Annotated in this window: 62 protein-coding genes and 1 pseudogene (2 of these 63 running past the window's edge); 44 read left to right on the forward strand and 19 right to left on the reverse strand. The window is 66.0% G+C overall.

The features are described 5' to 3' along the window. Both EXQ71_04125 and EXQ71_04130 read right to left on the reverse strand, forming a co-directional pair. Positions 1 to 736, reverse strand: partial view of a glycerophosphodiester phosphodiesterase gene (locus EXQ71_04125; GenBank protein MSO86693.1) — the 5' portion only. 32 nt of this gene lie to the left of the window's left edge; only the first 736 of its 768 coding nucleotides appear in the window; it begins with the start codon at positions 734 to 736; its stop codon lies beyond the left edge, outside the window. Between the two features lie 7 nt (positions 737 to 743). Then, positions 744 to 987: pseudogene (locus tag EXQ71_04130) on the reverse strand (acyl-CoA synthetase). A gap of 127 nt (positions 988 to 1114) precedes the next feature. Here EXQ71_04130 and EXQ71_04135 point away from each other — a divergent pair. Beyond that, positions 1115 to 2701: a hypothetical protein gene (locus EXQ71_04135; protein ID MSO86694.1), complete on the forward strand. Its 1587-nt coding sequence runs from the start codon at positions 1115 to 1117 to the stop codon at positions 2699 to 2701. 76 nt (positions 2702 to 2777) lie between these two features. On the opposite strand, the gene EXQ71_04140 is transcribed toward EXQ71_04135, so the two are convergent. Next, on the reverse strand, positions 2778 to 4337 hold the full coding sequence (locus EXQ71_04140; GenBank protein ID MSO86695.1) for an acyl-CoA synthetase: 1560 nt from the start codon (positions 4335 to 4337) through the stop codon (positions 2778 to 2780). Between the two features lie 31 nt (positions 4338 to 4368). Between EXQ71_04140 and EXQ71_04145 the strand changes: the two genes are divergently transcribed. Together EXQ71_04145 and EXQ71_04150 are read left to right on the forward strand one after the other, a co-directional pair. After that, entirely contained in the window at positions 4369 to 5136 is a 768-nt protein-coding gene (locus EXQ71_04145; GenBank protein MSO86696.1) for a hypothetical protein, read from the forward strand. Between the two features lie 43 nt (positions 5137 to 5179). Next, a complete protein-coding gene (locus tag EXQ71_04150; GenBank protein MSO86697.1) occupies positions 5180 to 6382 on the forward strand; it encodes an acyl-CoA dehydrogenase in 1203 nt (400 codons plus the stop codon). A 19-nt stretch (positions 6383 to 6401) separates the two neighbouring features. Here the strand turns inward: EXQ71_04150 and EXQ71_04155 are convergent, their stop codons facing one another. After that, entirely contained in the window at positions 6402 to 6974 is a 573-nt protein-coding gene (locus EXQ71_04155; protein MSO86698.1) for a histidine phosphatase family protein, read from the reverse strand. Positions 6975 to 7001: 27 nt separating this feature from the next. Here EXQ71_04155 and EXQ71_04160 point away from each other — a divergent pair, with 27 nt between their 5' ends. Beyond that, positions 7002 to 7766 carry an alpha/beta hydrolase gene (locus EXQ71_04160; GenBank protein MSO86699.1) on the forward strand — a complete coding sequence of 255 codons (765 nt, stop codon included), beginning with the start codon at positions 7002 to 7004 and terminating at the stop codon, positions 7764 to 7766. On the opposite strand, the gene EXQ71_04165 is transcribed toward EXQ71_04160, so the two are convergent. Continuing rightward, complete coding sequence (locus EXQ71_04165; GenBank protein ID MSO86700.1) at positions 7763 to 8026, reverse strand: hypothetical protein; 264 nt, start codon at positions 8024 to 8026, stop codon at positions 7763 to 7765. The two genes, EXQ71_04160 and EXQ71_04165, sit on opposite strands and share 4 nt — an antisense overlap. Positions 8027 to 8052: 26 nt before the next feature. Here EXQ71_04165 and EXQ71_04170 point away from each other — a divergent pair, with 26 nt between their 5' ends. The 4 genes from EXQ71_04170 to EXQ71_04185 are packed head-to-tail and all read left to right on the forward strand — an operon-like array spanning position 8053 to position 11518. Continuing rightward, entirely contained in the window at positions 8053 to 8973 is a 921-nt protein-coding gene (locus EXQ71_04170; protein MSO86701.1) for a patatin-like phospholipase family protein, read from the forward strand. A gap of 10 nt (positions 8974 to 8983) precedes the next feature. Further along, positions 8984 to 9415, forward strand: a complete 432-nt coding sequence (locus EXQ71_04175) for a DUF3151 family protein (GenBank protein ID MSO86702.1) — start codon at positions 8984 to 8986, stop codon at positions 9413 to 9415. Continuing rightward, positions 9351 to 10343, forward strand: a complete 993-nt coding sequence (locus EXQ71_04180) for a hypothetical protein (GenBank protein ID MSO86703.1) — start codon at positions 9351 to 9353, stop codon at positions 10341 to 10343. Before EXQ71_04175 ends, EXQ71_04180 begins: the two co-directional genes overlap by 65 nt. Next, a complete protein-coding gene (locus EXQ71_04185) occupies positions 10340 to 11518 on the forward strand; it encodes a ribonuclease D (GenBank protein ID MSO86704.1) in 1179 nt (392 codons plus the stop codon). Before EXQ71_04180 ends, EXQ71_04185 begins: the two co-directional genes overlap by 4 nt. Positions 11519 to 11536: 18 nt before the next feature. Here EXQ71_04185 and EXQ71_04190 read toward each other — a convergent pair whose 3' ends face one another. Then, entirely contained in the window at positions 11537 to 13075 is a 1539-nt protein-coding gene (locus EXQ71_04190) for a DUF3459 domain-containing protein (protein MSO86705.1), read from the reverse strand. A 96-nt stretch (positions 13076 to 13171) separates the two neighbouring features. Between EXQ71_04190 and EXQ71_04195 the strand changes: the two genes are divergently transcribed. Further along, positions 13172 to 13378: a hypothetical protein gene (locus EXQ71_04195; GenBank protein ID MSO86706.1), complete on the forward strand. Its 207-nt coding sequence runs from the start codon at positions 13172 to 13174 to the stop codon at positions 13376 to 13378. 12 nt (positions 13379 to 13390) lie between these two features. Here EXQ71_04195 and EXQ71_04200 read toward each other — a convergent pair whose 3' ends face one another. Continuing rightward, positions 13391 to 14113: a DUF3109 family protein gene (locus EXQ71_04200; protein MSO86707.1), complete on the reverse strand. Its 723-nt coding sequence runs from the start codon at positions 14111 to 14113 to the stop codon at positions 13391 to 13393. Between the two features lie 50 nt (positions 14114 to 14163). On the opposite strand from EXQ71_04200, the gene EXQ71_04205 reads away from it, so the two are divergent. After that, positions 14164 to 14373, forward strand: coding sequence for a hypothetical protein (locus EXQ71_04205; protein MSO86708.1), 210 nt, complete (start codon positions 14164 to 14166; stop codon positions 14371 to 14373). A gap of 88 nt (positions 14374 to 14461) precedes the next feature. Here EXQ71_04205 and cofH read toward each other — a convergent pair whose 3' ends face one another. From cofH to tkt, 4 genes are read right to left on the reverse strand one after another with little or no spacing between them, the layout of a single operon-like run. Beyond that, positions 14462 to 16834, reverse strand: a complete 2373-nt coding sequence (gene cofH / locus EXQ71_04210; GenBank protein MSO86709.1) for a 7,8-didemethyl-8-hydroxy-5-deazariboflavin synthase subunit CofH — start codon at positions 16832 to 16834, stop codon at positions 14462 to 14464. Between the two features lie 26 nt (positions 16835 to 16860). Then, positions 16861 to 17658, reverse strand: a complete 798-nt coding sequence (pgl, locus tag EXQ71_04215; GenBank protein ID MSO86710.1) for a 6-phosphogluconolactonase — start codon at positions 17656 to 17658, stop codon at positions 16861 to 16863. Further along, the gene (gene tal / locus EXQ71_04220; GenBank protein MSO86711.1) at positions 17537 to 18640 is read right to left on the reverse strand and encodes a transaldolase; all 1104 of its coding nucleotides are present in this window, start codon (positions 18638 to 18640) and stop codon (positions 17537 to 17539) included. The genes pgl and tal overlap by 122 nt, the downstream gene beginning before the upstream one ends. Further along, a complete protein-coding gene (tkt, locus tag EXQ71_04225) occupies positions 18637 to 20673 on the reverse strand; it encodes a transketolase (GenBank protein ID MSO86712.1) in 2037 nt (678 codons plus the stop codon). Before tkt ends, tal begins: the two co-directional genes overlap by 4 nt. Here tkt and EXQ71_04230 point away from each other — a divergent pair. Then, entirely contained in the window at positions 20507 to 21265 is a 759-nt protein-coding gene (locus EXQ71_04230; GenBank protein MSO86713.1) for a TetR/AcrR family transcriptional regulator, read from the forward strand. The genes tkt and EXQ71_04230 overlap by 167 nt on opposite strands. Before the next feature lie 10 nt (positions 21266 to 21275). Here EXQ71_04230 and EXQ71_04235 read toward each other — a convergent pair whose 3' ends face one another. Further along, entirely contained in the window at positions 21276 to 22547 is a 1272-nt protein-coding gene (locus EXQ71_04235; GenBank protein MSO86714.1) for a hypothetical protein, read from the reverse strand. Between EXQ71_04235 and EXQ71_04240 the strand changes: the two genes are divergently transcribed. The 10 genes from EXQ71_04240 to EXQ71_04285 all read left to right on the forward strand — a co-directional run bounded on the left by EXQ71_04240 (position 22546) and on the right by EXQ71_04285 (position 29123). Next, complete coding sequence (locus EXQ71_04240; GenBank protein ID MSO86715.1) at positions 22546 to 23187, forward strand: carboxylate--amine ligase; 642 nt, start codon at positions 22546 to 22548, stop codon at positions 23185 to 23187. The genes EXQ71_04235 and EXQ71_04240 overlap by 2 nt on opposite strands. After that, a complete protein-coding gene (locus EXQ71_04245; protein MSO86716.1) occupies positions 23187 to 24662 on the forward strand; it encodes a hypothetical protein in 1476 nt (491 codons plus the stop codon). Before EXQ71_04240 ends, EXQ71_04245 begins: the two co-directional genes overlap by 1 nt. Positions 24663 to 24698: 36 nt before the next feature. Then, on the forward strand, positions 24699 to 25310 hold the full coding sequence (locus EXQ71_04250; protein MSO86717.1) for a hypothetical protein: 612 nt from the start codon (positions 24699 to 24701) through the stop codon (positions 25308 to 25310). 15 nt (positions 25311 to 25325) lie between these two features. After that, positions 25326 to 25655, forward strand: coding sequence for a hypothetical protein (locus tag EXQ71_04255; protein ID MSO86718.1), 330 nt, complete (start codon positions 25326 to 25328; stop codon positions 25653 to 25655). Further along, a complete protein-coding gene (locus tag EXQ71_04260) occupies positions 25652 to 25873 on the forward strand; it encodes a hypothetical protein (protein MSO86719.1) in 222 nt (73 codons plus the stop codon). The genes EXQ71_04255 and EXQ71_04260 overlap by 4 nt, the downstream gene beginning before the upstream one ends. After that, a complete protein-coding gene (locus EXQ71_04265; protein ID MSO86720.1) occupies positions 25873 to 26064 on the forward strand; it encodes a hypothetical protein in 192 nt (63 codons plus the stop codon). Before EXQ71_04260 ends, EXQ71_04265 begins: the two co-directional genes overlap by 1 nt. Beyond that, positions 26061 to 26261: a MoaD/ThiS family protein gene (locus EXQ71_04270; protein MSO86721.1), complete on the forward strand. Its 201-nt coding sequence runs from the start codon at positions 26061 to 26063 to the stop codon at positions 26259 to 26261. Before EXQ71_04265 ends, EXQ71_04270 begins: the two co-directional genes overlap by 4 nt. A gap of 122 nt (positions 26262 to 26383) precedes the next feature. Then, positions 26384 to 27187 (forward strand): adenine nucleotide alpha hydrolase family protein, encoded by an 804-nt coding sequence (locus tag EXQ71_04275; protein MSO86722.1) that lies wholly within the window; start codon positions 26384 to 26386, stop codon positions 27185 to 27187. Next, positions 27184 to 27963 (forward strand): tRNA (adenine-N1)-methyltransferase, encoded by a 780-nt coding sequence (locus EXQ71_04280; GenBank protein MSO86723.1) that lies wholly within the window; start codon positions 27184 to 27186, stop codon positions 27961 to 27963. The genes EXQ71_04275 and EXQ71_04280 overlap by 4 nt, the downstream gene beginning before the upstream one ends. Beyond that, positions 27960 to 29123, forward strand: a complete 1164-nt coding sequence (locus EXQ71_04285; GenBank protein ID MSO86724.1) for a MarP family serine protease — start codon at positions 27960 to 27962, stop codon at positions 29121 to 29123. Before EXQ71_04280 ends, EXQ71_04285 begins: the two co-directional genes overlap by 4 nt. A gap of 13 nt (positions 29124 to 29136) precedes the next feature. Here EXQ71_04285 and EXQ71_04290 read toward each other — a convergent pair whose 3' ends face one another. Beyond that, on the reverse strand, positions 29137 to 30339 hold the full coding sequence (locus EXQ71_04290; protein ID MSO86725.1) for a hypothetical protein: 1203 nt from the start codon (positions 30337 to 30339) through the stop codon (positions 29137 to 29139). A 71-nt stretch (positions 30340 to 30410) separates the two neighbouring features. Continuing rightward, on the reverse strand, positions 30411 to 30647 hold the full coding sequence (locus EXQ71_04295) for a ferredoxin (GenBank protein ID MSO86726.1): 237 nt from the start codon (positions 30645 to 30647) through the stop codon (positions 30411 to 30413). A 180-nt stretch (positions 30648 to 30827) separates the two neighbouring features. On the opposite strand from EXQ71_04295, the gene arc reads away from it, so the two are divergent. The 10 genes from arc to lepB all read left to right on the forward strand — a co-directional run bounded on the left by arc (position 30828) and on the right by lepB (position 40801). Beyond that, entirely contained in the window at positions 30828 to 32585 is a 1758-nt protein-coding gene (gene arc / locus EXQ71_04300; GenBank protein ID MSO86727.1) for a proteasome ATPase, read from the forward strand. A gap of 52 nt (positions 32586 to 32637) precedes the next feature. Continuing rightward, entirely contained in the window at positions 32638 to 34149 is a 1512-nt protein-coding gene (locus tag EXQ71_04305) for a proteasome accessory factor PafA2 (GenBank protein ID MSO86728.1), read from the forward strand. A gap of 15 nt (positions 34150 to 34164) precedes the next feature. Continuing rightward, the gene (locus tag EXQ71_04310) at positions 34165 to 34359 is read left to right on the forward strand and encodes a ubiquitin-like protein Pup (GenBank protein ID MSO86729.1); all 195 of its coding nucleotides are present in this window, start codon (positions 34165 to 34167) and stop codon (positions 34357 to 34359) included. Between the two features lie 73 nt (positions 34360 to 34432). Next, the gene (prcB, locus tag EXQ71_04315) at positions 34433 to 35215 is read left to right on the forward strand and encodes a proteasome subunit beta (GenBank protein MSO86730.1); all 783 of its coding nucleotides are present in this window, start codon (positions 34433 to 34435) and stop codon (positions 35213 to 35215) included. After that, on the forward strand, positions 35212 to 35913 hold the full coding sequence (gene prcA, locus EXQ71_04320; protein MSO86731.1) for a proteasome subunit alpha: 702 nt from the start codon (positions 35212 to 35214) through the stop codon (positions 35911 to 35913). Before prcB ends, prcA begins: the two co-directional genes overlap by 4 nt. 4 nt (positions 35914 to 35917) lie before the next feature. After that, entirely contained in the window at positions 35918 to 37276 is a 1359-nt protein-coding gene (gene pafA, locus EXQ71_04325) for a Pup--protein ligase (GenBank protein MSO86732.1), read from the forward strand. 4 nt (positions 37277 to 37280) lie between these two features. Next, the gene (locus tag EXQ71_04330; GenBank protein ID MSO86733.1) at positions 37281 to 38279 is read left to right on the forward strand and encodes a DUF3866 family protein; all 999 of its coding nucleotides are present in this window, start codon (positions 37281 to 37283) and stop codon (positions 38277 to 38279) included. Between the two features lie 18 nt (positions 38280 to 38297). Beyond that, positions 38298 to 39218 (forward strand): WYL domain-containing protein, encoded by a 921-nt coding sequence (locus EXQ71_04335; protein MSO86734.1) that lies wholly within the window; start codon positions 38298 to 38300, stop codon positions 39216 to 39218. After that, the gene (locus EXQ71_04340; GenBank protein MSO86735.1) at positions 39215 to 40165 is read left to right on the forward strand and encodes a WYL domain-containing protein; all 951 of its coding nucleotides are present in this window, start codon (positions 39215 to 39217) and stop codon (positions 40163 to 40165) included. The genes EXQ71_04335 and EXQ71_04340 overlap by 4 nt, the downstream gene beginning before the upstream one ends. A gap of 87 nt (positions 40166 to 40252) precedes the next feature. Beyond that, positions 40253 to 40801: a signal peptidase I gene (lepB, locus tag EXQ71_04345; GenBank protein MSO86736.1), complete on the forward strand. Its 549-nt coding sequence runs from the start codon at positions 40253 to 40255 to the stop codon at positions 40799 to 40801. 4 nt (positions 40802 to 40805) lie between these two features. On the opposite strand, the gene EXQ71_04350 is transcribed toward lepB, so the two are convergent. Then, positions 40806 to 41522, reverse strand: coding sequence for a glycerophosphodiester phosphodiesterase (locus EXQ71_04350; GenBank protein ID MSO86737.1), 717 nt, complete (start codon positions 41520 to 41522; stop codon positions 40806 to 40808). 102 nt (positions 41523 to 41624) lie between these two features. Between EXQ71_04350 and EXQ71_04355 the strand changes: the two genes are divergently transcribed. The 13 genes from EXQ71_04355 to EXQ71_04415 all read left to right on the forward strand — a co-directional run bounded on the left by EXQ71_04355 (position 41625) and on the right by EXQ71_04415 (position 52396). Continuing rightward, complete coding sequence (locus EXQ71_04355; protein MSO86738.1) at positions 41625 to 41945, forward strand: hypothetical protein; 321 nt, start codon at positions 41625 to 41627, stop codon at positions 41943 to 41945. A gap of 5 nt (positions 41946 to 41950) precedes the next feature. Further along, positions 41951 to 42154, forward strand: a complete 204-nt coding sequence (locus EXQ71_04360; protein MSO86739.1) for a hypothetical protein — start codon at positions 41951 to 41953, stop codon at positions 42152 to 42154. Positions 42155 to 42185: 31 nt separating this feature from the next. Then, a complete protein-coding gene (gene tatB, locus EXQ71_04365; protein ID MSO86740.1) occupies positions 42186 to 42521 on the forward strand; it encodes a twin-arginine translocase subunit TatB in 336 nt (111 codons plus the stop codon). 32 nt (positions 42522 to 42553) lie between these two features. After that, positions 42554 to 43285: a twin-arginine translocase subunit TatC gene (gene tatC, locus EXQ71_04370; protein ID MSO86741.1), complete on the forward strand. Its 732-nt coding sequence runs from the start codon at positions 42554 to 42556 to the stop codon at positions 43283 to 43285. A 10-nt stretch (positions 43286 to 43295) separates the two neighbouring features. Continuing rightward, the gene (locus tag EXQ71_04375) at positions 43296 to 45881 is read left to right on the forward strand and encodes a DEAD/DEAH box helicase (GenBank protein MSO86742.1); all 2586 of its coding nucleotides are present in this window, start codon (positions 43296 to 43298) and stop codon (positions 45879 to 45881) included. After that, positions 45868 to 46479 carry a hypothetical protein gene (locus tag EXQ71_04380; GenBank protein MSO86743.1) on the forward strand — a complete coding sequence of 204 codons (612 nt, stop codon included), beginning with the start codon at positions 45868 to 45870 and terminating at the stop codon, positions 46477 to 46479. Before EXQ71_04375 ends, EXQ71_04380 begins: the two co-directional genes overlap by 14 nt. A gap of 50 nt (positions 46480 to 46529) precedes the next feature. Continuing rightward, the gene (locus EXQ71_04385; protein ID MSO86744.1) at positions 46530 to 47513 is read left to right on the forward strand and encodes an NAD(P)-dependent alcohol dehydrogenase; all 984 of its coding nucleotides are present in this window, start codon (positions 46530 to 46532) and stop codon (positions 47511 to 47513) included. A gap of 9 nt (positions 47514 to 47522) precedes the next feature. Further along, entirely contained in the window at positions 47523 to 48752 is a 1230-nt protein-coding gene (locus tag EXQ71_04390) for a M20 family peptidase (protein ID MSO86745.1), read from the forward strand. Between the two features lie 32 nt (positions 48753 to 48784). Beyond that, on the forward strand, positions 48785 to 50395 hold the full coding sequence (locus tag EXQ71_04395; protein ID MSO86746.1) for a thymidylate synthase: 1611 nt from the start codon (positions 48785 to 48787) through the stop codon (positions 50393 to 50395). A gap of 270 nt (positions 50396 to 50665) precedes the next feature. Continuing rightward, entirely contained in the window at positions 50666 to 50941 is a 276-nt protein-coding gene (locus tag EXQ71_04400) for a DUF4193 family protein (GenBank protein ID MSO86747.1), read from the forward strand. A 59-nt stretch (positions 50942 to 51000) separates the two neighbouring features. Next, positions 51001 to 51507: a hypothetical protein gene (locus EXQ71_04405; GenBank protein MSO86748.1), complete on the forward strand. Its 507-nt coding sequence runs from the start codon at positions 51001 to 51003 to the stop codon at positions 51505 to 51507. Continuing rightward, positions 51504 to 51989, forward strand: a complete 486-nt coding sequence (locus EXQ71_04410) for a GNAT family N-acetyltransferase (GenBank protein ID MSO86749.1) — start codon at positions 51504 to 51506, stop codon at positions 51987 to 51989. Before EXQ71_04405 ends, EXQ71_04410 begins: the two co-directional genes overlap by 4 nt. Further along, positions 51938 to 52396, forward strand: a complete 459-nt coding sequence (locus EXQ71_04415) for an NUDIX domain-containing protein (protein ID MSO86750.1) — start codon at positions 51938 to 51940, stop codon at positions 52394 to 52396. Before EXQ71_04410 ends, EXQ71_04415 begins: the two co-directional genes overlap by 52 nt. A gap of 3 nt (positions 52397 to 52399) precedes the next feature. Here EXQ71_04415 and EXQ71_04420 read toward each other — a convergent pair whose 3' ends face one another. The 4 genes from EXQ71_04420 to EXQ71_04435 form a co-directional block, all read right to left on the reverse strand. After that, positions 52400 to 53164, reverse strand: coding sequence for a crotonase/enoyl-CoA hydratase family protein (locus EXQ71_04420; protein ID MSO86751.1), 765 nt, complete (start codon positions 53162 to 53164; stop codon positions 52400 to 52402). 81 nt (positions 53165 to 53245) lie between these two features. Further along, positions 53246 to 53647, reverse strand: coding sequence for a hypothetical protein (locus EXQ71_04425; protein MSO86752.1), 402 nt, complete (start codon positions 53645 to 53647; stop codon positions 53246 to 53248). Between the two features lie 1353 nt (positions 53648 to 55000). Continuing rightward, positions 55001 to 55471, reverse strand: a complete 471-nt coding sequence (locus tag EXQ71_04430; protein MSO86753.1) for an Rrf2 family transcriptional regulator — start codon at positions 55469 to 55471, stop codon at positions 55001 to 55003. Positions 55472 to 55481: 10 nt separating this feature from the next. Next, a protein-coding gene (locus EXQ71_04435; GenBank protein ID MSO86754.1) for a class A beta-lactamase-related serine hydrolase crosses the window boundary here: on the reverse strand, positions 55482 to 56154 show its 3' portion. 512 nt of this gene lie beyond the right edge of the window; only the last 673 of its 1185 coding nucleotides appear in the window; its start codon lies beyond the right edge, outside the window; the stop codon is at positions 55482 to 55484.

The following is a 56154-nucleotide window of genomic DNA, read 5'->3' on the forward strand; positions in this document are numbered from 1 at the left end:
TCTTGAGGATTTGCGGGCGGTCGGTCATGATCCCGTCCACTCCGAGATCGAGTAGGCGGGTCATTTCGTCCGGATCATCGATCGTCCACACGTGCACCTGGATCCCGCGGCGGTGGGCGGCGGCCACGAACCGCTTGGTGACCAGGGGGATCGGACCTTGGTGGGTGGGTACCTGCGCACAGGGTGCCAGATGGCTCCCACCTCCAGGGAGGCCTTGCGAAACCGCCACCAACCTCGCCACCTCGCGCGGGCCCATGCTGGTGCACAGGCGATCGCCCACCAGTGCTTTGATCTTGGCGATGCGGCGGCCACTGAAGGCGCCGACACACACGCGATCCACGGAGTTGGTTCGGATAATGGCGGCGGCGAGCGGGGCAGCCACATCGTCTTGCTTCGGATCGAGGTTGATGCGCACTTCCGGCCAGGTGGTGAGGACATCCTCCAGGAGCGGAATGGGTTCACGGCCGTCCACCTTGGCCTTACGCACCTCACTCCAGGGCAAGTCGGCGATGAGCCCGGTGCGATCGGTGACGCGGTCGAGGCGGTCGTCGTGGAAGGCAACGAGGATGCCGTCGGCGGTGACATGGACGTCGGTTTCCAGATAGTGGTAGCCGAGTGACACGGCATGGTTGAACGCCGGCATCGTGTTTTCGGGAGCCTCGGAGGCACCGCCGCGATGGGCAATGGCCAGCGGTCGTGCGCCGTCGAGGAAGGGGTAGTGAGATCGGGATGCCATCGGATGCCTAGACGGAACGCCCGGAGGCAGCCCAGTACTCGTCCTTCAGTAGTCGCTTGTACAACTTGCCGGTCGGATGTTGGGGCAGTTCGGGTCGGAAGTCAACTGAACGCCGACACTTGACGTCACCCAGATATTCTTGGCGATACCCCATTAGCTCCTGCTCGAGTTCGGGGCCGGCGGCGTCCATCGAATACCGCCACATCCACCCCCTTGGGATGCACGGTGAGCACGTTCTCGGCCTCCTGGGGGGTACACGTTCACATCGCTGGCGCTGAACGCGAAGGTAACCACAAGAGAGCCCGGCCACCCGGAAAGACTCTGGTGTCGCTCACGATACCTTGATCGCCTCGAAGGGTGAGCGGTTATCGTGCGGCGATGCCGGAGAGCACCGCGACGATCCGGAGCGAAACCCTCTGGCGACAGCTGGCATCGCATGCCGTCGAGATCGTCTTCACGATCGTGATCGGCGCCGCTGGGGTGCTCCTGTTTCGCAACACGAGCAACGCCTACTTCCGAGGCGACGACTGGGGGCTGATCTTCCAGGCGGGGTCGGTTCGTGGGATCGTTCGGCCGTACAACGACCACCTGAGCTTGGCGATCCTTGCGCTGTACCGGTCGCTGAGCGAGGTCGTCGGGTTCTCCTACGGCCCGTTTCGTGTTGCCGGGGTGCTGTGCCTACTAGGGGTCCCAGTGACGTACTTCGCCACCACCCGCCGTTTGCTGGGCCCACCGCTCGCCGCGGTCGCGGCGCTCTCCATGCTGGGACTCGCCCACCCCGAGCTGGCCCCCTCGTCGCTCAACCACTACTTGGTGCTCATCGGTGCGATCGGTTGTTCTGCAGCCTGGCACCGTGGTCGGCGGGCCGACTGGGTGTTGGCGGCGTGCCTCGCTCTGTCGTTGAGCGCGGCTGGCGGTGGCCTGGCCGTTGCTGGCGCGTGTGTGGTGTACAGCGCGTGTGCCCGGGTCCATCGCCGGCGATGGATCGTGGTCCTGGTCCCCTGTCTCGCGTGGGGCACCTGGTGGTTCCTGCTCGCGCGCGGGACGCGATCGCAGTTTCGCCCCACCACTCGGCCGGCGTTCGACGACGTCCTGAAGCACGCACTCGAAGTCATGGCCTCCCCATTCGAGCACCTCAGCATGGGCATCCCGGGCGTCGCGGTCACGCTCGCCCTGCTGTTCTGTGCGGTGGGTGTGTGGCGGCTTCGACAGGGCATGGAATCGGCGGCCAACTTCCTCGCGTGGACCACGGCGCTCGTCATCTGGGCGATCGGTGTCGCGTACGGACGAGGGTCGCCCGCCATGGTCATCTACTTTCGCTATCAGCTCCTCGCCCTCGGGTTCGTTCTGCTGGCATTGTTGCCCCGGAAACCCATCGAATGGCCCCCTCGCGTGCCTCTGGCCACCGACCGCCGATGGATGGCCGCCGCTGCCTGCCTGATCCTCTTGGCATCGGCGGCGCGTGGCGTCACGTTGCGCGACGAGGTAGAGCAACGATCGTTTCAGGTGGCCTTCTTCAACCGCAACGCCCGGGCGCACACCCGAGTGCTGGCCCTGGGGCCGGAGGTCGTCCCCGACGATACGCGCCTGAGTGCCGCGTTCAGCGAACTAACGGCCAGAGACATTCGCGGTCTTCTGCGACGATACGGGCACGGCCCCCGCGATGATCCCCAGTCCGTCGACCGGGCGCTGATCGACGAAGGCGTGGCCACCGCGCAGGTACGGAGCCGCCGTCGGACCGACTGCACCCTCGACCGAGGGCCGATCGACTGGCTCTCGACCGACGGTGGCCCGTTGCGCCTGTGGTCTGCCGAGGACCGATGGACCGTGGAGGTGCGACGGTTCGGGAACGACTGGATCGCTCTGGCCACCGCCAGCGCGGGCCAAAAGGTGACCCTGACCTTGCCCGACCTCGGTGCGAAGGTGCCTTGGCAGGTTCGGGCCGATGGCGCCTGCAAGATCTAAGAGCCCGAAGTCGCGCGGGGTCAGGCACCAACATCAACTTCGGGCGCGCCGTTTCTCCACCATTTGCTCGTTCTGACTAGATCGACCGTCCTGCGTCTGCCCAGTACTCGTCCTTCAGTAGTCGCTTGTACAACTTGCCGGTCGGATGCCGGGGTAGTTCGGGTCGGAAGTCAACTGAACGCGGACACTTGACGTCAGCCAGATGCTCTTGGCAATACGCGATCAACTCGCGCTCCAGCTCCGGACCGGCCGCTTCCATGGAGATGGGTTCGACGACGGCCTTCACCTCTTCACCAAAGTCGTCGTTTGGCACGCCGAACACCGCAACGTCATTGACCTTCGGGTGCATGGCAAGCACGTTCTCCGCCTCCTGGGGGTACACGTTCACACCGCCCGCGATGATCATGTACGCCCGGCGGTCGGTTAGGTACAAGAAGTTGTCGTCGTCGAGGTAGCCCACATCACCCAGGGTGCTCCAGCCCCGGCCCTTTGGGTCGCGCGATTCGGCTGTCTTTTTGGCGTCGTTGTGGTACTGAAAACTGGCGGCCGCCTCACCGCCAAAATACACGGTCCCGGGCGTACCCGTGGGGGCGTCCTCACCGTCTTCGCCCACGATGTGAATGCTCCCGAGCACGGCTGTCCCCACGGTGCCGGGATGGGCGAGCCAATCCGTGCTGTTGCAATACACAAAACCGTTGCCCTCGGTGCCGGCGTAGTACTCGTGCACGATCGGTCCGAACCATTCGATGATGCGCAACTTGACCTCGGTGGGACAGGGAGCGGCGGCGTGCACCACCACCTGTAGGGAGGTGAGGTCGTAGGCGTTGCGCACCTCTGGTGGCAGTTTCAGCATGCGAACAAACATGGTGGGAACTACTTGGGTGAAGGTGACGCGGTGCTGTTGCACCAGGGCGAGGTATTCCTCCGGATCGAAACGCTCCATCACCACCACGGTTCCACCGAGGCGGTGGGTGGCGCGGCAGAAGCGCAGCGGGGCGGAGTGATAGAGCGGGGCGGGCGAGAGATACACGGTCGACTCGTTGGATCCAAACAATCCTTCGGCCAACCCGGCGACGCTGTCGTTGCCCTCGCCCAGCGGGGCGCCGGGCAGCGGCACCTTTACCCCTTTGGGCCGACCGGTGGTGCCGGAGCTGTAGAGCATGTCCTGTCCCTCGACCCGGTCTTCTTCCAGCGGGTCGGCGGAATGGGTGGCGATGCTGGCTTCGTAGGATTCGTAGCCTGCCGCGGTGCCATCGAGCATCAAGCGGAGTTTCACCGAGGGCATCAACGCCTGCAGTTCGTTGGCTTGTTCGGCTTTGTGTCGGGAGGTGATGAACCCCTGCGCTCCGCAGTCCTCGATGATGTAGGCCATCTCCTCGGTGGTGAGGCGGGAACTCATGGCGGTGTAGTAGAGGCCGGCGTAGTGGCAGCCCCACATCACACTGAGGAAGTGGGGGTGATTCTCCAAGCAGAGCGCGATGTGGTCGCCCGGTTGCAGGCCGGCAGAGCGCAGGACCCTGGAGAGGCGGTTGGCCTCCGCATCAACCTGGGCGTAGGTAATGATCTCGCCGCTGCCGGCCATGATGACGGCTGGCTTTTCGGGGTGGGTGGCGGCGAAGGTTCCAGGGAAGCGCATCTCTGGAACCTATCGCCGGTAGCCTGACGAGGTGGCCGAAGATCAGACCGCCGAGTTTGCGGCCCTCATGGCCCGAACGGACGAAGCGGTTCCGCTTGACGAAGCCCTGTTCCTGATCGCCGCCCATGCCACTCCAGGGCTGGATCGTCTCGCAGAACGGGCGCGCTTGGACCGTCTGGCCGCTGGCGTCACCGTCGGCTCGCTGGCGGGGTTACGGGCCCGGCTCTTCGATGAGGTTGGGTTTCGTGGTGATCGGGATACCTACTACGACCCACAGAACTCGATGCTGCCCGCAGTGGTGGAGCGTCGGAGGGGGATTCCGATCACCTTGGCGGCGGTGGTCATGGAAGTAGGGCGGCGCTGTGGCGTGACCCTGGAGGGGGTGGCGATGCCCGGGCATTTCCTGCTGCGGCGGCCTCACGAGGTTGACCGGTACATCGACGCATTCAACGGCGGCCGGGAACTGGACACGGCTGGCTGTCGCGACCTTTTTCACCAGTTGCAACCGGGGGTGCCCTTCTCGGCTGATGTTCTTGGTACCGCGACGCCCGAGATGATGGTGGAACGCGTGTTGAGGAATCTGGCGGAGGCCTACCGTCGGTCGGGGGATCGGCACGGCCTTTGCTGGTCGCTGAGCTTGGCGCTGTGCCTTCCCTCCGCCACGGATCGACAACGGCGCGAGTTGGGGGTGCTGCTGGGGGCGTCGGGGCGCTTCGACGAAGGGGCCGTGGTGTTGGATGCGTCCACGGACGAACGCGACCACCGGGCCGCCGCCCGCTTACGGGCTCGCCTCAATTGACCAGCGTAGGAATCTTGACCGTCGGGTCAAGTAAGGTCGGGTTATGACCACGCTTGATGTTTCTGCGCCTGAAACCGACGAAGCCACCGTGCTCGCCCTGTGTGAAGCGTTGCTGGCGGAGTTCCCTCCCCAAGACACCGATGTTGTGACCTTCCTCGGTCGGCAGTTCGATCTTGGTCTGGGTTGGGTGCACTTCCCGGTAGGTCAGGGGGGTTTGGGCCTGTCGCCGGGCCTGCAACGCACGATCAATGAGACCCTGCTGGCCGCTGGGGCTCCGATCGCCGCCTACCGAAACATCATTGGGCACGGAATGGGGGCGCCCACCATCGTGACCCACGGCTCGGCGGCGCAGAAGGACCGCTATCTCCGTCCACTCTTCACCGGAGAGGAGATCTGGTGTCAGCTTTTCTCGGAGCCGGGCGCCGGGTCGGACGTCGCGAGCCTCGCCACCAAGGCCGTGCGGGACGGTGACGAGTGGATCATCAACGGGCAGAAAGTGTGGACGACCCTGGCGCACCTGGCCCGGTGGGGGATGTTAGTGGCCCGCACCGACCCCGATGCGCCCAAACACAAGGGCATGACCTATTTCGTGGTGGACATGCACGGTCCTGGTGTGGAGGTTCGTCCTCTCTTTCAACTCACCGGTGAGGCCGAGTTCAATGAGGTCTACTTCACCGACGCGCGGATTCCTGATGCCGAGCGCTTGAGTGATGTGGGGGAAGGGTGGGGCGTCACGCTCACCACCTTGATGAACGAACGGGTGGCTATTGGTGGCGGCATCCCGGCGAAAGGGGCGGGGTTCATCGGCGAGGCCGTGCGCCTCTTCGAGGTTCATGGTGCCGATCCGGTGAAGCGCGATCCGCTCATGCGCTTGTGGGCCCGCGCCGAGGTGCTGCGCCTCACCAACATCCGGGCCAGCCAGAAACGTGCCATGGGTGATCCCGGCCCCGAGGGGGCGATCGGCAAGGCGCTGTCGGCCGAACTGAATAAGGACATCACGGCGTTCATGATGGGCATCATGGGGGCGGAGGCGATGCTCAAGCCGGAGGGCTATCCGATGGAGCGGGCCACGCACGCCATGCGCTGGGGAAGCCCGCAGCAGGCGTTCCTGCGTACCCGCGCCAACTCCATTGAGGGCGGTACTACCGAGATCACCAAGAACATCATGGGTGAGCGAGTACTCGGCCTCCCCGGCGACGTGCGCACCGACAAGGTGCTGCCGTGGTCGCAGGTGCCGCGCAACTAACGGGAAGATCGCGGCGCCGCTAGAGGGAACGGCGGTGGGGTGTTTCGTTGAGTGAGCCGATGCTCCGCTCGCCGGTGCTCGCCGCCAGCACGCGGCTGACGCTCGTGTAGTCCGGGAGGAAGAAGAGGGGCTCGTCAATGTGGAGTACGTGTCCGGCGTAGGCGTTGATCACGCCGCCGTGGCATATCACCGCCACCCGTTGGCCTCCGTGAGCTCCGACGATGCGTTCCATTGCCCCCACCACTTCATCCCGGAAGTGCTCGGGACGCTCGGGAAGTTCGTACCAGCGGGGGTCGTTGGCCGCCTTGAGTTCCTCGATCGGTATGTAACTGCCGGCGTCTCGGTCGAACTCGGCGAGGTGATCGTGAACGGTGATGGGGAGCGAGAGGCCCGCCGCGAGAGGGGCGGCGGTTTCCCTCGCTCGGCGCATCGGACTGCACCAGATGGCGTCGATCCGCTCCGAGGCCAGCCAGGCGGCGAGATCGCTGGCCTGGCGCAGGCCGACGTCCGATAACGCGGGGTCGGCGGGGCCGGTGGTGTCGCCTTCGTCAACCCGAAGCGGGAGTCCGTGGCGGATGAGGAGCAACTCCATAGCGTGAGGGTTCTAGCGTGTGGCGCCATGGGGCACCTCTTCGTCACTGAGCATGGGGCATCGCCGGGCGCGTGGCGCGTGGTGTGCGTGCACGGATCCTTGGACCGCTCCGCCGCCTTCGCCCGTACGGGCCGTCTCTTGGCTGATTTCCACGTGGTGCGCTACGACCGCCGCGGCTACGGCCGGTCAATAGCAGTAGGACCCAGCGATCGCTTCGACGATCAGGTCGATGATCTGGCGGAGATCGTGGGGGAGACGCCATCGGTGCTGGTTGGACACAGCCTGGGTGGGGTGGTGGCGCTGGCCTTCGCGCAACGCCACCCATCCTTGGCTCTGGCGGTGGTTGCTTATGAGGCACCGATGCCGTGGGATGCATCCTGGCCGTCGGTGACCGCCGGCAGCGCGGCCATGAGTGCCGAGGTGGATCCGGCTGATGCGGCCGAGCGATTCATGCGGCGCATGATCGGTGACGAACGCTGGGAGGCCCTTCCCCTGGGTACCCGCGAGCAACGACGCGCTGAGGGTCCGGCGCTGGTGGCGGAGTTGCGGGCGGTACGGGCCCCGAGCCCAGCTCCCTATGTGGCAGAAGAACTGGTCATTCCGGTGGTGGCGGCCCACGGCACCGAGTCGGCCCCCCACCACCAGGCAGGCACCCGCCACCTCGCCGAGCGCGCCCCGAAGGGCGAACTACACAAGGTGGAGGGTGCCGGTCATGGCGTGGCCCTCACGCACCCAGGGGCGCTGGCAGACCTGACCCGGCGCGCCGTCGCGCTCGTCGAACCACCGGGCTAGCTCCCCTCGTCGGCGGAGCAGGCGGGCACGGTGATCTCCTGGTTGACCACGACGCACGCACAGGTGCGGGCACAAGTCCGCAACGGGGCTTGGTTGAAGTAGAGGAACGCAGCCACCGCTGCCAGCACCGCCAGCACCATGAGCCGAATGGCCGTTTTAGCGATCAAGCGGAAGAGCACCGTGGCCACCATCAGTGTTGTGGCCACCCCCGCGGCAGGGAGATGGTCGTTCAACAACGAAGGAATCGCCGCCAGAGACATTGGGGCGAGGGTACCGTGACGAAGGTATGGGCAAGTTACGTGACCTTCTCCGTCGGCGGAGCGGACCGGTGGCCATGGTGCTGTCGGGGGGTGGCAACCAGGGCGCCGTGCAGGTGGGGATGTTGCGCTCCCTGCTGGAGCACGAGATTCACCCTGAGTTGGTGCTCGGTTGCTCCATCGGGGCGATCAACGGAGCGGTGTACGCGCAGGATCCAACGCTCCAGGGGGTTGAACGCCTCGAGGAGATTTGGCGAGGACTCGATACCGCCGGGTTCGTGCCCTCGGGCTGGCTTCCCCACGCCATTGCCCTAGCCCGACGAGGTGAATCCATCGACACCAACGATGGGCTGCGAGGGATGCTGGAGGGGATCCTGCAGCACGACACCTTCGAGGAGTTGACCATTCGCTTCCAGTGTGTCGCCACCGACGTGGCCGGGGTGCGGGAAGTGTGGTTTTCCAATGGCCCCCTCGTAAATCCCCTGTTGGCATCGGCGGCCATGCCCGCCGTGTTGCCAGCGGTGGTGATCGATGGTGTTCGCTACCTCGATGGCGCCATTGTGAACGATGTTCCGATCAGTCGGGCGGTGGAACTGGGCGCTCGCACGATCTATGTCTTGCATTGCGGCACCATCGACCGGCCGCGCCCCGAACCGAAACGACCGTTCGATGTGGCGGTGCAGGCCTATTGGCTGGCCCGCCACCATCGCTTCAAACGCGACCTCGAGAACCTGCCGTCGGAGGTGGAGGCGATTGTGCTTCCTACGGGATCTACCCAAACGCTGCGCTTCAACGACTTCACCCACAGTGAGGACATGATGGCCCGTTCCCATGCTGCGACCGACGCCTTTCTCGATGGATTCGTTGATGACAACGGCCCGCTGCCGAGCGACGCTCGGCCCCGGGGCGCGGCGAGCACGGAACACGGTCTCATGCCGACCGATCGGTAGAGTGCAGCCCATGGCTGACGTAACCCTCACCCCATCTGGTCCCCCCGAGACGGTGTTGGACGCCGAGCCCGATGAGCGCCTTCGGGCCTTGTCCGATGCGCTGGCGCTTGATGAGCCCCATCGTCGCGCCGCTATCGCGTCGGCGGTGGCGCAATGGCCACGCTTTCTGGACGGGTGGGCTCGGCTCGGCGACGCCGGACGGGATGTGATCGAGGCGTACTCGGCCTATCGAGTGGGGTATCACCGGGGTTTGGATCGGCTGCGAGCCAACGGGTGGCGCGGCAGTGGGTACGTCCGCTGGGAGCATGAGTCCAATCGTGGATTTCTGCGGGCCCTCGCCGGACTGCAGCGCACCGCCGCCGAAATCGGCGAGACCGATGAGGCGGAGCGATGCGCCCATTTCCTCCGGCAACTCGACCCCACCTGGCCCCCGGCGCCGTAGTCATCGCGTGTCGTTTTCCGGGGCGGTGCTCTGCGGCGGAGCCAGCCGTCGAATGGGCCGAGACAAAGCCCTGGTGACAATCGATGGTGTGACCATGGCCGCCCGGGTGGCTGATGCGCTGTGGGCGGCGGGAGCCCAGGAGGTGTACGCGGTGGGCGGTGACGCACCGGCGTTGGGGAGCCATGGTCTCGTGGTGGTGCCCGACGACGACGTGGGCGCCGGCCCTTTTCTCGCCACGTTGACCGCCCTTCGGGTGGCCTCGGCGCCGGTGGTGTTGGTGGTGTCGTGTGATCTGTCCCACCCCGATCCGATCGCCATGGCCGCCACGGTCGCCGCCCTCGAATCGAGCGCACCGGGGGTGGTGCTCGCGGTACCGCTGGTGGCGGGTCATCGCCAGTGGACGCACGCCGCCTGGCGCATTGAAGCGCTACCTGCGCTGGCGGAAGCCCGATCGCGAGGGGTGGGATCGTTGAAACGGGCCGCCAGGGATGTGTCGTGCATTGACCTCCACGGATTGCCCCCGGCCGCGCTCGCCGATGCCGACACACCCGCCGACCTCCCGGGGACCGCGCGAGAGCCAGGTAGCGTGGGGGAGATGGACATTCCGGAGATTGATGTGACCGAGTTGGCCAAGCAGCGGAGCCTCGGTGCAGCGCTGATTGATGTGCGGGAGGACGACGAGTACGCCGAGGCCCGGGTTCCTGGGGCGGTGCACATCCCCCTCGCCATGGTGGGGGAACGGATGTCGGAGGTACCCACCGGGGCCACGGTGTATGTGATCTGCGCCCGAGGGGGCCGCAGCGCCAAGGCGGTGGAGCACTACCGGGCCCATGGAATCGATGCGGTCAATGTGGCCGGGGGCACCCTGGGCTGGATCGATGCGGGCCTGCCCACTCTCAGCGGCGGCGACGAAACCAGTCCCGGGTGAGCGACGAATCCCCGGTCGACTACGTCTGGATCGATACCCCCGATGCCTTCGTCGCCCTGGTTGACACCCTGGCGGCGGTGGAGGTCTACGGGCTCGATACCGAGTTTCATCGCGAGCGCACGTATCACGCCCGGCTGGCCCTGCTGCAGTTGTCCTGGCCCGACGGGATCGCGGTAGTCGACCCTCTGGCGGTAGATGTTGCCCCGCTGGCGCGTGTGTTGGCCGGCCCGGGTCTGTGTGTGATGCACGCGGCTAGTCAGGATCTGGAAATCCTGGTGCGAGTCTGCGGCACACTGCCCTCCCGGCTGTTCGACACTCAGGTGGCGGCCGGTTTCGTGGGCTACGCCAGCGTGGGTCTCGGCGCGCTGGTGCAGGGCGAACTGGGGGTGAAGTTGCCCAAAGCAGATCGGCTCACGGACTGGATGGTCCGTCCGTTGGCGGCGGAGGCCATCACCTACGCGGCGTCAGACGTGGCCCACCTGCACGAACTCCATCACCGCATCGTGGCGAAGTTGGTGGAGCGGGGCCGTCTGCAGTGGGCCGAGGACGAGTGTGAGCTGCATCGCGTGCGGCCCACCAGCGGCCAGGAACCCGAGCGGGCTTGGTGGAGGATCAAAGAGGCTCGGTCGCTACGGGGACGGGCTGCTGCGGTGGCCCAGGTGCTGGCGGCATGGCGGGAGCGGCGGGCGGCCGACCTCGACCGGCCGGTGCGCTTCTTGCTGGCCGATCTGGCGCTCGTGTCGATGGCCCAGCGTCCCCCCGAGTCGCCCGATGATCTGCGTCGAGTGCGGGGGTTGGAGGATGGCAAGCGCAAGGGCAACGCCGGCCAGGAGTTGCTTACCGTGGTGGCGGAAGGTCAGTCGTTGGATCTCGCCGCCGTGCTCGTGCCCCCGGTGGAGGGCGTGGACCGCTCCCGGCGGGCCACGGCGTCGCTGGTGAGTGCATGGGCCGCCCAACGGGCCCGTGATCTCGAGATCGACCCGGCCATCCTGGCCACGCGGTCGGATGTCGAAACGCTGCTCATGGGCGAGGGTGGTCGGTTGGCTGCCGGATGGCGACACGACGCCGTGGGGGAACCCATCCGGGCGCTGGCGGCGGGCGAAGCCTCGCTGGCGGTCGATGGCCAAGGCCGACTCGTGCTCGAGGCGAGGTCCGGAATCTCTTTCGTCGAGTAGAGGATTCGTTTCCCTCCTCTAGGGGCGGAGGATCACGGCGTGATCAGGGTCCAAGGTGCCCGCGAAGGGTTGGCCCTCGCCTCCGCCATGACTGGAGACCTCCACGATGCCGGGGTGCTCCACGCGGATCGGGTCGTCGCTCATGTTCATGATGATGGTGCGCTCGTCGCCGGGGGTGTGGCGCCGCCAACCCAGCGTGCCCGCCGGGGTATCGATGAGGTCCTGCTGTCCACTCTGGAGAGCCGGCGAGGCGGCGCGGGCGGCCAGGAGCCGACGGTAGAGGTGCAGTACCGAAGCAGGATCGGCCCGCTGGGCCTGGGCGGAACGAGCCGTGGCATCAGGCGGAAAGGGCAGCCACGGATCGGGTCCCCAGCCGTGGTGCTCGGCGGTGGTCCAGGGAATCGGGGCCCGACAGCCGTCGCGTCCGCCCGGGTCACGTACCTGGCCCGGGGCCACGATGGCGTCCTCCAACCCCAGTTCCTCCCCGGCGTAGAGAAACGGAGTGCCGCGCTGGGTCAGCAGCGCGACCGCTGCCGCGCGAGCGCGGCTTTCGGCGCCGTCGTAGCGGGTGCGATGGCGGGGCACGTCATGGTTGGACAGCACCCAGGTGGGCCAGGCCTCGCGGGGGTCGAGTAGTTCTTCGATGCGCTCGATTCGATGCCGCCAGGCGGCTGCGTCCCACGGGGCGTGGAGGGTAGCGAAGTTGAAGGCCAGGTGCAGTTCGTCGCCGTCGCCGTAGTACGGGGCCACCCAGCGGGTGCCGGGCAGCGCCGTCTCGCCGACGATCACCCGATCGCCGGGGTAGCTGTCGACCAGCCGCCGTAGCCCTCGGATGTGCTCGTGGGTGCTGGCGTGCTCGTTGGAGACGCAGTGCGGCAGTTCCGACCACGGCGGGATGTCGTCGGGGAAGGCGGGATGGCGCCCGATGCAATGTACGACGTCGATCCGGAAGCCGTCGACGCCCCGGTCAAGCCAGAATCGCATCACGTCGTGCATGGCCTCCACCACGGCGGGATTGGCCCAGTTCAGGTCCGGTTGTTCGGGCAGGAACTGGTGCAGGTACCACTGCTCGGTGGGTTCGTCCCAGCTCCAGGCGGCGCCGTCGGTGATGAAGGCACCGCGCCAGTTGTTGGGCGGAACCGTCGGGCCCCCGCCGTCATGCCAGACGTACCAGTCCCGTTTCGGGTCGAGACGACTGCGTCGGGCCGCCTGAAACCAGGGGTGGTCGATCGAGGTGTGGTTGGGCACGAGATCGACCACCACCCGCAGGCCCAGGGCATGGGCGTCGGCCAGGAGGTGGTCGAAGGCGGCTAGGTCGCCAAAGAGTGGGTCGACATCGCAGAAGTCGGCCACGTCGTAGCCGTAGTCGTGCATGGGAGAGCGGTAGAAGGGCGATAACCACAGGGCGTCCACGCCTAGCCAGGCCACGTCGGGGAGGCGGGCCCGAATCCCTTCCAGGTCGCCTACGCCGTCACCGTTGGAGTCGGCAAAGGAGCGGGGGTACACCTGATACACCACGCTGGAGCGCCACCACGGGTGGGGGGGGGAGTCCTTCACCGGGCGAATCCTAGAGGGTGCATTCCGGGGTGGGCGATCCTGGTGGCCTCGCGCTAGGGTGGAAGTCCATCACCCCTGCGAGTCTGGGAGCCGTCCGTGAAAAAGGGACGCCATCGGCGCTTCGAAGAAGCCCGTAAGCTCAAACAGTCCGGTCCGGATTTCCTGTTCAGTAATGAGGCGGGGCGTTCCGAGACCAACGATAACGACAGTGACAATAACGACGGAGAGGAGGACCACTACGCCGAGTTGGCGCGCAAGTACGGTGCCCTCGACGAAGATTCCGAGCTGGCGGATCCGCAGTAGGTCCTCGTCGCCTCAACGCTTCCGTAGGGCGGGGTGAGGTAGGTACTGCTCGGTGCCTCGGGCCGAGACATGTTCGACGAACATGTCATAGACCCTCTGCCCGACGGTTTCTACGATCTCGTCGCGCATTGTCTCGTAGACCGGCTGATGGTCGACGAAGGCGTCAGGATCTTCGGTGCACCACCAGTGGAACTCCACGCCGCCGTCTCCCCAGTCGCGGCGCTTCCACTCCCGCAGCGTTGAGGTGACATGGCCATCGTCCTCGGTTTGGTCGTCGAGGCGAAGCGGAAGTTGCCAGCACACGGTGGGCTTCCAATCGAGGGGCCGTTCGCCGGCGGCCAGGGCGGCGGTGTGCAGCGCGCATCCGATGCCTCCCTCGAAGCCCGGACGGTTCAGGAAGATGCAGGCCCCATCCACCAGTCGGGTGGTGATGTCACCGGCCTTGCTGGTCTTGGTGGTTCCCCTCTGGTGGCCCTGGCGATGGAACTGCCATAGCTCAGGAGTGAGGCGGTCGACGTAACTGAGCATGTTCGCCTCGTCGGCTTCGTCCACGAAGTGGGCGCCGTAGCTACAGCAGCCCTGATGCAACTCCGGGGCCGCTTCGGTGAGCACCCCCTGGCAGCCATCCCCAAAGACACACCGCCAACCACTGGTGAGGAAGGTGATGTCGAACACCCAGGTGCGGTCGAGGTCGGGGTCTTCGAAACTCACCAATTCGTGGATGTCGTCGGGCATGGTCGCTCCTGGTCGGGGACTCTGGAGGTTACTGCCCTACGCTCCACGCGATGGCCGGTGAGTTCGATGACATTCGCGATCGCCTCGAAGCGATCTCTGAGGAGTTGGCCGACCTGTCGATCCAGCGACTGAAAGAGAGTATTGATGCGGGCGGCCACGAACTTCCCGTGGACGAGAAACGCATGGCCCGGGCCCGTCGGGCGGTGGAGAAAGCGGTGGGCATCCTGCAAGAACCCGACCGCCATCACGATCTCGACTAATCCGCCAAGCGGTTCGCTCCACTGGTCCGGGGCCAGGCGTGCACGAGATCATCATGGCCGGAAGACATGAACGAGGGAGCGGTGGGCGCTAGGGAGCGTCGGCCCGTTCGGGACGGCCGTACAAGGTGGTGCGCTGCTCGAGGTGCCGACCGAGAGGCGCCACCCAGGCCCGGAAGCCATCTTCATCCATCATGGTTCCGTGGCTGGCCCCCGCCGCTCGCGAAATGTTTTCGTCCATCAGCGTCCCACCGAGATCATTGGCTCCGGCCTGCAGGATTTGGGCGGCACCGCCATGACCCATCTTCACCCACGACACCTGGATGTTGTCGATCCACCCGTGATAGGCGATCCGCCCTACGGCGTGCATGAGCACCGCCTCGCGGAAGGTGGGGCCCCGGCGGGCGTTGTGCTGTAGGTAGATCGGTGCCGCCATGTGCACGAAGGGCAGGGGGACGAACTCGGTGAAGCCGCCGGTCTCCTGCTGGAGGTCCCGGGTGCGTACGAGGTGGCGGGCCCAGGAGCGCGGTTGCTCAATGGCCCCAAACATGATGGTGACATTGGAGCGCAGGCCGACCTGATGGGCGGTGCGGTGGGCTTCGAGCCATTCCTCGGTGTTGATCTTGTCGGGGCAGAGAAGGGCACGGACGGGGTCGTCGAGTATCTCGGCGGCGGTCCCCGGGAGGGTCTTGAGACCCACCGCCATGAGGCGTTTGAGATAGTCGGCGAGCGGTTCCCCGAGGCGTTTGGCCCCCTCGGTTACCTCCAGCGCAGTGAAACCGTGGATGTGGATTTGGGGGGCGACGTCATGGACGGCGCGGGCCACATCGATGTAGTAATCGCCGTCGAAGTCGGGGTGGATGCCACCCTGCAGGCACACTTCGGTGGCCCCGGCGGCCACGCCTTCGAGCACGCGAGCCTGGATGTCTTCGAGGGTGAGGAGGTAGGGCTTTCCCCGCAGGTTGAGGGAGAGCGGACCCTTGGAGAAGCCGCAGAAACGGCACTTGAAGGTGCAGACATTGGTGTAGTTGATGTTGCGATTGCGCACATAGGTGACCACACCGCCCACCACGGATCGACGCAGATCGTCGGCGACCTCCGCCACCGCCGCCACCTCGCTGCCGCGGGCGGAGAACAGCGTGGTGATCTCGTCCTCGCCGACCTCCTGGCCCAACAGGACTCCGTCGAGAATCTCGCCCACCGGGCCGCGCCAGCCGCGCCGACCGGGTGCCGGGACGAGATGGACCGGCTCCACCGGGGCACCGGAGTACCAGGCGGTGTTACGGCGACCAATCTGCACGACCTCGGCCCCGGTACCGGCTTCTACGGCCGCTTTGATCTGTTCGGGAAACACCGACCCGGGGTCGTCGCGGGCCAGACCTTCGGCATCGCTTCGATCGAGTACGCCGAAGCGGGTCTCCGGGCTCAGCCACCGCAACGGGTCGAGAGCAAAAGGCGGGTAGAGGGTGAGGCGCGGGGCGAGCATGAAGCCAGCCTCTTCGGTGACCTGCCGCAGCCGCTCGAGGCCCGGCCAGGGGCGCTCGGGATTGACGTGGTCGGCGGTGACAGGAGAGACGCCACCCCAGTCGTCGATCCCCGCCGCGAGCAGGGGGGCAAAGTCGTCGGACAGGTTGGGGGGGGCCTGCAGATGGATGTCGGGCGGGAGGATGAGACGGGCCAGCGCGATGGCCTGTTGGTAGTCCTCGGGGGGGCAGGCCGGGGCGTTGTGCATGGCGGTGCCCGTTTTGGGCAGGAAATTCTGGACGATTACCTCTTGGACATGGCCGTGGCGGAGGTGAGAAGCCGCAATGGCCTCCAGCGCCTCGATGCGGTCCGAGAGGGTCTCTCCGATTCCCACGAGGATCCCGGTGGTGAAGGGGATGGCCAGTTCGCCCGCCCCCTCAAGGGTGGCCAAGCGGCGGGCCGGGTCTTTATCGGGGGCGCCGCGATGACAATCGAGGTCCGCTCGCAACGACTCGATCATCATCCCCTGACTGGGGGCAACCGACCGCAGACTCGCCAACTCAGCCTTGGTGAGCGCCCCGGCATTGGCGTGGGGAAGCAACCCCGTCTCGTGCAACACCAGGCGCGCCATGGCGATGAGGTACTCCACCGTGGAGGCATAGCCGTGCTCGTGAAGCCACTGGCGGGCAATCGGATAGCGATCCTCGGGGCCTTCCCCGAGGGTGAAGAGCGCCTCGTGGCAGCCGGCACGGGCACCGGTGGTGGCGATCGCCAAGACCTGTTCGGGGGTGAGGTAGGGCGAGGCCAACCGGGCGGGCGGTTGGGCAAAGGTGCAGTAGCCACACCGATCGCGACACAGCATCGTGAGCGGGATGAATACCTTCGGCGAAAATGTGACTCGACGGCCGTGGGCTTGGTCGCGCACAGCCTGGGCTTGGCGCAGCAGGTCCGGGAGGGGCCGCCGGGCTAGTTCCGCGTGGTGCTGGGCCGTCCGGGACATGGGCGCACCCTATCGTCGCCGTTCCCTTAGGCGGGTGGCCCGGCGGCCGACGGATCGGCGATCCAGATCACCTGCGGGGCACGAACGTGGCTGGCGGGGCAATCGGGGTCGCCGGCCACGACGCGCGCCAGGGCCTCGCGCTTGGCTTCACCGACGACGGTGACCAGCACCAGGTTGGCCCGGGCGATCCCGGCCTGGGTGAGGGTCATCCGCCGGTGGGGATGGTTTCCCGTCGGGTCGATATTCATCACCACGAGGCGTCCCGGGTCGGCCTCCAGGCCGGTCGATCGCGGAAACAGTGAGGCCGTGTGGCCGTCGGTGCCCAAGCCGAGGTGTACGAGGTCGAGGTGGCCCAGTTCGCCGAGGCGCAGTTGGTACGGGTCGGGACCCTCATCGCAGAACATGGGGAAGGTGGCGTTCACCGCCCCCACCGGTTCGAGAAGGGCGGTGCGGGCGAGGTGGTAATTGGAATCAGGTGACTCCTGGGGGACGCACCGCTCATCGCCCCAGTAGATGTTCACCTTCCACCAATCGATTTGCGATCCGGCTTCATCGGCGAGGCGCTCGTAGCAAAGGCGAGCGGTTTCGCCGCCGGACACAGCAAACGAGAAGGTCTCCTGGGGACGGGACTGGAAGGCTTCGATCACGCGTTCGGCAAACTCTCCGGGCACGTCATCCACCACCGCAAGTTCCCCGTACATGTCAGGGGGTGGTCGTTTCGACGGCTTTAGCCTCGAGAACACCGATGAGGTCGTCGAACGCTTTGGCAAACGAGGCCACTCCCTGCGCTTCCAGCACCTCGCCCACATCGGCCAGGTGGACACCGACGGCTTCGGCGGCGGCGAGAACCTCGCGTGCCGCGTTGGGGTGGGCATCTACCCTTCGCTCCACTCGGCCGTGATCGAGGAACGCCGCGATGGTTTCCTCCGGCATCGTGTTCACCGTGTCGGGCCCGATGAGTTCATCCACATAGCAAGTATCGGGGTAGGCCGGATTCTTGGTGGAGGTAGAGGCCCACAGGGGCCGTTGTACGCGGGCCCCCCGGGCCACGAGGGCCTCCCAGCGTTCGCCCTGAAAGGTGGCTCGGAACTCGGCGTAGGCCACCTGGGCCTGGGCGATGGCCACCTGGCCGCGTAGGGCGAGCGCGGCGGGTGTGGCGATAGCGTCGAGCCGGCGATCCACTTCGCTGTCTACCCGCGAGATGAAGAAACTGGCGACGCTGGAAATCCGGCTCAGGTCCCCCTCGGCCCGTTCCAGACCGGCGAGGTAGGCCTCCATCACCTCGGCGTAGCGCTCAAGGCTGAAGATCAAGGTGACGTTGATGCTGCGACCCTCGGCGATCATCGTCCGAATCGGCGCGATCCCCTCGGTGGTGCCGGGGATCTTCACGTAGAGGTTGGGCTCGTTGATTCGCTCGTGCAACCGTCGGGCCGCCGTTTCCGTGCTGGCGGCGTCGCGGGCCAAGGCGGGCGCGATCTCCACCGACACGTAGCCGTCGACACCGTCGCTGGCGTCGTAGACGGGTCGGAGGAGCGCCAGTGCACCGTTGATGTCGGTGGTGACCAGATCCCAGTAGGCGTCGAGGACCGACGAACCGTGGCGGATCAGGTCGTCAAACTGCTCGTCGTAGTCGTGTCCTGAACTGATGGCCTTTTGGAAGATCGACGGATTGGAAGTGAGGCCACGGATGCCGCGCTCCACCCAACGGGCCAACTCGCCGTTGGTAAGCCATTCCCGCCGCAGGTTGTCCATCCAAGGGCTCTGCCCGTGGGTGTGGAGATCGCCGAGGTCGGGGGGATGGCTCATGTGAAGTCGTCTAGGTCGGCGAGCAGCTGACGAGAGCGGTAGGCCACGTGCTCGGCGGTGAAGCCGAACTCGGTGAGCACCCGTGCCCCCGGTGCCGAGGCACCGAACCCGTCGATGGCGACGCTGTCGTCGACCCATCGCTCCCACCCGAACGACGTGCCCGCTTCCACCGACAGGGCCGGGATCTCGGGGGGCAAGATGGCGTCCTGCACCAGGTCGGGTTGTTCGGCAAACAGGTCCCAACAGGCGAGGGAGACGACCTGCGCCTCGATGCCTTCGGCGGCGAGCCGGTCGGCCGCCGCCATGGCGATGTGTACTTCACTTCCGGTAGCCACCAGCACGATGTCGGCGGCGTCGACGGCTCGCAGCACGCGGGCCCCGTGGTCGAGCTGCCCGCCCCGCGTGCCGGGCAGCACGGGGAGGTCCTGGCGGGAGAGAATGAGCGCAGTGGGCCCATCGTGGGACAACGCCAGCCGCCACGCTTCGGCGGTCTCGTTGGCATCGGCCGGCCGGATCACTCGAAGCCCGGGGATCGCCCGCAGCGCCGCCAACTGCTCGACGGGCTGGTGGGTGGGCCCGTCTTCGCCCACTCCTACCGAGTCGTGGGTGAAGGAGTAAATCACCTTGGCCCGGGAAAGGGCGGCGAGGCGGATCGAGGGACGGTTGTAGTCGCTGAACACCAGGAATGTGCCGCCCACCGGGACGACACCACCATGCAGGGCCATCCCGTTCATGGTGGCGGCCATGGCGTGCTCGCGCACCCCGAAGTACAACTGGCGGCCGGCGGGATCGGCCCGGCTTTGTACACCGTGGCCCTCAAGCACCGTTCCGGTATTACTGGTGAGGTCGGCGCCACCGGCGAGGAGGGCCGGGACCACCTCGGCGAGGGCTTGCAGGACGGCGCCGCTGGCCACCCGGGTCGCCACGGACGCTCCTACCTCCCACGAGGGCAGGGCGGTCTCCCAGCCCAGACAACCCCGAGCCGCCAGGGTGTCGTCGTAGAGCACCCGGTCCCCGCCGAAGGCCTCCACCCGCTTGGTCCACGCGTCGCGCTCTTCGCGGCCACGAGTGCCGGCGCGGCGGTAGAGCATCACCACGTCTTCGGGAAGGAAGAACGGCTCGTCGGGGAGGCCCATGACGGCCTTGGCGGCGGTGATCTCTTCGGCCTTAAGGGCGTACGCATGGGCGGCCGGATCGTCGGTGCGGGTGGGGGAGGGATAGGCGATGTGGCTGCGCAGTACCAACAGCGAGGGTTGGTCTTCCACGTCGGCGGCGCGGCGCAGGGCGGCTTCGAGAACGTCGAGATCTTCGGCCACCTCCCCTAACTCCTCCACGTGCCATCCATAGGAGCGGAAGCGATCCGCGGCGCTATCGCTGAGGGATAGCTCGGTGGGCCCGTCGATCGAGATGTGGTTGTCGTCGTAGACGCAGATCAGCCCACCGAGGCCGAGGTGACCGGCCAGCGAGGCGGCCTCGTGCGACAGACCCTCCGAGAGGTCACCGTCGCCCACCAGGCACCAGGTGTGGTGGTGAACCATGTCCTCCCCGAAGCGCGCTCGAAGTTGCCGTTCGGCAATGGCCAATCCCACGGCGTTCCCCAGGCCCTGGCCCAGGGGCCCCGTGGTCACCTCGACACCGTCGGTGTGACCCCGTTCGGGGTGACCGGGGGTCTTGCTGCCCCACTGGCGGAAGTCCGCCAGGTCCTGTTCGCTCAGGTCGTAGCCGGTGAGGTGCAGCATCGAATACAGCAGGATGGAGGCGTGGCCGATGGAAAGTACGAAGCGGTCGCGATCAGGCCAGTGGGGATCGCTGGCGTCGTATTTCATGACCCGGGTCCACAACACGTGGGCCAGAGGGGCGAGCGCCATGGCGGTGCCCTGGTGGCCCGAACGGGCGGCGTGGGGGCCGTCCATGGCGAGACCCCGCACCACATTGATGGCTCGCTGGTCAAGATCCGACGTCGTCACATCGAGCACCCTACAAGAGCAATCGGGCGGTAGCGTCAGGCGCGTGTCCGAACCCGACGTGGTCATCTCTACCCGTGAGGCCATCTTGTTGGAGGCTCGTCGGTGCTTTGCCGAGCAGGGTTTCGACGGCACCTCTCTGAACGACATCGCCGCGGGGGTGGGCCTGCGAAAGCCCAGCCTCTTGCACCATTTTGCTTCGAAAGAGGCGATCTACCGCAACGTGTTTGAAACCTCCCTGGCGGATTTCATCGTGCGGGTAGAGGCAGCGGTGGCGGAGCAGGATCAAGCCGGCTGGAGCAAACTGGATCATGTCGTCACCGCGGCCTTCGAGTTTTTTACCGACAACGCAGAGTTCGTGAGGATCATGCGTCGCGAAGCGCTGGATGGGCAGGGCCACCTGGGGGTAGACCTCGGCACCGTGTTGAAGCCCCTGTTTGATCGAGCGGTGGGCTTCTTTGAAAGCGAGATCGGTGCCGGCCGTTTCCGAAAGCACGATCCGGAACAGCTGATCATCACCGGCACCAGCGCCATCATGGGGTACTTCTCCGACGTGCCGTTTTGGCGGGGAGTGCTCGCTCGGGACCCACTGTCGGACGACGCGCTGGCGGCTCGCTTGGAGCATTTCCGCGAGTTCTTTCGGGCGGCACTGGAGCCCTAGGGCCCCTGCGTCAAAGGGTGGCGAGGGCGAGACCCACGAGGGTGTCGATGGCGTTGGCATCCACGGTGAAGGCGGCGGGATCCACCTTCCAGGTGCCGTCGTGGGCCTGGGTGATCACGGGGCGAATGGAGCAGCGGGGACCAAAGACACTGACCGGGGACCGCCGTGAGGCCTGCCATCGCGCCGTCATGGCCATGATGGTCTCCACCGATCGGTCGCCCTCGATCACCGCCAGGGCCCTCAGGGCTAGGCGCGCATCGCGCTGTATCTGTATGAGCCACGGCCCTGCCTCGTCCTCGATCCCGGGGGCCGTGCAGTCGGCGGCGGCCTCGAAGAAGGCTCGGGCGGGGTTGAGGTCGCCCATCGCGGCTGTGTCCACCACGCCCTCGGCGGTGTCGCTGTCGCAGGCCTGAGCGAACGTCAGCCACCCGAGGGCTCCGGCCTCCTGCTGCCAAGCCAGGATGGGATCCTCACCGCGAACGAACGCGGCGACGGAGGCCAGCGGTAAGTAGTTGGCGATGGGTTGCACCATCGGGTTGGCCAGATAGCCCGAACAGGCATCGACGAGGCCGTGCTGGCGACCTCGCAACGGCCCCATGAAGAGCCGATCGCTCATTAGGGCATCGTTCACCGGGTAGTTGTCCCACAGCAACGGGCGCCGGCCACCGAGGGCGGCGGCGCGAGCTTCGGCATCGGCCACGGTGATGGTGTCGTTCACCACCGCACGCCCGGTCCACCCAATGGGAACTTCCTCGGGTACTCCGGCCGCTAGGGCATCGAGGTAGGGCGAGCGGGCGACACCGACGTACTCGGTTGGTATCAGAGCCACCTCGGCTCGGGAACCGAGATGACGGTGCAGCCAGGTGGTGAGGCGGGCGTGGGCGTGGCCTTGGGCCTCGCCACCGAAGGGGATGTCGTCGAGGGTCAACAACACCAGGGTGGCACCGGCCGCCACCACCTGATCCACCTTGCCGCCGAGGGCCTCGCGGTCATGGGGATCGTCGTAGGCCATCGACAGTCCCGGCGAGATAGCGAACCCCAGGCGTCCGTGGGGGCGCTCGGCGAATCGGGCAAAGGCGGCCAACTCGACGGTGTCGTAGAGCACCCGCCACAACTCCCGATGTTTCGGATCGTCCTTTGGTGCGTAGATGTAGTCCGCCAACCCTTCGGCGGCGTAGCGGTCCGCCAGGGCGGTGCGCGCCCCCCAGGACCACGGTGGGCCGTAGAAACCTTCGATCATCCCGCAGGGCCCAGCCTTCACGGCCGCTACCGTACGCCTCATGCCCACCCTCTCCGAGGCCGATTCGAAAACGCGCCTGGCCGCCTACGGGATCCCTTTCCCCGACGAGCGCAGGGTGACCACCGCCACCGAGGCGGCGGCAGCCGCGACCACCCTTGGTTATCCCGTGGTGCTCAAGTTGGGGGGCGACACCATCGCGCATAAGACCGAGCGCGGTCTGGTGCGCCTGCGCTTGGGCGACGCGGCTGCCGTAGAGGAGGCCGCCACCTCGCTGCTGGCTGCCGCCACCCTTGATGATGGTGAGGTGCATCTCTTGGTGGCGCCGATGCTCTCGGGCCAGCGAGAACTCATTGCCGGCCTGCACCACGATGCCCAATTCGGCATGACGGTGATGTTGGGGGTGGGGGGCATCCTCGCCGAGGCGGTGGCCGACGTGGCCTTTCGGCTCGTCCCGGTGTCTCGAGGTGACGCGGCGTCGATGATCGACGACCTCGCCACCCAGAAGTTGCTCGGCCCTTTTCGGGGGGAGCCCGCCGTTGATCGCGAAGCACTGGTGGACGTGATCGTGGGCCTATCGGCGGCGGCCGTAGCCGATCCGACGATCGTGGCCGCCGACCTGAACCCGCTGATCGTGGTGGATGGTCAGCCCGTGGCGGTTGATGCGTTACTGGAAGTGGCGTGATGGGGGCGGTGAACGCCGAGGGATTTCGGGCCCTGTTCGAGCCGCGGGCGGTGCTGGTGGCGGGGGTGTCCACCCATCCCGGCAAGTTCGGGTTCGTGTCGCTCCACAACATCGTGGCGTCGGGCTACGCCGGAGGTGTGTACGGCACGAGTCGCGAGGCCGGGGAGGTACTGGGCATCCCGATCGTGGCCTCGCTGGAGGATCTCCCCGACGGGGTGATCGACCTCGTTTTTGTTTGCACACCGGCCGCCGCCAACGCCGAGTTGTTGCGCGCCTGTGCGGGGAAGGGAATCCGAGCCGCCTTCCTGGCCTCGGCGGGGTACGGCGAAGCCGGGGAGGAAGGCGAAGCCTTGCAGGCCGAGTTGGTGGCCCTCGCCGAGGAACTGGGGATGCTGGTAGCCGGACCGAACGGGCAGGGCGTGGTGTCGACCCCGGCCCAACTTTGCGCACAGATCGTGGCCCCGTACCCGCCGGCGGGAGGCATCGCCATCGCCTCGCAATCGGGGAACTTCATCTCGTCGTTCATGAACTACGCCGTGCAAACCGGGGTGGGGGTGAGCCGCGCCGTCTCGGCCGGCAACGCCGCCCAGGTGACCATCCCGGATTACCTCGAGTTCTTCGCCAGCGACCCGGTGACCACCGTGGCCTTGGCCTACGTGGAAGGGGTGCCCGACGGACGCGCCTTTTACGAACGCACCCGGGCGGTGGCCGCCGTGAAGCCCGTGGTACTCGTGAAAGGCGGGGCCACCGCCGGCGGCCAACGAGCGGCCGCATCCCACACGGGTTCGCTGGCCTCAGATGACCGGGTGTTTGATGGTATGTGTCGCCAGGCCGGGATCACCCGGGCTGCCACCATCGAGGAGGCCTTCGAGGTGGCCGCCACCTTTGCCACGCAGCCCTTGCCCCGCGGAAACCGGGTGGTGGTGCTCACCACCGCCGGGGGGTGGGGCGTGGTGGCCGCCGATGCGATCACCCGGTCCTCGCTCATCTTGGCGCCCCTGCCCGAGGATCTGCGAGCGGCATTGGATGGGCGGCTTCCCCCGCGCTGGAGCCGGAACAATCCCGTCGACCTCGCCGGTGCGGAAACCCGTGACACCATCCCCGAGGTCATCGACCTCATCGTGGGGCACCCCGAGGTGGATGCCGTCGTGTACCTCGGTCTTGGTATCCAGTCGAACCAGGCGGCGCTGATGCGCAGCGGCCCGTTTTACCCCGACCATGGCCTGGAGCGGATCGTCAGCTATCACGAGCGCCAAGACGCTCGCTTTGCGCAGGCGGCGGCCGATGCATCCCAGCGGTACGCCAAACCCGTGCTCACCGCTACTGAACTAGCTGTGACCCACCCCGATAACGCCGGCCCCGCCGCCGTGCGGGCCAGCGGGCGTATCTGTTACCCCACCGCCAACCGGGCGGTCACGGCTCTCGATCACCTGTGGCGTCATGTGCGTCATCGCCAGGACGGCACAGGGGCATGACAGATGGAGGATGAGGGCGCTATCGAGCGGTGTCGGATGTTTCCGCTCGGCTCGGTGCTTTTACCCTCCGTCGGTCTGCCCTTACACGTGTTCGAGCCGCGCTATCTCGAACTAGTGCGCGATGCCCTTGCCGACGACGGAATCTTTGGAGTGGTGCTCATTGAGCGCGGCTCGGAGGTGGGCGGGGATGACGTGCGCACGAAGGTGGGCACCCTGGCCCGCATCGTGGAATCGGCGGAACTTCCCGAGGGTCGCTGGGCGGTGATGGCGGTGGGGGTGCGCCGCTTTCGGGTAACCCGCTGGTGGCCTGACGACCCCTATCCGATTGCCGATGTGGCGTACTGGACCGACCCCGACCCGGCGGTGGACGGCGAGGAGGAGCGGATGGGGATGCTGGCGCGCTTGCGCCGAGCGTTGGCTTTGGCCGCTGAAGCCGGCGACACCACCGCCCCGGCCACTATTGAACTGACGAGCGACCCGGGACTGGTGAGTTACCAAGCGGCGGCGGTGGCCCCGATCGGTCCCCTCGACCGGCAGCGTCTGCTGGAAGCCGCCTCTCCCGAGGAGCGAATAGCGACCCTGAGCCGAATGCTGGACGAAGAAATCGAAGTGCTTGAGTTGCGTCTGGGGGCTCCGGGGTGGGAGTAGTAGGGTCCAGGCTTCGTGGCTAGGACAAACGACGCGTCGAAGACCATTCCCGAGGTCGCTACTGAGCTGTGGGAGTTGACGACCTCGTACGCAAAGCAGGAAACCCTCGATCCCCTCAAGGGATTGTGGCGCTACCTCAGTTACGGCCTGGCGGGGTCGCTGCTGTTGGGTATCGGGGCGGTGGTGCTGCTGTTGAGTGGTCTGCGGGCGCTCCAGACCGAAACCGGCACGACCTTCACCGGCAACCTCAGTTGGGTTCCGTATCTCATCATCGTGCTGGTGGCTCTGATGCTGTTGGCGTTGGCTACCTGGCGAATCACGAAACGGAAGGGACCAGGCCTATGAGCGCGCCGACCACTACCCCGGGCCCCATCGAACGTTCCGACTTGGAGGCAAAATTCAGGGAGCTGCGCGGCGGGGTCAACCACACCCGCCAGTCGGCGACCAATACGCTGGTGACGGTGGGCATTGTGGTGGCGGCGGGAGTCTTGGCCGCCGTGTTCCTGTGGGGCCGACGCAAGGGTCGAGGACGCGCCACGGTGGTTGAGGTCCGCCGCATCTGATGCTGCTGCTCGCCCTGCTTGAGCGTCTCGCTCTGCGCGCCCGGTGGTCCGGCATCCGGTCGGTCGGTACCGGCCTGTGGATTACCGTGTACCTCCTACGCTCCTACCAGAAGCGCTCGGCGCGACGTTCGGTGGTGTTACGAGAGGAACTGCGGCCGGGTGAGGCACTGCTGATCACCCACGAACCATGAAGGTTCGCCTCCGCAATCCCACGCGTGATGTGGTGATGGAAGGCCCCGTCCGGGTGCACGCCTTGCTCGATCGTCTCGGGTTGCACCGCGACACGGTGCTGGTGATCGTGGGCGACACCCTCGTTCCCGGTGATGCCCTCCTCAACGACAGCGATGAGGTGGAAATCCGTCCGGTGATCTCCGGGGGTGCGGTGTGAAGTGCACCGTGTGCCGAGGTCCGGCGGTGATCAACGTGCGACGGGCCAATGCTAATTTTTGCGCCGAGCATTTTCTACGGCTCTGCCGAGACCAAGTAGCCCGGGCGATCAAAGATTTCCAGATGCTGTCGTCGACGGATCGTGTGTTGGTGGCCGTGTCGGGGGGAAAAGACTCGCTGGCGGTATGGGACATTCTCCTTCAACTCGGCTATCAGGCGGATGGGCTCTACCTGGGCCTGGGGATTGGCGACTACAGCGACTCCTCCGGTGCGTTCGCCCGCTCCTTTGCCGACGAGCGTGGCCTGTCGCTCCTGGAGGTGGATCTTCCCCGCGATCACGGGTTCGACATCCCCACCGGCGCCGCCGCCGCCAAGCGGGTGCCGTGTTCGGCGTGTGGCTTGTCGAAGCGACATCTCTTCGACGAGGCGGCCCGATCCGGTGGCTATGACGTAGTGGTTACCGGCCATAACCTCGACGATGAAGCCGCCGTTTTGTTCGGCAACGTGCTGCATTGGCAAGCCGACTACCTTGGTCGCCAACTGCCGGTGCTCCCCGCTCGCCACGGATTCCCCAAGAAGGTGAAGCCGTTGGTGCGTCTCGGCGAGCGAGAGATGGCGGCGTACTGCGTGCTGCGAGGCATCGACTACATCGTGGAGGAGTGTCCGATGGCCGCTGGTAACAAGCACCTCGGATACAAGGAAGCCCTCAACGCCATCGAGGCCACCTCGCCGGGCTCGAAACACGACTTTTACTTCGGGTTCCTGGCGCGCGCTTCGGCGCGTTTCACCCCCGAGGCCGAGGCGGAACAGCGCCAACTCACCGCCTGCGAGCGATGTGGGGCGCCCACCCCCGGCGAGGTATGTGCCTTCTGTAAACTGGCGGAGCGAGCCACCGGCGTCCCCGTGCAACTCGGACGGCGCCCGTGAGCGGGCTCTTCAGAGCCGGGGAACAGGTGCTTCTGATCGACACCAAGAAGCGTCGCTACATGCTGGTGTTGGCGGTGGGCAAAGAGTTCCATTCCCACTCGGGCATCGTTGGTCACGATGCCATCATCGGCGCTCATGAGGGCAACGCCTTTCGATCTACCCACGGGATGATGTACACGGCCATCCGCCCCACCCTTTCGGATTTCGTGTTGAAGATGCCGCGCGGAGCACAGGTGATTTATCCGAAGGACCTCGGCCCCCTCCTCATGATCGCCGACATCTACCCCGGGGTGCGGGTACTGGAATCAGGTGTGGGTTCAGGGGCCTTGTCGATGACGATGCTCCGGGCGGGCGCCGATGTGGTTGGTTACGAACTGCGGGAAGATTTTGCGGCCCGGGCGGTAGCCAACGTGACGGAGTTCCTCGGGCCGGAGGTGCTGGGGCGGTATCGGGTGGAGCAGCGCGACTGCTACGACGGCATCGATGAGACCGATCTCGATCGCATCGTGCTCGATCTCCCCGAGCCGTGGATGGTGGTGAAACACGCCGCTCGGGCCCTGCATCCGGGGGGGCTACTGGTGGCCTACACACCCCAGATCACCCAAGCGGTGCAGTTGCGAGAGATGCTGGTCGAGAGCCAGTTCGGTATGGCCGAGACCATCGAGGTGCTGCAGCGCGGTTGGCACATTGAAGGTCTCTCGGTGCGGCCCGATCATCGGATGGTGGCGCACACCGGTTTCCTCACCCATGCCCGACTCCTGGGACCCCCGATCTGAACCTTCTCGACCTCCTCGTTCTGCTTTTTTTGGGGGCAGCCCTCGTCAGCGGCTACCGACTCGGCTTTTTGGCTCGGATGAGTTCGTGGGTCGGCCTGCTCGTGGGGCTGGTGGTGGCGGGTCGGGTGCTTCCCCGTCTCCTGGAGGCCATGACGGAGCGTTCCTCGTTCGAACTGCTGCTCGTCACGTTGGGCGTGGTGCTGCTCTTGGGGTGGGTCGGCAAGGGGTTGGGATTGTGGTGGGGAACCCGTCTACGCAGAGCCCTCCCGAGTTCGGCGGTGCGTCAGACGGACCGCCTGGCGGGGGGAGCCGTGGCGGCCGTTGGGGTGGTGGTGGTCATCTGGGTGCTCCTGCCGGTGATGGCCGACGTGCCCGGAAGGGTGTCGAGCCAGGTGCGTACCTCGGCGGTGGCCCGCGCCGTCGGGGAGCACCTTCCGGATCCACCCGAGGCGACGGCGACCCTTCGTCGCTTGGTGGACGAGGATCAGTTCCCGCAGGTGTTCGAGGTCTTCACCCCCGCGCCCGGCATCGGTCCACCGCCGAGCACTGCCAACATTGCCGCCGCCACGGTTGAGTTGGTGGTCCCCTCCACGGTGAAGGTTTCGGCGGCGGCCTGCCGGAGTGTTCGGGAGGGCAGCGGCTTCGTGGTGAGCGACGAACTCGTGGTTACCAACGCTCATGTGGTGGCCGGTGGAGACAGGATGATCCTGCAGCGCAGCGACGGCTCGGAGGTGACCGGAGCGGTGGTGGCCTTCGATCCCGAGCGCGATCTGGCGGTGATTCGAGCACCGGGCCTCAACCGACCACCGTTGGCGCAGGGCGATGCCGCGAAAGGTGACCTCGGGGCGGTGTTCGGCCACCCCAGGGGCGGGGCGCTGCGGGCGGCCCCGTTCTCGGTGGGCCGAGTGGTCAGCGCCACGGGTAGAGACATCTATGACCAGCAGGAAACCACCCGGGACATTCTGGTGCTCGCCGTCACGCTACGTCCGGGCGATTCGGGGGCGGCCATGGTGAATGGGCAAGGAGCCGTCGTGGGGGTGGCCTTCGCCATTGCGCCGGACCGCTCCGGGGTGGCTTACGGGTTGGCCATGTCGGAGGTACGCGATGTGCTGGCGGAGGCGCGGCGGGCGCCGGTGAGCACGGGGCCGTGCCTGGATTGAACCCGAAGACCAGTTAGCCCAAGCCCACCACGGCGATAGCGACGATGAGGGTGAGAGTGCCGATGAGGTCCACCGAGGACGACACGATCGGGATGCCGTAGGTGTCCGGGTCGGCCCCGACCCTCACCGACGCAATGGTCCCGTAATAGGTCACGGTGATCACCGCCACCATCGCACCGGCGCCCGCCAGGACCGACACCAACACGAGGGAGCCCAAGGCGGGGGTGGGCTGCCGCAGCAGGCCGGCCACGACGTAGGCCCCAACACCGTTGGCGATGAACACGGGCAGGCTCAGCGCGGCCACGAACCCCATATTGGCCCTCGCCGCCCGAGACGGCATGGCGGTGGCCGGAGCGAGGCCCAACAGGAGTTGGCTCGACAATCGACCCGACAGGATGCCCCCGAGGGCACCCGCACTTGCGAGGTGGGCGGGCACGAGGATGAGCAGGGCCGGCAGGGCGGTGAAGATGGCGATACGACCCTCGAGGGCCACCCCCGCCACGCTCGACACCACCCCGGCGAAGATCAGTACGGGGACCGATGATCGGACGATCCTCCGCAGTTCGGGAAGCGGTGATCGAATGCCCGCCAGGAGCGCCAGGCACGCCAATGCCCCCAACGTCCACCCCGCCCCGGTGGTCACCAGGCCGTACCCCAACAGTCCCGTCGCCAGGTAGAGCGCCGGCAGCGTCAGCACATCGCTGAGGGTGGAAACCAGGGGCGCGTTCACATTGTCGAGGTCCCAGCCAAAGCGCACCGCGCCCGCGGCGAGGCCGAGGGTGGCCCCTAGCACGGGAATCGAGGCCAGCAGGCCGCCACCGACGGAAACCACGGTGAGGTCGGCGAGGCCGATGGTGGGGGCGAGACCGAGGCCCACCGTGACCAGGGCCGTTACGCCGACGAGAAGAAACGACATCCCCAACGTAAGGGCGGCGGCCGCCAGCACGTTTTGGCCCAACATGCTGGACCGGCGCAAGCGCAGTTGGAGTTGACCGGCGTGGATGGACGTAGACACCCGGTTGCCGAGCGAGCCGAACACGTTGCCGCGCAAGCCAATGGCCGCTGGTACCAGCACGAGCAGGCCGGGGCGTCGTTCGAAGGTTCCCACCAGGGAGCCGAGTACTGCCCCGGCCATGAGCGAAGTGGAGGAGTTCAGTGCGAGCGCGACAAGGCCCTGCCGGGCGTCAGCCCCGGGCAGGAAGCGAGGGCGGGCCATGGGGGCCGTCCGCGAGTGGCGATAGGTGAATCAGGCACGGTGACGAGCCTACCCGTGCGCTGGGGCCGGGGTTAGTCCACCTCGATGAAGATGCACTCGCCCGGGCATTCCTCGGCGGATTCGATGGTGGCTTCCTCTTGGCCAGCCGGTACCACCGCGATGCCTTCGGCCCCGCCGGGATCGGAAAGAGTCTTTTCGCCGTCTTTGACGTAGGCCAGACCATCGTCGAGGAGAGTGAACACGGTGGGGGCAATCTCTTCGCAAAGACCGTCTCCGGTGCAGAGATCTTGATCTATCCAGACCTTCATGGGGGATATACCTCAAAGCGCTCGACGAATGCATCGTATGCTATCGGAGAGAACAATAAACACGGCGCACCCCCCCCGTGAGGCCCACGCCGGGGGCCGGGACCGGCGCCAGGGTGTGCATGGCGGGGCGAAGCGGCCGGTGTAGGTTCGGCCGGGTAGGGATAGTTGGAAGGTGGTCCCGTGGACGAATCCGAACAACTGAGTAGCGGTGAGGCCGAACTGGCCGAACTGACCGAACGTGCTCGAGTCCTCGAGGAAGAGGTGCTGTCCCTGCGGCGGCGTCTGCAAGATGCCCCCAAGCGGGTGCGCACCCTCGAGGAGCGTCTCTTGGAGACGAAGGGGCAACTGGCTCAAGCGGTGTCGCAGAACGAGAAACTCACCTACACGTTGCGCGAAGCGCGCGACCACATCGCCGCGCTACGCGACGAGGTGGACAAACTCACCCAGCCGCCATCGGGCTACGGCACCATCGTGGGCCACAACGAGGACGGAACCGTCGACGTGTTCACGGGGGGTCGCAAGGTACGAGTGGCGATCCATCCGGAGTTGGGCAACGACCCCTTACCGCGTGGCTCGGAGGTGGTGCTCAATGAATCGTTGAACGTGGTCCTAGCGCGCGCCGGCGATATGACCGGTGATGTGGTGGTGTTCAAGGAGCGTCTCGATGAGCGGCGCGCCCTCATCGTGGGTCGTGCCGACGAAGAGCGGGTGGTGGAACTCCTCGACGATCTACGCGACGTCAAACTTCGCAACGGCGACACGGTGCTACTGGACCCGCGCTCGGGTCTTGTGCTGGAGAAGTTGCCGCGCCCGGAGGTGGAGGATCTGGCTCTGGAAGAGGTGCCCGATATCGCCTACGAGGACATCGGAGGTCTCGATCAGCAGATCGAACAAATCGCCGACGCGGTGGAGTTGCCCTTCCTGCATCAGGATTTGTTCGCCGAGCACAAACTCCCCGCCCCCAAGGGGATTCTTCTCTACGGTCCGCCAGGGTGTGGCAAAACCCTCATCGCCAAGGCCGTGGCCAACAGCCTGGCCAAGAAGGTGGCCGCCGCCACTGGCGTGGACACCGCCAAGTCTTACTTTTTCAACATCAAGGGCCCCGAGTTGCTCAATAAGTATGTGGGGGAGACGGAGCGCCAGATTCGTCTGGTATTCCAGCGGGCCCGGGAGAAGTCTGAAGAGGGCTGGCCGGTCATCATTTTCTTCGACGAGATGGATTCCATGTTCCGCACCCGCGGCACCGGGATCAGCTCGGACATGGAAAGCACCATCGTGCCGCAGCTCCTGGTGGAGATCGACGGTGTGGAGACGCTCAAGAACGTGATCATCATCGGCGCCTCCAACCGGGAGGACCTGATTGACCCCGCCATCCTGCGACCTGGTCGCCTCGACGTGAAGATCAAGATCGAACGCCCCACCGAACAGGCCGCCGCTCAGATTTTTGCCCGTTACCTCACCACCGATCTCCCGCTCGACGCGGACACCGTCAGTGGCCTCGGGGGTGGCGATCCGGCCAAGGCGGTGCAGGCCATGATCGAGGCGACCGCGGCGGAGATGTACCGCACCGATGAGGCCAATCAGTTCCTGGAGGTCACCTACCAAAACGGCGACAAGGAGGTGATGTACTTCAAAGACTTCTCCTCGGGGGCCATGATCGAAAACATCGTCCGGCGGGCCAAGAAATTGGCCATCAAGCGGGTGCTGAGTGGTGGCACTCGCGGTATTCGGGTGGAGGATCTCATGGAGTCCATCCATCAGGAGTACAAGGAGCACGAGGATCTCCCCAACACCACCAACCCCGACGACTGGGCCAAAATCTCCGGCAAAAAGGGCGAGCGCATCGTCTACGTGCGCACCATCGTGCAACACACCAGCGACGAGACCCCGAGCGGCGGTCGGTCCATCGAGCGGGTTACCACCGGCCAATATCTCTGATCGGCGGCTCTTTGGCGCCGGGGCCTCGGTAGGGCAGGGCTAGGGTCGAAGCGTGGCGATTCCCAAGGTGCTTGGTGTGGAGACCGAGTACGGGATCATCATGCGGGGGGGCGAGTCGAACCCGATCGCAGCTTCTTCCGTCTTGATCAACGCGTATATCCAGGAACTGGCCCGGTCGGGCACGGCGTCGTCGGCACCGCGCACCGGATGGGACTTCGAAGACGAGCACCCCGGGAACGATGCCCGGGGCTACAGCATCGAGCGGCAGTTTCCACCAGAGGTGGAGACCCACCTCGTGAATGTGGTGCTCACCAACGGTGCTCGCTATTACGTCGACCACGCCCACCCCGAGTTGTCGACCCCCGAATGTGCCGACCCCCGGTCGATCGTGGTGTTCGATCGGGCGGCCGAACGCATCTTGCAGCGGTCGATGCTGGCGGCGGCCGCCTTGCTGCCCGATGGCCAGGACATCGTGGTCTACAAGAACAACTCGGATCGTAAGGGCAACAGTTACGGCACCCATGAGAACTATCTGGTTGACCGGGCGGTGCCCTTCGCCCAGATCGTGGCTCAGGTGATGCCGCACTTCATCACCCGGCAGATCTATACCGGCGCCGGCAAGGTTGGTACCGAGGCCCCGGGTCTCACCAGCGCCGATGTGCCCTACCAGATCACGCAACGGGCCGATTTTTTCGAAGAGGAGGTTGGCCTGGAAACCACCCTCAAGCGGCCGATCGTGAACACCCGCGACGAGCCCCACGCCGATCATCAGAAGTACCGTCGCCTGCATGTGATCGTGGGGGATGCCAACCTCTCGGAGGTGGCGACCTTCCTGAAGGTGGGCACCACCGCCGTGGTGTTGTGCATGATCGAAGACGACTGGCTCTCGCGGGATCTCCTCCCCGCCCGGCCGGTCCAGACCTTGCGTCACGTGTCCTACGACTTGACCCTGCAGCGGCCGTTTGAGCTGGTGGATGGCACCGCGATCACGGCCCTGGAAGCGCAATGGGAGCTGTACCGGCGGGCCCGCCTCTATGCCCAGGAGCGGGGCCTGGCGTGCATCGGGGGCGAGGAGGTGGGCGAGGAGGTGTTGCGACGCTGGGAAGCGGCGCTCACGGGCCTCGAATCAGACCTTTCCTCGCTCGTCACCACGGTAGATTGGGTGGCGAAACAACGAGTTTTGAATGGCTATCGGGAGCGCCATGATCTCTCGTGGGACGACCCCCGCCTCGCCGCCATGGATCTCCAGTACCACGATCTGCGGCCCGAGAAGTCCCTGGCGGCCCGGGTGGGCCTCGAACGAATGGTGAGCGATGCGGAGGTTGAAGCCGCCGTGATACATCCTCCGTTGGACACTCGCGCCTACTTCCGGGGCCGGTGTCTGCAGCGCTGGCCGGAGAGCGTGGTGGCCGCCAACTGGGACTCGCTGGTGTTCGATATCGGCGGGGATCCGCTACGGCGGGTGCCAATGATGGAACCGCTGCGAGGAACTCAGGCTCATGTGGGTAGCCTCATCGATAGTTGCGATAGTGCTGCCGAATTACTCCAGAAACTTGAGCAGTAGGACGAGGAGGTAACCATGGCCGAACGTGAACAGATAAAAAAGCAGGCGCCGACCAAGTCCGACGAGGTCGTGGAGCCAGTCCCGGCCACGTCTGAATCCGGCGAGAAGATCAAGGGGGAGCTCGATGACCTCCTCGACGAGATCGACGAGGTGCTCGAAACCAACGCCGAGGAGTTCGTCAAGTCCTATGTGCAAAAGGGTGGGGAGTGAATCTTCCCGGCCTGATGGGGGGGACGGAAACGTGGCACCGGGTTCAGGTCAGCCTGACTAGCCTTGCGGCCGTATGACGCTGCCGATCTTCTCCGCCTCGGATGATCCCGGGCCCAGTTTTGCCGATCTTCTCCGCCGCGTGCGCGCCACTGACGCCTTGCCCACTGGCGGCCACGACCTCACCATCACTCATGGCACCACGGTGCTTGGGGTGCGATACGCCGACGGCGTAGTGATGGCAGGCGACCGACGCGCCACATCGGGAAACCTCATCTCCCACAAAACGATGGAGAAGGTATTTCCCGCCGACCGCTTTAGTGGGGTGGCCATCGCGGGCGCTGCCGGGCCCGCCATCGAAATGGTGAAGCTGTTTCAACTCCAACTGGAGCACTACGAGAAGGTGGAAGGCAGTGTCCTCAGCCTGGAGGGCAAGGCGAACCAATTGAGCGGAATGGTGAGGAGCAACCTTCCTGCCGCGATGCAGGGCCTAGCGGTCGTCCCGCTGTTCGGAGGCTTCGATCAGCGCAGAGACATCGGCCGTCTGTTCCAGTACGACGTGACCGGCGGCCGCTACGAAGAGACCGACTACGTCTCCTCCGGCTCGGGCAGCCTCCACGCCAGCACCGTGGTCAAACTCGGGTTCCACCCTGATCTGTCGCGCGCCGCGACGATCGATCTAGTGGTCAACGCCTTGTATCGCGCCGCGGAAGAAGATTCGGCCACCGGCGGCCCCGACCTGGTCCGGGGCATCTTTCCGGTTGTGGCCACCATCACTGCCGAGGGGTACCAGCAGGTGGATGACGCCGAATTGCGCAGTTGTGTTGAGGCGATTGTTACGGGAGGTGCGTCGGCATGAGCATGCCCTTCTACGTTGCGCCCGAGCAGGTGATGAAGGATCGGGCCGACTACGCCCGGAAGGGGATCGCCCGGGGCCGCAGCGCCGTAGCGGTGCTCTACCTCGACGGGATTTTGGTGGCGGCGGAAAATGCATCGGCCACGCTCCACAAGGTGAGCGAAATCTACGACCGCATCGCCTTCGTGGGGGTGGGGAAGTACAACGAGTTCGACCAGTTGCGGATAGCCGGCGTCCGTCACGCCGACCTCAAGGGCTTTCAATACAGCCGGGAGGATGTGGACGCCCGGAGCTTGGCGAATGCCTACGCCCAGATGTTGGGGCAGATCTTTACCCACGAGATGAAGCCGATGGAGGTGGAGATCCTGGTGGCTGAGGTGGGTCTCGATCCAGAGGCCGACCAGGTCTTCCACATCCTCTACGACGGCAGCGTGGTGGATGAGGACCGCTATAGCGTGATCGGGGGTGATGCCGAGGCCATCGGCAGCCGCCTCGAAGCGGCCTTCGAGCCGGGGCTTGATCTCGCCGGAGCGCTGCACGCCGCCGTGTCGGCGCTGGCCGGCCCGGATCGCACCCTCACGGCCCCCGAGCTCGAGGTGGCCGTTCTGGCTCGCGGGAACGGTCGTCGGGCCTTTCGTCGCCTCGACGACCGCGACCTCGCTGGGATGCTCACTGCCGGAGGTTCCCCCCGGTTAGGTTGACCGCATGGAGCGGCGGATCTTCGGACTGGAGAACGAATACGGGGTGACCTGCACCTTTCGGGGTCAGCGGCGCTTGAGCCCTGATGAGGTGGCCCGCTACCTGTTCCGTCGAGTGGTGTCCTGGGGCCGCAGCAGCAACGTGTTCCTGGCCAACGGGTCTCGGCTCTATCTCGATGTCGGGTCGCACCCGGAGTACGCCACTGCCGAGTGCGACGCGGTCCTGGACCTGGTGACCCATGACAAAGCGGGGGAGCGGATCCTTGAGCAGTTGCTGGCCTCGGCCGAACAACGCCTCGAGGAGGAGGGAATCCGAGGGGTGATCTACCTCTTCAAGAACAACACCGATTCAGCGGGCAACAGTTACGGCTGCCACGAGAACTACCTCACTTCCCGACGGGATGATTTCGGTCACTACGCCGAGGTGCTCATCCCCTTTTTCGTGTCTCGGCAGATCTACGCCGGGGCGGGGAAGGTGCTGCAGACCGCTCGCGGGGCGATGTACTGCATCTCCCAGCGCGCCGAGCACATCTGGGAGGGGGTGAGTTCGGCCACCACCCGCAGTAGGCCGATCATCAACACTCGGGACGAGCCTCATGCCGACGCCGAGCGGTATCGGCGCCTGCATGTCATCGTGGGCGATTCCAACATGAGCGAGTACGCCACCTTCCTGAAGGTGGGTGCTACCGGGATTCTGCTGCGGATGCTGGAGGATCCCAGCCAGGTACTACGAGACCTCACGCTCGAGAACCCCATCCGGGCCATTCGCGAAATCAGTCACGATCCCGCCTGTCGCCGCAAGGTCCGCCTCGCCAATGGTCGGGAGTTGTCGGCGCTGGACATCCAGAGCGAGTATCTCGCCAAGGCTCTCAAGTATGCCGAGACGAGAGACTTCACGGCGCAAGAGAAACAAGCTCTGCAGATGTGGGAGCACTGCGTGACCACCATCGAGCGCGATCCGATGGACCTCGACCGCGAATGTGACTGGGTGATCAAGCACAAGCTCATCGAGGGCTACCGGGCCAAGCACGACGTAGCCCTTACCGATCCGAAAGTGGCCCTGATCGACCTGCAGTATCACGACATCAGTCGTTCTCGGGGACTCTTCTACAAGATGCAGGATGCGGGCATGGTGGAGCGCACCTGTACTGACGCCGCCATCGACGAAGCAGTGGAGACGCCCCCGCAGACCACGCGGGCTCGACTCCGGGGTGAGTTCATCCGACGCGCCAAGGAGCGCAAGAGGGATTACACGGTTGATTGGGTACACCTGAAGCTCAACGATCAGGCCCAGCGCACCGTCCTGTGCAAAGACCCGTTCCGGTCGCGCGACGAGCGCGTCGAGAAGCTCATCGCGTCGCTCTAGCGCTATGCCCTCCTTCCGTACCGGGGTAGTGACGGGCCTACTGTCGGAACGGGCGGGTCTCCAGCGCGTGGAGACCGACCGCGGGCGGGCCTATGTGCTCACCCAACTCACCGGCTCGGTAGCGGTGGGCGACTCCGTCGTGCTCAACACCACCGCAGTGGACCTTCATCTCGGCACCGGGGGCTGGCACATCGTGCACTGGAATCTGGCCCGCCAGGAATTTCATGAGCCCGGCCCGGGCCACATTATGAAGTTGCGCTACACCAGCCTCCAGGTGGATGCCGGCAGCGCCGAGGAACACCATCCCGACCTCCCCCATGCCCTGGAGGGGATGCCGGTGGTGGTGGGCGGTCTGCACAGTCAGGTCCCGTGCATCGCAGTGGCAATCCGGGCCGCGGTACCCGACGCTCGGATTGCCTATGTGATGACCGACGGCGCCGCGTTGCCGATCGCCCTGTCGGATCTGGTGGCGGCGTTGGCGGGATCGGGGTTGGTGGCGGCGACCATCACGGCCGGACATGCCTTTGGCGGCGACCTGGAAGCGGTATCGGTGCCCTCGGCCCTGGCCCTGGCCCGTCATGTGGTGGGCGCCGATCTGGCCATCGTGGCGATGGGGCCGGGAGTGGTGGGCACCGGCACGACCCTGGGCACATCCTCAGTGGAGGTGGCGGGCATCTTGGATGCGGCCGCCGCCCTGGGTGGGCGCCCCATCGCCGCGCTGCGGATGTCCGATGGCGACGAACGGGAACGCCACCAGCGGGTGAGCCACCACAGCCATACCGCGCTCGATCTCACCCGGTCACCGGTGCTGGTGGCTTCGCCCTTCCCGGGGGCGTTCGCCCATGACCGCCATGATGTGCGGGAGGTTCCCCCCCGAGACATCCCGGCTCTACTCGCCGCCGCCGGCCTGGAGGTGACCACGATGGGGCGTGGTCCGGAGGCGGATCCGCTTTTCTTCGCCGCCGCGGGGGCGGCGGGAACCCTGGCCGCCTCGCTCCTTTGACTGGCTAAGGTCCTGCGGGTGTCGAGCAGGAAGTTGGAACGTCTATTGAACCTGACGGCCCTGCTTCTCGACGCTCGTGTGCCGGTGTCGGCGGAGAAAATCCAGACGGATCTGGATTATCCCGACGATGTGGTGGCCTTCCGGCGGGCGTTTGCGCGCGACAAGGAGGAACTCCGGGAGATGGGGATCCCGTTGCGGCTGGAGCCGGTTCCCGCCAGCTTTCCCGCCGTCGATGGGTACCGGATTCCGCGGGAGGAATACGCCTTGCGGGATCCCGGCCTCACGATCGACGAACTCGCCGCGTTGCACCTCGCCGTATCCGCGGTGCAGGTGGAGGGGCTTTCCGCCATCCCGGGGCTCTTGAAATTGGGGGGGATCGTGGCGGGGGTGGGTTCCGACATCGGGGTACGGGTGGCTCCCTTGCCCGCCGATCCAAATCTGGCCTGCCTGTTCGCAGCGGTGGCCGGTCGTACGCCGGTGAGTATGCGCTACGGCGACCAAGACCGCGTGATCGATCCGTATCGTCTCGAGTTTCTGCGGGGGCGCTGGTATCTCACGGGCTACGACCATCTCCGTGAGGACGTGCGCAATTTCCGATTGAGTCGAATCGAGGGCAGGGTTGTCCCCACCGGTGGGGAGGCTTTTGCGGCGGTGGCGCCGTCCCTGGAGCAGGCGGGGGCGTCGTGGGAGTTAGGGGATGAGGAACCAGTCGTGGCCCGCCTACGCATCGGAGGGCCGCCGGCGCAATGGGCATTGCAACACTTCGGGTCTGATCGCGTCGTAGAGGTGGCCGAGGATGGGTCGGTGGTCATCGACCTTCCGGTCAACCACCGCAGCGCCTTTCGATCCTTTGTCTTGTCGTTCCTCGACCACGCCGAGATTTTGTCGCCGGCGGAGTTGCGCGAAGACCTGATGCGTTGGCTACGGGGCATCACATGAGTGCGCCTGCGAATTCGGGGGCGGCGCAGCGAATGCAGCGGCTACTGGCCATGGTGCCCTGGATCGTGGCCCAGGATGGCCCCCTCACCGCCGAGGTGTGCGCCCGCTTCGATGTCACCCCTGAGCAACTCGCCGCCGATCTTGAGGTGATCTGGTTGGTGGGACTGCCGCCCTACACCCCCGACGCCCTGATCGATGTGGTGCAGGAAGGGGACCGCGTCCATATCCGATTCGCCGACGTATTCGACCAGCCACAACGCCTCACGCCCGAGCAGGCCGTGGCCCTGCTCACCGCTGGCTCCTCGGTGCTGGCCTTGCCCGGCGCCGATCCCGACGGTCCTCTGGGGCGGGGGGTGGGCAAGTTGGCCGCCGTACTCGGGGTGCACGCGGATCAGGTACTGGAGGTGGACCTCGGTGCAGCGGAGGTGGACACGCTTGCCGTACTCCGCCGGGGAGTGAGCGAGCAGCGGCAGTTGCATCTCGACTATTACTCTTTTGCCCGAGACACCCGCACGCAGCGCAACGTGAACCCGTATCTGGTGGAGGCCCAAGACAGCAGCCTCTATTTGCTGGCCTATTGCCACCAGGCCCAGGCCGACCGGCGCTTCCGGGTGGACCGGATCGTGTCGGCCACCCTCCTAGACGACACGTTCGTGACGCCGACGGGGGCGGGGGAGCGCGGATTGTTCGAGCCCGATGCCACCGACCCCCGTGTCACCTTGGACCTGGAGCCCGCGGCGGCGTGGGTGATCGAGACCTACCCGATGGAATCGGTGGAGATGAGACCAGACGGACGCCAGCGGGTGACCTTGGCGGTGAGCGCCGAAGCGTGGCTGGCGCGGCTGTTGCTAGCCCTGGGGCCCCACGCCACGGTAGTGAGCGGCGCTCCCGATCTCGTCGACGCCGGTAGGCGATCCGCCGCCCAGATTCTCGCCCGCTACGCTTGACCCTCCGTGGCTGATACAACCGACCCTCCCCAATCGGATGCTGTGGAATCCGAGGGTTCCGATGCGAGTGGCCGAGGCACGACCCCGCTGCGCTCCAGCGTGGAATGGGTTGCGGTGGTCGTGGGTGCCTTGCTCGTGGCGTTGCTGATCAAGACCTTTCTTTTCCAGGCCTTCTACATTCCGTCCGGGTCGATGGAACCCACCCTCGAAGTGGGCGATCGCTTGGTGGTGAACAAGGTGAGTTATCGCCTGCACGACGTGTCTCGGGGAGACGTGATCGTGTTCGAGATCCCCGATTACGAGGTGGGGGCCGACGGGATCAAGGACCTGATCAAGCGGGTGGTGGGTCTCCCGGGCGACACGATCGAGACGCAGGACGGGGCCGTGTACATCAACGATCGGAAACTCGAGGAGCCCTATCTCCCCGAGGGCACCCTCACCGGAGATCCGGCCCAGGGGAACAATCCCTCGATCCCGCGCCAGGTGGTACCGGAGGGGCATGTCTTCGTGCTCGGCGACAATCGCGACAACTCAGCCGACAGTCGGTACCCGTTCCGGGGGCCGATTCCCCTTGAGGACATCGTGGGTCGAGCCTTCGTATTGGTGTGGCCCCCGTCCTCGGTCGGGGTGCTCTGAGCGGTCAGGCCCCTGAGGCAAGGGCATCGACCATGCGGTCGACGTGATCGGAGTACACCGCATCGATCCCGGTGTCGAGCAGGTTGTCCAGGATTCGCCGGTGTTGGGCATCCCAACCAAAGCACAACACGCCGAAGCGGTGGAACAGTGAGGTGCGTCCCCCCGTCCACTCCGACTGGTGCAGGGCCACGGCGTCGATTCCTCGCTCGGCCATCAGCGCCGCATGGGACTCGGCCCCGTCGGGCATGCGGGAGACAAACGTGGAGTGCACGAGATGTACCTCCGGGCACGCCGGGCGCCATTGGGTGAGTTGGTCCAATTCGGGGTGGCAGATCCACAGCTGCGCCAGAGCCTCCGGTCCGGCTCCCCGGGCCACGGCCAGCACGCGACCAAAGGCGGCGGCGTCCTTGAGATCCAAGGAGATCTCCAGGGTGGTCCCCACCGCGTCGTAGAGGTCGGCCAGGGTGGGCACATGGGCGGGTAATTCGGCCCGGGTGTATTCAGCGATCGGTCGCGAACGGAGACGGCGGCGCACCACCCCGTCGTGATCCAGGACCGCCTCGTCATCCCGGGTAAGCCACACATCGGATTCGAGCCCCGTCGCCCCGAGGCGTACCGCCAGCACGAACGCCTCCAGGGTGTTGTCGGGTGCGTTAGCTCGAGCACCGCGGTGGGCGAAGCCGATGGGAGGACGGCGCAGCGAGGGGAGTCGAGTGGGCATGGGTTCGCATTGTGGCAGACCTACTCAAGCCTTACAGCGCGACGGTCGATACAACCCCAAGCGTAAAAAAGCCAATGGGTCGCTGGAGGAGGAGAGCACAAGATGACAACGGTGATTAAGGCGAGTTGCTGTGACTGCGGGGATGTCGAACTCGGAGTTGACGATCTCAAGGTGCGGGTATGCACCTACGACGATCAGGGCAGTTTCGTGTTCCGTTGCCCGACGTGCCGTATGTCGACGGCCAAGCCCGCGGAGGCCCACGTGATCGAGATGCTGGTGGCCTCCGGGGTCCGTCTGGTGAAATGGCGGCTCCCGGCGGAGATCTTCGAACCCCACCATGGGGCGCCGATTAGCCACGATGATCTGATCGAGTTCCACAAGCTCATCCAAGAGGACGACTGGTACGAGGCTGTTCTAGGCTAGAGGTGATGTCGTTGCTCTGGGCAGTTCCACCGGTGGTCGTGACGCTGGCGGGCATTATGAGCCTCCGGTGGCTGCGGAGCATCGCCGAGGCGTCGAGTGAGCTGCGGGCCGAGTTGGTCCAGCTTTCCGAACTGACCGACGCGCTCGACGAGCTGCGGCGGGCGGGGGGCCAGACACGCGCTTGCCTGGAGGGTCTGCGCCGGGCCTGACCCCGCCGTTGAGGGCCGGTAGAGTGGCCTTGTGTTCAACGTTGGACCTGCCGAATTCCTCGTTATCGGGCTTATCGCCTTGATCGTGCTCGGCCCCCGCCGTCTCCCCCATGCCGCTCGCCAGATCGGCAAGGTGCTGGGGGATCTCCGACGGATGTCCGAAGGCTTCCAAAAAGAGATGAAATCCACCATGGCCGGGGTGGAGGATCTCACCCGCTTCTCGGATCGTCGCACGGTCCTTGGAACCGATGCGGCCCCAGTGGCCAAGCCGGTCGTTTCCGATAGCAGCGCCGAGGCTGCCATCGCGGCGGTGAGCGAGGCCCCCGCGGCCCCGACCGACCCGGTTAATCCTCCCGTCGTCTTGTAGTGAGCGCCGCCGCCCATCCCGAGGACGGGCGCATGTCGCTCATTGACCACCTCACCGAGGTGCGTCAGCGGGTCATCAAGATCGTGCTCGCTGTCGTAGTGGGGATGACGATTTCCTTCATGCTCTACGGGCCGATCTCGAACTTTCTGATTCAGCCTTACGTCGACGCCTGTACCAACTCGGTCTCAGATTGCAAACTCCTGGCGCTTGACCCCCTCGAGGGGTTCGGGGTGCGCATGAAGTTGGCCACCTACGGAGGCATCTTCATCGCCATGCCGGTGATCCTCTGGCAACTGTGGAGATTCATCACCCCGGGTCTCTACTCCCACGAAAAAAAGTACGCCATCCCCTTCATGTCGAGCGCCCTTTTGCTGTTCCTCACCGGCGCCGGGATCGCTTACTACACGTTGCCCCAGGCGCTGACCTTCCTGCAGCAGATCGGGGGGTCCGACATCGTCACGGCGTACTCGCCCGGTAAGTACTACGGCTTGATCAGCTACATGATGTTGGCCTTCGGTATCGGTTTTGAGTTTCCGATTGTGCTCGTGTTTGCCCAGATGCTCGGGATTATCACGCCCGATAATCTGCGTCACGCGCGGCGCTACGCCATCGTGGGGATCTGCGTAACGGTGGCGGTTATCACCCCGTCGGGCGACCCCATCAGCATGTTGGCGCTTTCCATACCGATGGTGCTGTTCTACGAGGTGTCGATCATCCTCGGAAGCATCATCGTGCGACGGACGAACGCGACCGCGGCGGCATGAGGCCGCCGCGGTGAGTGAGTACGGGTTCCCGCTCGACCCCTTCCAGCTGCGGGCGATGACGGCCATCGACGAAGATCGCTCGGTGCTCGTGGCTGCCCCCACCGGATCGGGCAAGACCGTGGTGGCCGAACATGCGGTGGCTCGGGCTCTCGCCGGCGGGGGGAAGGCCTTTTACACGGCCCCCATCAAGGCGCTTTCCAATCAGAAATACGCTGACTTGGTGGCTCGCTACGGCCGGGAGTCGGTGGGCTTGCTCACGGGCGATAACAGCATCAACGGCGGCGCCAGCATTGTGGTGATGACCACCGAGGTCCTTCGCAACATGGTCTATGCCGGATCGCCCGTCATGGAGGGCCTGCAATGGGTGGTGATCGACGAAGTTCATTTCCTCCAGGACCCCTATCGCGGGCCGGTCTGGGAGGAGGTGATGATCCACCTCCCTGCCGGTGTGCGGCTGGTGTGCCTCTCGGCCACCGTGTCGAACGCAGAAGAGTTGGCCGAGTGGATCAGCACCGTCCGGGGCCCGACCGAGGTGGTGATCGAGGAATGCCGCCCGGTCGAACTCCGCAACCTGTACTGCGTGGGCGACAAAGCCAATCCCGGGCTACCCCTGCTCCCCATCCTGGTGGATGGGCTAGCCAACCCCGAGGCTAATCGTTTCGATGAGGGCCCCCGCCGGGGTGGGGGTCGGCGGCCCTTTTTTACGCCGCGCCGAGTGGCGGTGATCCAACGTCTCCAGGACGAATCGATGCTTCCGGCCATCACATTCATCTTCAGTCGTAAGGGTTGCGACGAAGCGTGCAATCAGTTAGCGGACGCGGGCCTGCGCCTCACCACCTCCTCCGAGGCCGCCCGGGTGCGGGCCATTGTGCAGGAACGGACTGCCTCCCTCGCCCCGGCTGACCTGGTGGCGTTGGGTTTCGACCGCTTTTTGGCGGCGCTGGAGGCGGGGGTGGCGGCGCATCACGCCGGGATGGTGCCACCGTTCAAGGAAGCGGTGGAAGCGTGTTTCATCGCGGGGCTCACCAAGGCAGTGTTTGCCACCGAGACGTTGGCCATGGGGGTGAACATGCCGGCTCGAAGTGTGGTGATCGAGCGACTCTCGAAATTCGCCGGGGACGGACGCGAAATGCTCACATCGGGTGAATACACCCAACTGACCGGCCGGGCCGGGCGACGGGGGATCGACGACTTGGGTTACGCCATCGTGCTCTGGTCTCCCTTTGTGCCTTTCGAGGAGGTGGCGGCGCTGGCCTTGAGTCGGTCGTTTGCTCTCCGATCGGCGTTTCGTCCCACCTTCAACATGGCGGCCAACCTCGTGAAGCGCTACCAGCCGGAACGGGCGCACCATCTCCTGGACCTGTCCTTTGCGCAGTACCAAGCCGACCGCTCCGTGGTGCGGATCGAAGCCCGTATCGAACGGGAACGGCGCCGCCTCGCCCGCCTCACCGCCGAGGCCACCTGTGAACTGGGTGATGTGGAGGAATACCGCCAGCAGCGCGCGGTGGCAGCCCGCCCGGGCGGAGATGGGGGCACCATGGCGGTGTCGGCCGCATTGAGTCGGTTGGCCCCCGGGGATCTGGTGGTGGTCGATGGTGCCGCACTGGCGGTGGTGTCGGTGGCTCTGCGCAAGGGTCATCCCAAGGTGGCGGTGATCGACGAGCGAGGGAAACCCCGCACCCTGCGCGGCCCAGACCTGTCGGTGGCGCCTATACCCATCACCACCGTCACCCTGCCTCAGCCGTACGACCCACACAATCGGAGATTTCACCATCATGTGGGAGAGACCCTGCGGCGGGCGATGGTGGGTCTGGAGCGCTCCACGGAAGGGGTGCGGAACATCGCCCCGGGGTTGGCGGCCGACACTCACCCCGTGGCCGACTGTCCCGACCGGGCAGCCCACCTCCGGGCGGCGGGCCAAGCCCAGCGGGTTCGGGGCAAGCTGGAGAACCTGCAACGACAGGGGCAAAGCCGCACGGAGTCTCTGGCCCGCAAGTTCGATCGGGTGTTAGATCTTCTTGAGGCGTGGGGTTATCTAGATGGCTGGGCACTCACCCCGGCGGGCGAGGTGCTCGCCCGCACCTATCACGAGAGCGATCTACTGGTGGCGGAGGCGCTCATCACTGGTCTGTTCGACAACCTCGACGCGCCCACGATGGCGGCCATGGCCTCGTGTTTCACCTACGAGCACCGAGGGCGCGACCAACCCCGGGCCCCTCGCTTCCCCTCCTCCACCCTCCGGGGACGCTTTGACGTGTTGGAGGGCCTGGCGGCGGACCTGCTGGTGGACGAGGAGGCGGCCGGGCTCCCCGGGACCCGCCCGCCCGACGCGGGCTTCGTGCATCTCGCTCATGCCTGGGCCAGCGGTACCGGCTTGGCCGAGGTCCTTGAGCAGGCCGACCTCTCCGGCGGCGATTTCGTGCGCAACATCAAGCAACTCGCCGACCTGCTGCGGGGACTCGGGAGCATCGCGCCGGTTCCGGCCACCGCCGCGCGGGCCCGACAGGCCGCCGCTGCCCTCCAGCGCGGGGTCGTGACAGCCACCTCGGCCCTGCCGGCGTTGGCCGACGTGGAGCGGTCCGGTGCCGATTCGTAAGGGTGAGGCGTGGGGGGCGGTAGGACCACTCCCACCCGACACCGTGGTGGTGCGAAGCAACACGCAAGCCCGGGCGGTGGTGACCGAAGCGCGGCGGCATGGCCGGGAGATTCCGCCGCTGGCCCTCCTCGGGGGCGACCTTTGTCGCACCCTGGGCGGCACCGGAGATGAGCCGCGCCTCCGCTCGGGAGGGGCCACTGAGGTTGGGGTAGACCTCGGGGCGGTCTTGCTCGATGGTCGGCTGCATTGGTTCCTCGCCCATCTGGTGGCCCGCCAAGGTTGGTGGAGGGGTCGAGTGGTGGTGGCGATGAACGCGCAGTTCATCGGGCACTGGGATGTGGCACCGCGTGGCCATCCCAACGACGGTCGTCTTGAGCTGCTCGATGCCGACCTCCCGCTGGGCACGCGCATGCAGGTGCGGTCTCGGCTTGCCACCGGCACCCATGTGCCCCATCCCGGGATCGAGGAGAGCCACGTGTCGAGCCAACAAATTGAGCTGGACCAACCCACGCCCGTGTACCTCGACGGTGATCTGGTGGGTCCAGCTCGGCAGCTCAGCCTGCGCGTCGAGCCCAACGCCTTGCGTTGTTTTCTCTGAGCGGCCGGGCTCAGCACGGGGCCGGGAGCGGCAGACCCTACGGTGGGGGGATGCAGGCTTGGATCCTTGATGCGTCGCCGGGGCAGTACCGATGGGGTGAGCTACCCGATCCCGAGGTGGGAATGGATGACGTAGCGGTGCGTCCGATGGCCACCGCCTTGAACCACATGGATCTCTGGCTGACCCGAGGCCGACCGCGTCCGTTGCTGCCCCATGTACCCGGCTGCGACGTGGCGGGCGTGGTGGCGAGCGTGGGGGCCGCAGTGACCTCAATAGGGGTGGGCGACGAAGTGGTGGTGAATCCGGCCGTGGCCCCGTTAGAGGCCATCATCGCCTTGGGCGATAACGCCCCGCTGGGACGGGGGTTCCAGATCCTTGGGGAGCAGCGCTGGGGCGGGCACGCCGAGATGGTGGTGGTTCCGGCTCGCAATGTGGTGGCGCGTCCCCCTGACCGTTCCTGGGCCGAATGTGCCGCCTACCCGCTCGCCACCCTCACGGCGTGGCGAATGCTCCAACGCGCCCGCCTGGGCGCGGGGGAGCGGTGCCTGATCGTGGGTATTGGAGGGGGCGTGAGCACCGCGGCCCTGCACCTAGCCGTGCGAATGGGAGCCGAAGTACATGTGACCTCCCGTGATGCGGCCAAACGGAGGGCGGCTCTGGTTTTGGGGGCTGCTGCCGCCTACGACTCGGGCGAGGAGTGGCCGGTGAAGGCCGAGGTAGTGGTGGAGAGCGTGGGCCCCGCCACCTGGGACCGCTCGGTGGGAGCGCTGGTGCCGGGTGGGCGGCTGGTGGTCTGTGGCGGGACGTCAGGCCCCACCGTGGAGCTGAACATCCCCCGGCTGTTTTTCAAGCAGATCGAGGTGATTGGCTCAACGATGGGCGGCTACGGCGAGTTCGGCGAGGTCACGCGCCTGATGGGCCAGGACCTCCCGGTGACGATCGACAGCACCTTTCCGCTGGCCCAGTATCCCGCTGCTCTGGCCCATCTCGATTCGGCATCCCAACTCGGGAAGGTTGTGCTCCTACACGGGTAACCTTCGGGAGTGGACCTCGTTTCTCTAAAATCTCGCTTACGGAAGTCGGTACAGGACTGTTCTCCGCTCCTCTTGGATGCCTCGCATCAGATTCACGACCACCCTGAGCTGGGCTACGAGGAACACTTTGCCCACGATCTCCTCACCGGGATACTCGAGGCGGAGGGGTTAGCGGTGGAGCGTGGCGCCTTCGGCCTCGACACGGCCTTTGTGGCCCGCGCCGGCCATCGCGGGCCCACGATCGCGGTGCTTTGCGAGTACGACGCTCTCCCCGGGATTGGTCATGCCTGCGGACACAACATCATTGCCACGGCTGGGCTCGGGGCGGGCTTGGCCGCCGCCGCGGTAGCCGAGGAGGTGGGAGGTCAGGTCGTGATCCTGGGAACCCCGGCTGAGGAAGGCGGGGGCGGCAAAATCCGGATGGCGCGTGCTGGGGCCTTCGAAGGGGTGGACGCCGCGTTGATGGTGCACCCCGCTGGGCATGACCTCGCTCGCATGAACGTGATTGCGGTGCAGGAATTGGTAGCCACCTACACCGGGAAAGCGGCCCATGCCGCTGCCTTCCCCCACGATGGTCGCAATGCCCTCGATGCGGCGGTGCTGGGGTATCTGAACGTGGCGGCCTTGCGGCAGCACATCCTCCCCAGTGAACGCGTCCATGGCGTCTTCTCCGAGGCGGGGGAGAAGGCAAATATCGTGCCGGCGCGGGCGGTGGCGGAGTGGATGGTGCGTTCCGAGAGCATTGCCGCCTTGGAGCCCCTCAATGCGCGCGTGGTGGCGGCATTACAGGGCGGGGCGACCGCCACCGGCTGCGAGGTGGAGATTTGGTGGAAGCCAGTGGTGTACGCCGACATGCTGGACAACGAGGTGATCCTGAACCTCTACAAGGCCAACGCCAGTGCCTTGGGCCGCACGGTGATGGAGCCGGATGGGAAGCACCAGGTGGTGGGGAGTACCGACATGGGCAACGTCAGTTACCTGGTTCCTTCCATCCACCCGATGGTGGCGGCTGCCCCGGCGGGAACCCTGATTCATACCCCAGACTTTGCCAACCACGCCCGGGGTGCGCACGGAGACGAAGCGGTGGTAGCGGGGGCGGTGGCGATGGCCTGGACGGTGGCAGACCTCTGGCTCGGCGAGGGTGTGCTCGGCGCCGTGCAGGCCGAATTCGCCCACACCATGGCCCGAGTGGGGCCCGAAGGCCGTCGATCCGCCATTGAGGAGGGCAGCGGGGCGTAACCTGCTGACTCCACCGTTATCAGGACCATTCGATGACCGTCTACATCTCTGAGGATTTCACGCCCACCGAGGCGGATGTTCTGCGTCGCTATTTCACCAATCTCGACGGGCCCGTATTTGCCCTCGTGAATCTGCCCGAGGTGGTCAAAGGGGCGCTCTTCGCCCGCTACTCCCGCAGTTCCAAGAGCCTGCGCCGACTGTTTCTGGATGAGTTTGTCGGCGAGCTCGACATTTCTGGCGATGCCAGCATCGATGCCACCGTAGGGCTCCGGCGGGCTGAGGAGCTCTACGACCGGGTGTTCTTCGAATACGGCGACGACTCAGTGGCGCAACTCGGCGGCGTGCATCTCGCCTGTGAACAGGCCTCGAACCTGCTCACCAAGGTGCTCGAATGGGGCCGGCTCATGGCCTATCTCGAGCAGTCCACCCGGTACATCGCCTATGACACCCGTCTGGGGGGTCGGTACCGGTATTACCGCGATCCCGAGGTGCTCGGCAGCAGTCTCGGCCTCCGGTACATCGGCGACATGGACCGCCTCTTCGACTCCTACGCCGAGCTGGTCCCCCTCATGTCGGATTTCTATCGGGACTGCTTCCCGAAGGATCCAGGCGACTCCGACTTCGTCTACCGTCAGGCCATCCGGGCGAAGGCGTTCGATGCGGTACGCGGCGTGTTGCCCGCCGCCTCTATTTCTAATGTGGGTATCTACGGCACCGGCCAGGGCTATGAGGCCTTGCTCCTGCGCATGCGGTCGCATCCTCTACCGGAGGCCCGAGCCTATGCCGACCTGATGTTGAGCGAACTCCGCAAGGTAATCCCCAGTTTCCTGAAGCGGGTCGACCTTGACGACCGGGGCGTTGCCTGGAGTACCTATCTGGCCAGCACGCGCTCGGCGGTGGCGGAGATCGCCGATGACCTATTTCCGGCGGGGAGCGGGGTTGGGGCGGAGGACGCCGCCGTTGAGTTGGTGGACTGGGACCCCGAGGGCGAGGTGAAACTCGTGGCGAACATCCTCTACGCGCACACCCATGTCGCGGAGGCCGTCTTGGAGGCCCGGGTGCGACTGATGACGAACGATGAACGGTTGGCCATCATTCACGCCTACGTGGGCGATCGGGGCAATCGACGCCACAAGCCGGGCCGGGCGTTCGAACGTCTCACCTATCGCTTCGACATCCTGGCCGATTATGGAGCCTTCCGGGACCTACAGCGCCATCGAATGCTCTCCCTCGAATGGCAAACCCTTAGCCCCCGGCATGGGTACACCCGACCGGAAGCTGTGGACCTCGCCGGCTGTGGCGAGCGCTTCGACGAAGTCATGGAACGCTCGGCCGGGTTGCACGATGCCCTTGCCGAACGTTTTCCGGCCCAGGCCCCGTATGCGTTAGCCCTGGCCTACAAGGTGCGGTTCTATCTTCATCTCAACGCCCGCGAGGCGATGCACCTCATCGAATTGCGCACCACCCCCCAGGGCCATCCTGCCTACCGGACCGTGGGTCAGGACATGCACCGGCTCATTGCGGAGAAGGCCGGTCACCATGCTGTGGCGGCCGCCATGAGTTTCGTGGACCACTCGCCCGAGCCCACCCTCGAGCGCCTCGACGCCGAGCGCCGGGCCGAGGCCCGCCGCCAGAGTCGCTGATCAAAGGCCCGATATTGCCAGCACAGCAACCGGTGTGCCTATGATCCCGCCCGAAAGCCCCCGCTACAGAGGATTCTCATGACTGACGAAGAAGTCCTCGACGAAGAGGACGATCTCGAGGAGATTGGCGAGCCCGAACCCTCCGACGACGGTGATCTCGACGACGATGTTCTCGACGGCGATGTTCTCGACGGCGATGTTCTCGACGACGATGTTCTCGACGGCGATGATGACGACGGTGGGGATGACGAGGACGGCACTCCTGAGCCCATCAAGGCCAAGAACGACGATGATGATGCCGAAGATGACGAGGAGGCCGACCCCGACGACGTGGAGGCTGATCTCGACGCGATTCTCAAGGACCGGATCGCGGCCGCGGAAGAGGAAGAGGACGAGGCGGAGAATTCCGAGCCCGAGCAGGCCGGCGGCGTGAGTCGGATTTTGCCCAAGCGGCCCGGAGAGTTCGTGTGCCAGTCCTGTTTCCTCGTGAAACATCCCAACCAATTGGCCAATGCCAAGCGCAAGCTCTGCTCTGATTGCGTCTGAGGGGCCCGGGGCTCGAGGGATGTCCCGATCCCTCGGGGATGGAAGTAGCGTTGAGAGTTGTGAGTGGAGCCAACAAGACCCCGGGTGAGCAAGCCATTGAGGTGTTGGTGTACGCCCCGATTGGTTTGTTGTTCGAGGGTGCGTCGCTCCTGCCGCAGCTGATCGAAACGGGTCGGGGGCAGGTGGCTACGGCCCGCATGATCGGTCGGTTCGCCCTCCGGCAAGGCCGGGGCGAGGCCAGCAAGGTGGCCACCAACTTTCAGGACCAGACCGCGGGGTGGTTGGACGCGGTCGGCGGTCGCCGTGCGCCGGTTGGACCGGTCCCGGCGGCGAATCCTGACCCCGCCCCGGTGGCGGTCAGCCCGGTGCCGAAGGCCTCGGCCCGCGGTCGCCGTGGTGCTTCGTCGTTGGCCATCGCCGACTACGACAATCTGTCGGCGTCGCAGGTGGTCAATCGGCTGGCGGGGCTCACGACATCGGAACTCGAGGCAGTGCGGCGGCACGAATCGACGCACCGTGGCCGCAAGACCATCCTTTCCAAGGTTGCGCAGCTCCAGGGCGGATGATGGTGACGACCCCGCACGAGGCGAGTCGGCCCGCGGTAGCCGCCGATCTTCCCCGTTTGACGGAACTGGCCCAGGAAGCGGTGGATCACCTGCGCCCGAGACGCGGGGGAGAGGTGTGGGCACGCCGGAGCGCTCGCCACGCCCCCTTCAAAGATGCTCTCGCTCAGGAGTTGGGTGATGACCACCACCACCTTGTGGTGGGGACGGTCGACGATGTGGTGATGGGCTACGGCGTGGTCGGCATCGAAGTGTTGCGAGACGGCGGACGGCTCGGAGTGGTCACCGATCTCTACACCGATCCAGGTTGTCGGGAGATTGGCCTCGGGGAGTTGGTGATGGAGGCGTTGGTCGACTGGTGCGGTGAGCAGGATTGTTTTGGGGTGGACAGCCTGGCCCTCCCGGGTGACCGGCATACAAAAAACTTCTTTGAATCCTTTGGCCTGGTGGCTCGGGCCATTGTGGTCCACCGCTCGATCCCGTGACCCCAGCGCCCCCCACCGTGGCGGTCCGGGCTGTCGCGGTGGATCACGATCAGGTCGTATTGGTGCGGCACGGGACCGGCCCCGCCGGGGGCCGCTGGTCGATACCGGGCGGGGAGGTTGGCTTTGGCGAGACCCTGATGGAGGCGGTTACCCGCGTGCTGCGCGAGGAGACCGGCCTGGTAGGGGTCTGCGGAGCCCTGCTGGATTGGTCGGAACACATACTCCCCGACCGTCACCGGGTTGTCCTCGCCTTTGCGGTGACCGTCGTGTGCGACGATGGCCCGAGGGCGGGCGCCAACGTCGCCGAGGCGGCATGGGTGGTACTTCACGAAGTGGCGACGCTTGACCTAGTGGAGGGTGTGGCGGAGTTTCTCCACGACCAGGGCATCATCGCCACCTTTACCTGAGGGTCAGACGCCCTTCCACTGGGGCGGGCGCTTCTCGATGAAGGCGGTGAGCCCCTCGGAGAAGTCGTCTGAAGCCATGGCCTGGGCCATGCCCTCCATCGACATCTTCCACCCGATGTCGTCGGGCGCATTGGTGGCTTCGAGCACGATCTTGCGGGACGCCCGCACGGCCACGGGGGCATTGGCGCAGATCTGCTCGGCCAGGGCCACGGCCGCGTCGAGGGCCGTGCCGGGTTCCACGAGACGGTTTACGAGGCCGAAGTGATGGGCCCGGGTGGCATCGATCGGATCGCCGGTGAGAGTCAACTCCATGGCGATATTCAGCGGGATTTTGCGACCCAGCCGGAACAGGCCACCGGCGGCGGCCACCAACGATCGCTTCACCTCGGGGATCCCGAAGGTGGCGGTGGTGGAGGCGACGACCAGGTCGCAGGACAAGACGATCTCCGTGCCGCCGGCCAGGGCGGGCCCGTCGACCGCGGCGATGATGGGTTTGGTCCGCTCGCGCTGCACGATGCCGGCGAAGCCTCCGCGAGTAGTGGCCAATCCGGCGGCGTTGCCCGAGTTGATCTCCTTGAGGTCGGCACCCGCGCAAAATACGGGGGCCACGCCAGTGATGATGCCCACCCAGATCGAATCGTCGGCTTCGATCCTGTCGATGGCCTCCTCGATTCCCTGGGCCACCGCGGCGTTTACGGCGTTACGGGCTTCAGGGCGGTTGATGGTGACGACCGCGAAGGGTCCCTGTTGTTCGAAGTTGACGGCCATAGGTTGGACGTTAGTCAGCGAGAGTTACCTTCACGAAGTTCAACCGGGGAGCATCGGACGATCACCATGGGGACGAATGAATCAGCGGGCCGGCTTCGGTGCCACTTCTGCGGGGCCTATGAGGTGGCGCGCCTCTATCTGGCCTCGGTGCAACTGGATTCGTGTGCCTGCGGAAGTTGCGGAGCCAGTTGGGACGAAGACCCAGCCACCGGCGAGTACTGCGGTCGCTCGGCTAAGGAGAGCGCGGTTACTCGTCGACCGTAGCGACGGGGGTGTCCGAGCCGCTGGTTTCGGGGGCGGGGGTGTCCGCCTCGGTGGTGTCCGCGATAGGGGTTCCGGGGGCGCTGGTTTCGGGGGCGGGGGTGTCCGCCTCGGTGGTGTCCGCGATAGGGGTTCCGGGGGCGGGCTTCTTGGCCGGAGCCTTCTTCGGACGGCGCCGTTCCGTCTTGGTTCGGGGCGCGTTCCGAACGGGGGCGATCTCATAGATCCCGGCGATTTTGGGGATTCGGGTGGCCATCCGGGCGATGGTGGCCCGCACATCGGGATGAAGTTCCTTAGGGAGCGAGACGGGGATCACCTTGTCGCGCACCGGGGCGAAGGCCAAGACATTGAGGACTGCTACCCAACGATCGGGCGCAGCCTCGGCGTTGAGGGCAGCCCCGGCGCCTTCGATGAGCCGGGTGGCGAGTTCCGGGGGCAGCGGCCAGCCTGCCTTGGGCGGGTGGGAACTCATCCGCAGGGCGCGCACAATCCGCCCCACGTCGAGATTGGCGATCAACTCGGCCAGCCAGGCTGCGTGCTCGGCCTCTACTCGCGCCGTGAGGCCGACCTGGAGATCTCGAACCAGCGCTTGACTTTCCTCGTCGCGTCCGGCGGCGGCGGCCGTGGACACCACGGATCGGAGATCCCGAAGGGCCAGGACATCGAGGTCACGATGGGCGGCCTCGGCTCGGTCGCGCCACTCGGCCGTGCGCACCTTCGGCACGAGCTTTTCCGCCAGTTGGAGCAGGGGACCCGACGGGATAGCCGCTTCACCGGCGGCGGTCCGTTCGGCATTCTGTTTCGTGATGGCGAGACGGACCGCCGGAAGTCCACCGAGGACGATTTGGTCGGCAATGGGGCGCTGCTCGGCCGGCAGTGCGTCGATCATGGCGCTGCGATGAGCCTTCCCGGCCTTGAGGCGCTTGGTCTTGGGCCGATCGATCACCGGAATCGCCGGCGCCTCCGGACGCGTCCGTTGGGGGGGCCGGTCGTTGCCTTCGCGGCGGGGGCCGCGGGGTTTGTCGCGGGTGGAGTCGCCCCTGTCTTTACGGGGGGGCCGGTCGTTGCCTTCGGGCCGGGGGCCGCCGGGTTTGTCGCGGGTGGAGTCGGCTCGGTCTTGGCGGGGGGGTCGGTCCTTTCCTTCCCGGCGGGGGCTGCGGGGTTTGTCGCGGGTGGAATCGCCCCGATCTCCTCGGGAGCGGCCCCCTTCGCTCTGTCGGCTCGTCAGGGTGGAGGTGACCAGGGGTTCGTCCTTGGCGGTCGAGATGAACTCCAATAAATCCGGCTGCTCGCGAGCCCCTTTGGGCGGAAGCACGCCCACGATGGAAATACCGTCGACGAAAAACTCGGCGTTCACCCGCAGGACGTCGCCCACCTTGGCGGCGGGCGGCAACAGCGTGGCCGCCATGGACCCCTTGGGAGCCTTGGCTCCGGCGGCTCGCCAAGTCCAGGATCCGTCCGCTTGTGCACTCGTAAGCTCGATGTCGATTCTGCGAGGCATTGAGGGTGTACTCCGGTCTGCGGGGCCTCGGTGGCCCAGAATCCGACAACGGTACCGAACCGGCGGCGCTGTGACTAACGCCGAGTCCAACCGCCCGGCTGGGCGGCAAGTGTCACCACCCGCTCGGGTAGCGCGCCGGAGGCGATGTCAGCGAGCGTGGTCTCCTCGAGCACTCCCCGCAGCGCCACGCGCGTGGCCACCCACACCGGCTGGAGATCTCGCGCCACGCCGGCGTAGACCACCTCCTCGGGCGACTGGCCATGGACATCGGCAAGCGGGCCCTCTACGGCACGGATGATGTCGGCCACGCTCACTTCGGTGGGGGGCCGGGCCAACCAATACCCGCCGTCGGACCCGCGCTTGCTGCCCACGATTCCCGACCGCCGAAGTTCCGACAGAATCGTCTCCAAGAAACGGGGCGGAATTTCTTGGGCCGCCGCAAGGACGTCGGCTTTCACGGGAACTCGCTCCCGGTGTTGGAGGTACCCGTCGGCTAGTTCCACCGCGGCGCGTACCGCATAATCAACCTTCGCCGTAATGCGCACGGATGGCGGATCAGCTCGCGCACACAGCGGCGAGACTACCGAGGGCACTGCCGCGCTTGGCTTGCCGGATCACGTTGCGGTCGAGGCCGTTGGTGAGATAGCAGAACGAGAGCCCGGTGGCGGGATCGGCCCAGGCGAGTTGGCCGCCCACGCCGTTGTGGCCGAAGGCCCTACTCGAGACGGTACGGCCCATGCCGCGCAGGTGGGAGTCGTCGCCGTCGCCGGCCACTACGACGCCCCGCGTTCGATTTACCGAGTAGCCCAGCATCGGATCGGGGAACGTGTTTCGCACCGTAGAGGTGGCGTCAGCCAGTACGACGGGATCCCACCGACCCTGCGCGTTGGTGAGGAGCGATTGGTAGAACATCGCGACATCAGCGGCGGTGGAAATGCCTCCACCCCCAGGGATGCCCACGGCACGAACCTCGGGAAGATTCAGGGAGAGTGTCGCCTCCTCGGTCACTTCCCCCACATCGATCTCCCGCACGCCAAAGAACGCTTCGATCTCATCGGGGTGGGCGGGATCCCCCGTGGCCACCAGGGTGGCGATGTTGGTCTGCGCGTCCAGGGTCGGGCCGAGCACAAAGGCCCGAAGGCCCAGGGGCTCAATAAGACGTTGGCGTACCGCCGCGATGTGATCGTCACCGGTGAGCGCGTAGATGACTTCGGCCAACACCCAGTGG

Source organism: Acidimicrobiia bacterium, from assembly GCA_009694375.1.
Taxonomy (GTDB): Bacteria; Actinomycetota; Acidimicrobiia; order Acidimicrobiales; family VFJN01; genus VFJN01.

Coding starts and splice junctions, on each gene's coding strand:
- EXQ71_04180 (MSO86703.1), top strand. CDS start 9,351: ATGAGGCGGAGCGATGCGCCCATTTCCTCCGGCAACTCGACCCCACCT.
- EXQ71_04290 (MSO86725.1), bottom strand. CDS start 30,339: ATGGCCCGCCCTCGCTTCCTGCCCGGGGCTGACGCCCGGCAGGGCCTT.
- EXQ71_04260 (MSO86719.1), top strand. CDS start 25,652: ATGAGCGCGCCGACCACTACCCCGGGCCCCATCGAACGTTCCGACTTG.
- prcA (MSO86731.1), top strand. CDS start 35,212: ATGAGCATGCCCTTCTACGTTGCGCCCGAGCAGGTGATGAAGGATCGG.
- EXQ71_04140 (MSO86695.1), bottom strand. CDS start 4,337: ATGCGCTTCCCTGGAACCTTCGCCGCCACCCACCCCGAAAAGCCAGCC.
- EXQ71_04250 (MSO86717.1), top strand. CDS start 24,699: ATGTTTCCGCTCGGCTCGGTGCTTTTACCCTCCGTCGGTCTGCCCTTA.
- EXQ71_04420 (MSO86751.1), bottom strand. CDS start 53,164: ATGGCCGTCAACTTCGAACAACAGGGACCCTTCGCGGTCGTCACCATC.
- EXQ71_04395 (MSO86746.1), top strand. CDS start 48,785: ATGACCGTCTACATCTCTGAGGATTTCACGCCCACCGAGGCGGATGTT.
- EXQ71_04310 (MSO86729.1), top strand. CDS start 34,165: ATGGCCGAACGTGAACAGATAAAAAAGCAGGCGCCGACCAAGTCCGAC.
- pafA (MSO86732.1), top strand. CDS start 35,918: ATGGAGCGGCGGATCTTCGGACTGGAGAACGAATACGGGGTGACCTGC.
- EXQ71_04245 (MSO86716.1), top strand. CDS start 23,187: ATGGGGGCGGTGAACGCCGAGGGATTTCGGGCCCTGTTCGAGCCGCGG.
- tkt (MSO86712.1), bottom strand. CDS start 20,673: ATGACCACGTCGGGTTCGGACACGCGCCTGACGCTACCGCCCGATTGC.
- EXQ71_04295 (MSO86726.1), bottom strand. CDS start 30,647: ATGAAGGTCTGGATAGATCAAGATCTCTGCACCGGAGACGGTCTTTGC.
- cofH (MSO86709.1), bottom strand. CDS start 16,834: ATGTCCCGGACGGCCCAGCACCACGCGGAACTAGCCCGGCGGCCCCTC.
- EXQ71_04385 (MSO86744.1), top strand. CDS start 46,530: ATGCAGGCTTGGATCCTTGATGCGTCGCCGGGGCAGTACCGATGGGGT.
- EXQ71_04135 (MSO86694.1), top strand. CDS start 1,115: ATGCCGGAGAGCACCGCGACGATCCGGAGCGAAACCCTCTGGCGACAG.
- EXQ71_04175 (MSO86702.1), top strand. CDS start 8,984: ATGGCTGACGTAACCCTCACCCCATCTGGTCCCCCCGAGACGGTGTTG.
- EXQ71_04150 (MSO86697.1), top strand. CDS start 5,180: ATGACCACGCTTGATGTTTCTGCGCCTGAAACCGACGAAGCCACCGTG.
- EXQ71_04230 (MSO86713.1), top strand. CDS start 20,507: ATGGCGGTGCCCTGGTGGCCCGAACGGGCGGCGTGGGGGCCGTCCATG.
- EXQ71_04410 (MSO86749.1), top strand. CDS start 51,504: ATGATGGTGACGACCCCGCACGAGGCGAGTCGGCCCGCGGTAGCCGCC.
- EXQ71_04200 (MSO86707.1), bottom strand. CDS start 14,113: ATGCCCGACGACATCCACGAATTGGTGAGTTTCGAAGACCCCGACCTC.
- EXQ71_04160 (MSO86699.1), top strand. CDS start 7,002: ATGGGGCACCTCTTCGTCACTGAGCATGGGGCATCGCCGGGCGCGTGG.
- EXQ71_04265 (MSO86720.1), top strand. CDS start 25,873: ATGCTGCTGCTCGCCCTGCTTGAGCGTCTCGCTCTGCGCGCCCGGTGG.
- EXQ71_04235 (MSO86714.1), bottom strand. CDS start 22,547: ATGAGGCGTACGGTAGCGGCCGTGAAGGCTGGGCCCTGCGGGATGATC.
- tal (MSO86711.1), bottom strand. CDS start 18,640: ATGAGCCATCCCCCCGACCTCGGCGATCTCCACACCCACGGGCAGAGC.
- EXQ71_04275 (MSO86722.1), top strand. CDS start 26,384: ATGCTGTCGTCGACGGATCGTGTGTTGGTGGCCGTGTCGGGGGGAAAA.
- EXQ71_04425 (MSO86752.1), bottom strand. CDS start 53,647: ATGAGATCGCCCCCGTTCGGAACGCGCCCCGAACCAAGACGGAACGGC.
- EXQ71_04240 (MSO86715.1), top strand. CDS start 22,546: ATGCCCACCCTCTCCGAGGCCGATTCGAAAACGCGCCTGGCCGCCTAC.
- EXQ71_04350 (MSO86737.1), bottom strand. CDS start 41,522: ATGCCCACTCGACTCCCCTCGCTGCGCCGTCCTCCCATCGGCTTCGCC.
- EXQ71_04270 (MSO86721.1), top strand. CDS start 26,061: ATGAAGGTTCGCCTCCGCAATCCCACGCGTGATGTGGTGATGGAAGGC.
- EXQ71_04155 (MSO86698.1), bottom strand. CDS start 6,974: ATGGAGTTGCTCCTCATCCGCCACGGACTCCCGCTTCGGGTTGACGAA.
- prcB (MSO86730.1), top strand. CDS start 34,433: ATGACGCTGCCGATCTTCTCCGCCTCGGATGATCCCGGGCCCAGTTTT.
- EXQ71_04205 (MSO86708.1), top strand. CDS start 14,164: ATGGCCGGTGAGTTCGATGACATTCGCGATCGCCTCGAAGCGATCTCT.
- EXQ71_04330 (MSO86733.1), top strand. CDS start 37,281: ATGCCCTCCTTCCGTACCGGGGTAGTGACGGGCCTACTGTCGGAACGG.
- EXQ71_04355 (MSO86738.1), top strand. CDS start 41,625: ATGACAACGGTGATTAAGGCGAGTTGCTGTGACTGCGGGGATGTCGAA.
- tatC (MSO86741.1), top strand. CDS start 42,554: ATGTCGCTCATTGACCACCTCACCGAGGTGCGTCAGCGGGTCATCAAG.
- EXQ71_04165 (MSO86700.1), bottom strand. CDS start 8,026: ATGTCTCTGGCGGCGATTCCTTCGTTGTTGAACGACCATCTCCCTGCC.
- EXQ71_04170 (MSO86701.1), top strand. CDS start 8,053: ATGGGCAAGTTACGTGACCTTCTCCGTCGGCGGAGCGGACCGGTGGCC.
- EXQ71_04340 (MSO86735.1), top strand. CDS start 39,215: ATGAGTGCGCCTGCGAATTCGGGGGCGGCGCAGCGAATGCAGCGGCTA.
- EXQ71_04360 (MSO86739.1), top strand. CDS start 41,951: ATGTCGTTGCTCTGGGCAGTTCCACCGGTGGTCGTGACGCTGGCGGGC.